At 22.3% G+C, this 57,671-nt stretch carries 48 protein-coding genes and 1 pseudogene (2 of these 49 only partly in view); 26 read left to right on the forward strand and 23 right to left on the reverse strand.

What is annotated here, in order from left to right:
* The 3 genes from rnc to lepA form a co-directional block, all read right to left on the reverse strand.
* On the reverse strand, positions 1-83 hold the 5' end (the start) of the coding sequence (gene rnc, locus AB4W61_RS01030) for a ribonuclease III (protein WP_367679125.1). It extends 598 nt beyond the left edge of the window; 83 of the gene's 681 nt are visible here — the first part of the coding sequence; the start codon lies at positions 81-83; the stop codon falls past the left edge of the window.
* Positions 84-192: 109 nt separating this feature from the next.
* A complete protein-coding gene (gene lepB / locus AB4W61_RS01035; protein WP_367679126.1) occupies positions 193-1,161 on the reverse strand; it encodes a signal peptidase I in 969 nt (322 codons plus the stop codon).
* Between the two features lie 14 nt (positions 1,162-1,175).
* The gene (gene lepA / locus AB4W61_RS01040; protein WP_367679155.1) at positions 1,176-2,963 is read right to left on the reverse strand and encodes a translation elongation factor 4; all 1,788 of its coding nucleotides are present in this window, start codon (positions 2,961-2,963) and stop codon (positions 1,176-1,178) included.
* Positions 2,964-3,293: 330 nt separating this feature from the next.
* On the opposite strand from lepA, the gene mnmA reads away from it, so the two are divergent.
* The 10 genes from mnmA (at position 3,294) to ribA (ending at position 13,823) form a co-directional block, all read left to right on the forward strand.
* Complete coding sequence (mnmA, locus tag AB4W61_RS01045; protein WP_367679156.1) at positions 3,294-4,427, forward strand: tRNA 2-thiouridine(34) synthase MnmA; 1,134 nt, start codon at positions 3,294-3,296, stop codon at positions 4,425-4,427.
* Positions 4,428-4,505: 78 nt separating this feature from the next.
* Entirely contained in the window at positions 4,506-5,135 is a 630-nt protein-coding gene (locus tag AB4W61_RS01050) for a DUF489 family protein (protein ID WP_367679127.1), read from the forward strand.
* A 36-nt stretch (positions 5,136-5,171) separates the two neighbouring features.
* Positions 5,172-6,539: an adenylosuccinate lyase gene (purB, locus tag AB4W61_RS01055; protein ID WP_367679128.1), complete on the forward strand. Its 1,368-nt coding sequence runs from the start codon at positions 5,172-5,174 to the stop codon at positions 6,537-6,539.
* A 122-nt stretch (positions 6,540-6,661) separates the two neighbouring features.
* A complete protein-coding gene (locus AB4W61_RS01060) occupies positions 6,662-7,297 on the forward strand; it encodes a transglycosylase SLT domain-containing protein (RefSeq protein WP_367679129.1) in 636 nt (211 codons plus the stop codon).
* A 25-nt stretch (positions 7,298-7,322) separates the two neighbouring features.
* Positions 7,323-8,081 (forward strand): enoyl-ACP reductase, encoded by a 759-nt coding sequence (locus tag AB4W61_RS01065; protein WP_367679130.1) that lies wholly within the window; start codon positions 7,323-7,325, stop codon positions 8,079-8,081.
* A 221-nt stretch (positions 8,082-8,302) separates the two neighbouring features.
* Entirely contained in the window at positions 8,303-10,252 is a 1,950-nt protein-coding gene (locus AB4W61_RS01070; RefSeq protein ID WP_367679131.1) for an exoribonuclease II, read from the forward strand.
* A gap of 341 nt (positions 10,253-10,593) precedes the next feature.
* The gene (locus tag AB4W61_RS01075) at positions 10,594-11,232 is read left to right on the forward strand and encodes a YchE family NAAT transporter (protein WP_367679132.1); all 639 of its coding nucleotides are present in this window, start codon (positions 10,594-10,596) and stop codon (positions 11,230-11,232) included.
* 94 nt (positions 11,233-11,326) lie between these two features.
* A complete protein-coding gene (lipB, locus tag AB4W61_RS01080; RefSeq protein WP_367679157.1) occupies positions 11,327-11,977 on the forward strand; it encodes a lipoyl(octanoyl) transferase LipB in 651 nt (216 codons plus the stop codon).
* 84 nt (positions 11,978-12,061) lie between these two features.
* Positions 12,062-13,000 carry a lipoyl synthase gene (lipA, locus tag AB4W61_RS01085; protein ID WP_367679158.1) on the forward strand — a complete coding sequence of 313 codons (939 nt, stop codon included), beginning with the start codon at positions 12,062-12,064 and terminating at the stop codon, positions 12,998-13,000.
* Between the two features lie 238 nt (positions 13,001-13,238).
* On the forward strand, positions 13,239-13,823 hold the full coding sequence (gene ribA, locus AB4W61_RS01090) for a GTP cyclohydrolase II (protein ID WP_367679159.1): 585 nt from the start codon (positions 13,239-13,241) through the stop codon (positions 13,821-13,823).
* A gap of 82 nt (positions 13,824-13,905) precedes the next feature.
* Here ribA and sppA read toward each other — a convergent pair whose 3' ends face one another.
* The 8 genes from sppA to trpD form a co-directional block, all read right to left on the reverse strand.
* On the reverse strand, positions 13,906-15,810 hold the full coding sequence (sppA, locus tag AB4W61_RS01095; RefSeq protein ID WP_367679133.1) for a signal peptide peptidase SppA: 1,905 nt from the start codon (positions 15,808-15,810) through the stop codon (positions 13,906-13,908).
* Between the two features lie 306 nt (positions 15,811-16,116).
* The gene (yciA, locus tag AB4W61_RS01100) at positions 16,117-16,542 is read right to left on the reverse strand and encodes an acyl-CoA thioester hydrolase YciA (RefSeq protein ID WP_367679134.1); all 426 of its coding nucleotides are present in this window, start codon (positions 16,540-16,542) and stop codon (positions 16,117-16,119) included.
* A complete protein-coding gene (locus AB4W61_RS01105) occupies positions 16,523-17,071 on the reverse strand; it encodes an inner membrane-spanning protein YciB (RefSeq protein WP_367679135.1) in 549 nt (182 codons plus the stop codon). The genes yciA and AB4W61_RS01105 overlap by 20 nt, the downstream gene beginning before the upstream one ends.
* Positions 17,072-17,101: 30 nt before the next feature.
* The gene (locus AB4W61_RS01110; RefSeq protein ID WP_367679136.1) at positions 17,102-17,845 is read right to left on the reverse strand and encodes a YciC family protein; all 744 of its coding nucleotides are present in this window, start codon (positions 17,843-17,845) and stop codon (positions 17,102-17,104) included.
* A 109-nt stretch (positions 17,846-17,954) separates the two neighbouring features.
* The gene (gene trpA, locus AB4W61_RS01115; RefSeq protein ID WP_367679137.1) at positions 17,955-18,758 is read right to left on the reverse strand and encodes a tryptophan synthase subunit alpha; all 804 of its coding nucleotides are present in this window, start codon (positions 18,756-18,758) and stop codon (positions 17,955-17,957) included.
* Positions 18,751-19,944 carry a tryptophan synthase subunit beta gene (gene trpB, locus AB4W61_RS01120; protein WP_367679138.1) on the reverse strand — a complete coding sequence of 398 codons (1,194 nt, stop codon included), beginning with the start codon at positions 19,942-19,944 and terminating at the stop codon, positions 18,751-18,753. The genes trpA and trpB overlap by 8 nt, the downstream gene beginning before the upstream one ends.
* Before the next feature lie 32 nt (positions 19,945-19,976).
* A complete protein-coding gene (gene trpCF / locus AB4W61_RS01125; RefSeq protein ID WP_367679139.1) occupies positions 19,977-21,353 on the reverse strand; it encodes a bifunctional indole-3-glycerol-phosphate synthase TrpC/phosphoribosylanthranilate isomerase TrpF in 1,377 nt (458 codons plus the stop codon).
* Positions 21,350-22,357: an anthranilate phosphoribosyltransferase gene (gene trpD / locus AB4W61_RS01130; protein WP_367679140.1), complete on the reverse strand. Its 1,008-nt coding sequence runs from the start codon at positions 22,355-22,357 to the stop codon at positions 21,350-21,352. Before trpD ends, trpCF begins: the two co-directional genes overlap by 4 nt.
* Before the next feature lie 269 nt (positions 22,358-22,626).
* On the opposite strand from trpD, the gene AB4W61_RS01135 reads away from it, so the two are divergent.
* Positions 22,627-23,523 (forward strand): DMT family transporter, encoded by an 897-nt coding sequence (locus AB4W61_RS01135; RefSeq protein WP_367679141.1) that lies wholly within the window; start codon positions 22,627-22,629, stop codon positions 23,521-23,523.
* Between the two features lie 117 nt (positions 23,524-23,640).
* Positions 23,641-24,363 carry a pseudouridine synthase gene (locus tag AB4W61_RS01140; protein ID WP_367679142.1) on the forward strand — a complete coding sequence of 241 codons (723 nt, stop codon included), beginning with the start codon at positions 23,641-23,643 and terminating at the stop codon, positions 24,361-24,363.
* A gap of 993 nt (positions 24,364-25,356) precedes the next feature.
* On the opposite strand, the gene AB4W61_RS01145 is transcribed toward AB4W61_RS01140, so the two are convergent.
* Positions 25,357-26,166 carry an inositol monophosphatase family protein gene (locus AB4W61_RS01145; protein ID WP_367679143.1) on the reverse strand — a complete coding sequence of 270 codons (810 nt, stop codon included), beginning with the start codon at positions 26,164-26,166 and terminating at the stop codon, positions 25,357-25,359.
* A gap of 131 nt (positions 26,167-26,297) precedes the next feature.
* Between AB4W61_RS01145 and rlmN the strand changes: the two genes are divergently transcribed.
* The 3 genes from rlmN (at position 26,298) to glyA (ending at position 30,208) form a co-directional block, all read left to right on the forward strand.
* Complete coding sequence (gene rlmN / locus AB4W61_RS01150) at positions 26,298-27,359, forward strand: 23S rRNA (adenine(2503)-C(2))-methyltransferase RlmN (RefSeq protein ID WP_367679144.1); 1,062 nt, start codon at positions 26,298-26,300, stop codon at positions 27,357-27,359.
* Positions 27,360-27,535: 176 nt separating this feature from the next.
* Complete coding sequence (gene hisS / locus AB4W61_RS01155; RefSeq protein WP_367679145.1) at positions 27,536-28,810, forward strand: histidine--tRNA ligase; 1,275 nt, start codon at positions 27,536-27,538, stop codon at positions 28,808-28,810.
* Positions 28,811-28,954: 144 nt separating this feature from the next.
* Complete coding sequence (gene glyA / locus AB4W61_RS01160) at positions 28,955-30,208, forward strand: serine hydroxymethyltransferase (protein WP_367679146.1); 1,254 nt, start codon at positions 28,955-28,957, stop codon at positions 30,206-30,208.
* Positions 30,209-30,317: 109 nt separating this feature from the next.
* Here glyA and bioD read toward each other — a convergent pair whose 3' ends face one another.
* Together bioD and bioB are read right to left on the reverse strand one after the other, a co-directional pair.
* Positions 30,318-31,007 carry a dethiobiotin synthase gene (gene bioD / locus AB4W61_RS01165; protein ID WP_367679147.1) on the reverse strand — a complete coding sequence of 230 codons (690 nt, stop codon included), beginning with the start codon at positions 31,005-31,007 and terminating at the stop codon, positions 30,318-30,320.
* A gap of 255 nt (positions 31,008-31,262) precedes the next feature.
* Positions 31,263-32,189 (reverse strand): annotated as a pseudogene (gene bioB, locus AB4W61_RS01170) (biotin synthase BioB); the annotation flags it as partial.
* 74 nt (positions 32,190-32,263) lie between these two features.
* Between bioB and bioA the strand changes: the two are divergent.
* Positions 32,264-33,562 (forward strand): adenosylmethionine--8-amino-7-oxononanoate transaminase, encoded by a 1,299-nt coding sequence (gene bioA / locus AB4W61_RS01175; RefSeq protein ID WP_367679148.1) that lies wholly within the window; start codon positions 32,264-32,266, stop codon positions 33,560-33,562.
* Positions 33,563-33,575: 13 nt separating this feature from the next.
* On the opposite strand, the gene AB4W61_RS01180 is transcribed toward bioA, so the two are convergent.
* Together AB4W61_RS01180 and mfd are read right to left on the reverse strand one after the other, a co-directional pair.
* Positions 33,576-34,568: a beta-propeller fold lactonase family protein gene (locus AB4W61_RS01180; protein ID WP_367679149.1), complete on the reverse strand. Its 993-nt coding sequence runs from the start codon at positions 34,566-34,568 to the stop codon at positions 33,576-33,578.
* A 71-nt stretch (positions 34,569-34,639) separates the two neighbouring features.
* Positions 34,640-36,742 (reverse strand): transcription-repair coupling factor, encoded by a 2,103-nt coding sequence (gene mfd, locus AB4W61_RS01185; RefSeq protein ID WP_367678708.1) that lies wholly within the window; start codon positions 36,740-36,742, stop codon positions 34,640-34,642.
* 799 nt (positions 36,743-37,541) lie between these two features.
* Between mfd and gap the strand changes: the two genes are divergently transcribed.
* Complete coding sequence (gap, locus tag AB4W61_RS01190) at positions 37,542-38,543, forward strand: type I glyceraldehyde-3-phosphate dehydrogenase (RefSeq protein WP_367678709.1); 1,002 nt, start codon at positions 37,542-37,544, stop codon at positions 38,541-38,543.
* A 155-nt stretch (positions 38,544-38,698) separates the two neighbouring features.
* Here gap and fldA read toward each other — a convergent pair whose 3' ends face one another.
* On the reverse strand, positions 38,699-39,208 hold the full coding sequence (gene fldA, locus AB4W61_RS01195) for a flavodoxin FldA (RefSeq protein ID WP_367678710.1): 510 nt from the start codon (positions 39,206-39,208) through the stop codon (positions 38,699-38,701).
* A 157-nt stretch (positions 39,209-39,365) separates the two neighbouring features.
* Between fldA and phrB the strand changes: the two genes are divergently transcribed.
* The 6 genes from phrB to pfkA all read left to right on the forward strand — a co-directional run bounded on the left by phrB (position 39,366) and on the right by pfkA (position 47,817).
* Positions 39,366-40,787 (forward strand): deoxyribodipyrimidine photo-lyase, encoded by a 1,422-nt coding sequence (gene phrB / locus AB4W61_RS01200; protein WP_367678711.1) that lies wholly within the window; start codon positions 39,366-39,368, stop codon positions 40,785-40,787.
* Positions 40,788-40,822: 35 nt separating this feature from the next.
* On the forward strand, positions 40,823-41,566 hold the full coding sequence (locus tag AB4W61_RS01205) for a Nif3-like dinuclear metal center hexameric protein (RefSeq protein ID WP_367678712.1): 744 nt from the start codon (positions 40,823-40,825) through the stop codon (positions 41,564-41,566).
* Positions 41,567-41,697: 131 nt separating this feature from the next.
* Positions 41,698-44,427, forward strand: coding sequence for a 2-oxoglutarate dehydrogenase E1 component (locus AB4W61_RS01210; protein WP_367678713.1), 2,730 nt, complete (start codon positions 41,698-41,700; stop codon positions 44,425-44,427).
* A gap of 15 nt (positions 44,428-44,442) precedes the next feature.
* Positions 44,443-45,657, forward strand: coding sequence for a dihydrolipoyllysine-residue succinyltransferase (gene sucB / locus AB4W61_RS01215; protein WP_367678714.1), 1,215 nt, complete (start codon positions 44,443-44,445; stop codon positions 45,655-45,657).
* Positions 45,658-46,104: 447 nt separating this feature from the next.
* Positions 46,105-46,797 carry a 2,3-diphosphoglycerate-dependent phosphoglycerate mutase gene (gpmA, locus tag AB4W61_RS01220; RefSeq protein ID WP_367678715.1) on the forward strand — a complete coding sequence of 231 codons (693 nt, stop codon included), beginning with the start codon at positions 46,105-46,107 and terminating at the stop codon, positions 46,795-46,797.
* Between the two features lie 57 nt (positions 46,798-46,854).
* Positions 46,855-47,817, forward strand: coding sequence for a 6-phosphofructokinase (pfkA, locus tag AB4W61_RS01225; protein WP_367678716.1), 963 nt, complete (start codon positions 46,855-46,857; stop codon positions 47,815-47,817).
* A gap of 114 nt (positions 47,818-47,931) precedes the next feature.
* Here pfkA and tpiA read toward each other — a convergent pair whose 3' ends face one another.
* From tpiA to serS, 6 genes are all read right to left on the reverse strand, one after another.
* A complete protein-coding gene (gene tpiA, locus AB4W61_RS01230; RefSeq protein ID WP_367678717.1) occupies positions 47,932-48,723 on the reverse strand; it encodes a triose-phosphate isomerase in 792 nt (263 codons plus the stop codon).
* A gap of 241 nt (positions 48,724-48,964) precedes the next feature.
* Positions 48,965-50,689, reverse strand: coding sequence for a 30S ribosomal protein S1 (gene rpsA / locus AB4W61_RS01235; RefSeq protein WP_367678718.1), 1,725 nt, complete (start codon positions 50,687-50,689; stop codon positions 48,965-48,967).
* Between the two features lie 111 nt (positions 50,690-50,800).
* Positions 50,801-51,490, reverse strand: a complete 690-nt coding sequence (gene cmk / locus AB4W61_RS01240) for a (d)CMP kinase (protein ID WP_367678719.1) — start codon at positions 51,488-51,490, stop codon at positions 50,801-50,803.
* A 210-nt stretch (positions 51,491-51,700) separates the two neighbouring features.
* A complete protein-coding gene (aroA, locus tag AB4W61_RS01245) occupies positions 51,701-52,993 on the reverse strand; it encodes a 3-phosphoshikimate 1-carboxyvinyltransferase (protein ID WP_367678720.1) in 1,293 nt (430 codons plus the stop codon).
* A gap of 40 nt (positions 52,994-53,033) precedes the next feature.
* Entirely contained in the window at positions 53,034-54,122 is a 1,089-nt protein-coding gene (serC, locus tag AB4W61_RS01250; protein WP_367678721.1) for a 3-phosphoserine/phosphohydroxythreonine transaminase, read from the reverse strand.
* A 68-nt stretch (positions 54,123-54,190) separates the two neighbouring features.
* The gene (gene serS / locus AB4W61_RS01255) at positions 54,191-55,495 is read right to left on the reverse strand and encodes a serine--tRNA ligase (protein WP_367678722.1); all 1,305 of its coding nucleotides are present in this window, start codon (positions 55,493-55,495) and stop codon (positions 54,191-54,193) included.
* Positions 55,496-55,757: 262 nt separating this feature from the next.
* On the opposite strand from serS, the gene trxB reads away from it, so the two are divergent.
* The 3 genes from trxB to aspS form a co-directional block, all read left to right on the forward strand.
* Positions 55,758-56,720: a thioredoxin-disulfide reductase gene (gene trxB / locus AB4W61_RS01260; RefSeq protein ID WP_367678723.1), complete on the forward strand. Its 963-nt coding sequence runs from the start codon at positions 55,758-55,760 to the stop codon at positions 56,718-56,720.
* A gap of 130 nt (positions 56,721-56,850) precedes the next feature.
* Complete coding sequence (gene infA / locus AB4W61_RS01265) at positions 56,851-57,069, forward strand: translation initiation factor IF-1 (RefSeq protein ID WP_367678724.1); 219 nt, start codon at positions 56,851-56,853, stop codon at positions 57,067-57,069.
* Positions 57,070-57,222: 153 nt separating this feature from the next.
* Positions 57,223-57,671: the 5' portion of an aspartate--tRNA ligase gene (gene aspS / locus AB4W61_RS01270; RefSeq protein ID WP_367678725.1), read on the forward strand. 1,312 nt of this gene lie beyond the right edge of the window; the window shows 449 of its 1,761 coding nt (coding positions 1-449); it begins with the start codon at positions 57,223-57,225; the stop codon falls past the right edge of the window.

Below are 57,671 nucleotides of genomic sequence, written 5' to 3' on the forward strand. Positions count from 1 at the left end.
GTTAATGCTAATATGAGTAACTCTTTATGAAAAAATGTATAACCTAAAGTTTTTTGAAGTTTAATTTGCTCAATACAATCCATATCGTACCAATTTTTATAATATTATGCATATTTTTATAAAGTAAGTGAAATTTATACATAAAGTAAATTTTTTAAAAAATTTATAATAAAAATACATTTTTATTATAAATTATGAAATTATACCTATTCTGTGTAAATCAAAAATCTGAAACCATTTACTATGATTATATTGATAATGCATCCATATAAAAAAGACTTTTCCTATAATATTCTTAATGGGAACAAAACCCCAATATCTACTATCGAAACTATCCTCTCTATTATCACCCATCATGAAAAAATGATTTTGTGGTATAATCCAAACTCCTTTTTTTAATCCTTTTTGTACAAAATACATTTGATAATCATCAAAACGATTATTAATTGAATTAATTCGATAATTTTTCGTCGATATCCTTTTTATACATGTAGATTCATTATTTATTTTATGTAAATAATTAAATTTATAGTTTTTTAATTTTTTACAGGAATAAAATTTATTTTCTTTGATAACATAATTGTATTTATATTTATTAAAATTTAAATGAATACAATTATTATTAAATAAATATTTTTTATTTTTTTTATCTATATTTTGTTTATGTAATATTTTTATATTTTTTGTAATATAATTATAGATAATGATATCTCCAGGAATTCCTATTATTCTTTTGACATAATATTTTTGATATAAAATAGGGTGTTTGAAAACAACGATATCACCTCTATTTGGTAGTTTTATATGTAATAATTGATTTGTATATGTAAAGTTACTAGTTAAATAATTAAATTTTTTTATTAAAATACAGTCTCCTTTTTGTAAATTTGGTAACATGGAATTTGATGGAATATAAAACGAACCTATTAAAAAAAAACGAATGATAAATGCAAAAAATATAATAGGAAAATAAATTTGTATTATTTTTTTAATCTTATAAAATATGTTAAAATTAATACTATTTTTTTTCTGCATGTATTGAATAAAATTACATAATTTATATATTTTTTTTATATAAATATGCATAACATCATGTTTTATATTGCGAATAGATAAAAATATAATTAGTATAATTAAATATAGTATTATTAATGTACTCATATTATTTTTTCTTTTTAATTAATATTTAACACTGAAAAAAAAGCTTCTTGAGGAATAAGTATATTCCCAATTTTCTTCATTCTTTTTTTTCCTATCTTTTGTTTATTCAATAGTTTCTTTTTTCTTGAAACATCTCCTCCATAACATTTAGCTAATACATTTTTTCTTAATTGTTTTATAGTGTTTCTTGCTATAATATGAGTCCCTATAGCAGCTTGAATAATAATATCAAATTGATGTCTAGGTATATTTTCTTTCATTTTATCTATTATTTTTTTTGCTTGGTACTGTACGTTTTTTTTATGTATTATTATAGATAATGCGTCAATTCTATCAGAATTAATTAATATGTCTAATTTTACTGAGTCTGATTTTTGAAATTTTATAAATTCATATTCTAAGGAAGCATAACCACTAGTGATAGATTTTAATTCATCAAAAAAATTTAATATAACTTCTGACATAGGCATTTCAAATACCAATGCTACTTGTCGAGTATAATAATTAATACTTACTTGTACAGCACGTTTTTTATTACATAATACTATTATGTTTCCAACATATTCTGGAGGAGAAAAGATATTGCATTTTACGATAGGCTCTCTGATTTCTTTAATTTGATGAATTAAAGGGAATTTAGTGGGATTATCTATTTTGATAATTGTATTATCATTAAGTTTAATTTCATAAATTACTGAAGGGGATGTAGATATTAAATTTAATTTATATTCTCGTTCTAAACGAGATTGAATGATTTCCATATGTAGCATTCCTAAAAATCCACATCTAAAACCAAAACCTAATGCTGTAGAGTGTTCCAATTCAAAAAATAACGAAGAATCATTAATGCTTAATTTTGTTAATGCATCTTTAAATAAAGGATATTGATTAGAATCTGTAGGGAAAATTCCGGCATAAATTTGTGGTTGAATTTTTTTAAATCCTAATAAAGGTTTTTTTGCTGGTTTATTAGATGAAGTAATGGTATCTCCAACTAAGATATTATTAATTTTTTTAATACCACACATAATCCAACCCACTTCTCCGCAATATAAAGCATCTTGAGAAACTTTTTTAGGAGTAAAAATTCCAATATCTTCAACAATATAGTTTTTATTATTACTCATAATAGTAATAACTTGTCCCTTTTTTATATATCCATTTTTTACACAAATTAGTGAAATAACTCCTTTATAATTATCAAACCATGAATCAATTATTATTGCTTGTAAATTTTTTTGAATACTTCCATTTGGATATGGAATATCATAAATAATTCGTTCAAGCAGATTATTAATGCCAAATCCTGTTTTTCCGGAACACTCAATTGCGTTTACTGCAGAAATTCCTATAATATCTTCTATTTCTTCTTTTGACCGATAAATATCTGCTGTGGGTAAATCTATTTTGTTTAATACTGGAATTACTTCTAACCCCATATCAATAGCAGTATAGCAGTTAGCTACAGTTTGAGCTTCTACTCCTTGAGTAGCATCGACAATTAAAATAGCTCCTTCACATGCACTTAAAGATCGAGATACTTCGTATGAAAAATTAACATGACCAGGTGTATCAATAAAATTTAACCTATATTTTTGTTGTTGTCTTGAAGTATAAAATATTGTTACGCTTTGAGCTTTTATAGTAATACCTCTTTCTTTTTCTAAGTCCATACTATCTAATACTTGTGAAGACATTTCTCTTTCTGATAATCCTCCACAAGTTTGTATTAATCGATCAGATATTGTTGATTTTCCATGATCAATATGAGCGATTATAGAAAAATTTCTTATATTTTTTATCATGATAAGCTTAATTATTTTGAATGTAATTATAATAGGAGTGATAAATAATTTCATTTTACGTATAAATTTCGTAATATATACGTAAATGTTTTAGTAATACATATTTAATATTTTTAACTTTTTAATTAAAAAATTTAATTAAATTGTTGATAATAATTTGATTTAAATAAAATGTTATCAAAGTTAATCAAATTTAGCTAATTAAGTTTAATAAAAATAACTAAAAGATGATGTGACTAATTAAACATGAAATTATGTAAATAAAAATTTTTTAATATTTTTACAATACATAATAATTTTATTATTAACCATTTTTTAAAAATATATATAAAATATATATATATAAAACATTTTTATAGGGAAAATATGCAAAATAAAGTTATTGTTGCAATGTCAGGAGGAGTTGATTCTTCTGTTGCTGCTTGGATGTTAAAAATGAAAAATTATCATGTAGAAGGCGTTTTTATGAAAAATTGGGAAGAAAACGATTCTCAAGATTATTGTCATGCTAAAAAAGATTTAAAAGATGTTACAGATGTTTGTAAATTATTAAATATTCCGTTGCATATCATTAATTTTTCAATAGAATATTGGAATAAAGTATTTAAAATATTTTTATTAGAAATAAAAAAAGGAAATACTCCTAATCCTGATGTTTTATGTAATAAAGAAATAAAGTTTAAATTATTTTTAAAATTTGCAATAAATCAATTACAAGCTAATTTTATTGCAACAGGTCATTATGCTAGAACAAAAATAATTGATAATAATATTAGTTTAATAAGAGGTTATGATTCTTACAAAGATCAAAGCTATTTTTTATATAATTTAACACAACAACAATTAAAAAAAGTTTTATTTCCTATTGGTTTTTTAAAAAAGTCACAAGTTCGTCAGATTGCTTATAAATTGAACATGTTAGTTGCTAAAAAAAAAGATTCGACCGGTATATGCTTTATTCAACCTAAAAAATTTAATAATTTTATAAATCGTTTTATTAATCCTGTATCAGGTAATATAATTTCTATTAAAGGAGATTTTTTAGGTTTTCACACAGGTTTATCTCATTACACTTTAGGACAAAGAAAAGGTTTAAAAATTGGAGGAATAAAAAACAAATTTAATGATCCATGGTATGTTATTGAAAAAAATATTAATAATAATTCTATTATTGTATCTCAAGGTAAAAATAATATTTATTTAATGTCAGTTGGATTAATAGCTAATTCAGTAAATTGGATTAATAAGAAGCTGTTTAATAAAAAAAAATATTATACAGTAAAAACAAGATATTTACAAAATGATATTACTAGTAAAATTATACCTATTGGATTAGATTCTGTGAAAGTACTGTTTTTAACTTTAGTTTCTTCTATTACTCCTGGTCAATCAGTAGTATTTTATGATAATGAAATTTGCCTTGGTGGAGGGGTTATCAGTTCTAGATTACCTTTTGCTTAATTATTTTATATACAAATTATTGTCAACATTATTTTGAAATTACAATAACATTTTTTATTAAAAAAAGGATATATTAATTTGAATAAAAAATTTTATTTTATGGCATTACCTTTAGCGGGAATAGTACAATCAGTTTATTTAATTCAGTTGTTAGCAAATACCGGAGTATTTCATGAAATTTATTTTTACTCTTCAATGTATTCTATATCTGTATTAAAACCTAAGTCTATTCTATCAATATACGGCAATAAAGAAAAAAATATTAAATTAGGATTAGAAATATTATTATGTATATTAAAATTGAATTATAAGTACAATGATTTATTCATTTTGTTAAAATATATTTTTAAACTAATATGTTTAGAAAAAAAATTAAGTTTTGATAAAATATCAAAAAAGATAGTACAAAAAAAAATAAAATCTGTACTTTATTTTAAAAATAAAAATAAGAATTTATTAATTAAAAAATATGCTAAAATTTATTCAGAAATTGTATCTCCATTAGATTCAAAAATGATTATACAAGGGAAAGAAATCTATTTAAAAAACGCAGCTATTCAAGAAAAAATAAACGTTTTGATTTTAGCAGGATTAAGATCATGTGCTTTATGGAGGCAAATAGATGGGAATCAATTAAAAATTATTTTTTTTAAAAAATATATTATTAAAGAAATAGAAATACTTTTAAGTGATTTACGTAAGTTTTAAGTTAAATTATTAATATTAAAATAAGGTTTTAATAAAATGTATAGTTTTACATTAACTTCTATTTCTCCTTTAGATGGTCGTTATCATTCAGTATTAATACAGTTACGTAATATTTTTAGTGAATATGCTCTTATAAAATTTCGTATTAAAATAGAATTAGATTGGTTTATACAACTTTCATTAATTAAACAGATAAATAATTTACCTTATTTTTCTGAAAAAGATTACAAATTCATTAATAATATATATAATAATTTTAATGAAAATGAAGCTTTATCTATTAAAAATATAGAAATGAAAACTGAACATGATGTAAAATCAGTAGAATACTATATTAAATCAAAATTTTCTTTACATGATAAATTAAAAAATTTTAAAGAATTTATACATTTTGGATGTACATCTGATGATATAAATAATTTATCGTATGCATTAATGTTACAAAAAAATAGAAGATTAATTATTTTACCATATTGGAAAAACATTAGTTTTTATTTTAAAAAGTTATCGATACAATATAAAAATGTACCACTACTTGCTCGTACACACGGACAACCAGCTACTCCTAGTACTGTAGGGAAGGAATTTTTAAATTTTTATTATCGTCTTCAGAGGCAAATTAAAAAAATAAAAAAAATAGAAATTTTAGGTAAATTTAATGGTTCAACAGGGAATTATAACGCTCTTTCTTTAGCTTATCCTGAAATTGATTGGCAACATATATCTCGTAATTTTGTTAATTCTTTTGGGTTTACTTGGAATGCTTACACTACTCAAATTGAACCACATGACTATATATTAGATTTTTTATCTTGTATTGCATCATTTAATTCTATTTTAATAGATTTTAATAGAGATATGTGGGGTTATATTTCTCTTAATTATTTTTCTCAAAAAATTAAAAAAGATATAATAGGTTCATCTATAATGCCTCATAAAATTAATCCTATTAATTTTGAAAATTCAGAAGGAAATTTAGGCTTATCTAATGCTATTATTTATCATATGAATGCACATTTACCATTATCAAGATGGCAAAGAGATTTAACTGATTCAACTTTATTAAGAAACTTGGGTGTTATTTTTGGTTATTCTGTCATAGGATATAGTTCCTTATTAAAAGGATTGAAAAAAATTAATATACAACAAGACATAATTAAAAAAGACTTAGATAATCATTGGGAAATTTTGTGTGAAGGTATTCAAACAGTAATGCGTAAATATAATATTAAAAATTCCTATGAATCATTAAAAGTATTGTCCAACCATAATCAAATAGACAAAAAAATATTAAGAAATTTTATTATGAAATTAAATATCCCAAAACAAGAGAAAGAAAAATTATATGGATTACATCCTTCTAATTATATTGGATATGCATCAAAAATAGTGGATTTTTTATAATTATTCTTTAAATTTACTATTTTAAAATAGTAAGTTATAATAATAAATATTATTCAATTTAGAATGTTAGATTTAATTTATTAAACAAATATTAATTATTCAATAAAAATAGGAATTTTTTTATGAAAAAAAGCATTTTAATTTCATTATTATTTTTAATGTCCGGTTGTACTAATTTTAAAGATACTAATGCTAAATATTATTACGATACTATCAAACTTAATATTTCTAAAAGAAATACAATGATATTGTGGTCGGATATAATACATAATGCATCAAAAAAATATATGATTGAAGAGAAATTAATCAATGCTATTGTATATGTAAAATCTCATGGTAATCCTGTTTCTATTAATACTGATGGAGAAGTCGGATTAATGCATGTAAAAGGTAATATAATGGGTAAAAAAGTATATAATAGTGAATCAAAAAAAGGGACTCCTTCTTTATTTGTATTATTAAATCCTAGAACTAATATTGATATTGGATGTAAATTTATTCAGTTATTACAAAATTATGATTTAAAAGGTATTAAAAACAAAAAGTCTTTAATTTATGCAACAGTACTTTCTTATACTCATGGATCAAGAAGTTTATTTCATCTTTTCGATCTAAATAGAATAAGAGCGATAGAAAAAATTAATGCTATGTCATCAAAAGAATTCTTTCAATATATTGAAACATATTATCCTTCATCAAAAGCTATTAAAGAGTTAAAAAATATAATTTCAATATATAATGAAATACGATTAAAATAATAATTAAATTGTATAAAAATACATTATGTTATCTGGAAAAAAGATATTAATAATAGGGGTTACTAATACTAATTCCATTGCGTTTGGTATTGCTAAATCTATGCATCAACATAAAGCAACATTAGCATTTAGTTATCAGTATAAAAAATTAAAAAAAAGAATTATTAATTTAGCAAAAAAATTAGATTCTAAAATAGTTATTGAATGTAATTTAAATAAGAAAAAAAATATTAAATTATTGTTTCAACAATTAAAAAGTTATTGGAATCATTTTGATGGGATTGTGCATTCAGTTGCTTTTGCTCCTATCACTAGTTTTAAAAAAGATTATATTAATTCTATTACAAAAAAAAGTTTTTTGATTACACATGAAATCACTTCTTATACATTTGTAGCTTTAGCAAAATATAGTCAACATATGTTAAAGGAAGGTTCATCTTTACTAACTTTATCATTTTTAGGATCTCAAAGAGCAATTCCATATTATAATGTTATGGGTGTTGCAAAAGCATCTTTAGAATCTAATATACGATATATGGCTTATTCATTAGGGCAAAAAAAAATTCGTGTTAATGGAATATCAGCTCCGCCTATAAGAACAGTATCATCAGTATCAATTAATAATTTTACAAAATTAATGGATCAATATGAAAATAATAAACCATTAAAAAATGAATTAAATATTTATGATATCGGTAATGTTGCTTCTTTTTTATGTTCAGATTTGTCTAATGGTATATCAGGTCAGATTATTTATGTTGATGCAGGTTATAGTATTTTATGAAAATCAATGTTTAAATTTAAATATGTTTTTGTATTTTTATTAAAAATTTTAAAATTAAATTCAAATTTAAATTTGTTGTATTTATTTATATTATAAGTAAAAAAAATATTATTTATTTGATCTACAATTTATAATATTTAAATATTTATTAATTTATTTTTAATATACAATGAATATTTTTATTAAATCATTTATTTCTTTTCACATTAGGTTTATCTAATATGTTTCAAAATAACACTCTATTAAAACAATTAAAACAATCTTTCGAAATTACAAAAAATAGATTTGAAGGTGTTGTTAAAGGAACAAAAAAAGGATTTGGATTTTTAGATGTTGATTCTAAAAAAAGTTATTTTATTCCTCCTATTTATATGAAGAAAGTTATGCATGGAGATCGGATAATTGCAATAATAGAAAAAGAAAATGAACGCGTTATTGCTAAACCGATACAATTAGTCGAACCTTTTTTAAAATATTTTGTAGGTAAAATTTTTAAGCAACATACAAAAACATATATAATTCCTGAGCACCCTTTACTGAATCAATTAATTGTATGTAATACAAGTATTTTTAAAGAAAGATTGTTTAAAAATAATGATTGGGTTATTGCGCATTTAGTAAAACATAAACTTAATGGAAACTTATTTTTTTATGCAAATATAGTGGAATTTATTATTGATGATAAAGATAGTTTTAAACCCTGGCTAATTATTTTATCTAAATACAATATTAGTAAAAAATGTATTGATACTGATATTAAAAAATATAAAAATATAGATAATAATGTTAGAAAAGATTTATCATCAATTAATTTTATTACAATTGATAATTGCAATACTAAAGATATAGATGATGCTATTTTTATAAAAAAAAATCGGTTAAATCAATTTGTAATTTATATTGCTATATCAGATCCAACAGCATATATTCCATATTTAAGTGATATGGATTCTATTGCATTAAAAAGAGGATTCACAAATTATTTACCTGGTTTTAATATTCCTATGCTTCCAAGAGAATTATCGGAAGACACATATTCTTTGAAGGAAAAAAAACGACGTGCAGTTTTAATATGTAAAACAATTGTAGATCAAAATGGGTTCATAGTACAAAAAAGTATAAAATTTTTTTTAGCTTGGATTATTTCTAAGTCACAACTTTCGTATAAACAAGTTGCCCAGTGGATTAATAAAAAAAATATACTGTGGCAACCTAAAAATCAATTTATTGAAGAACAAATTAATTTGTTGTTAGATTTTTGTAAAATTAGAATGCTATGGAGAAAGTATAATTGCATATCTTTTAAAGATAAAATTGAATATCAATTTCATTTTAGTAAAGATAATGAAATTACTTATATTTCTTCAGAATATAGGAATATAGCTCATCATATGGTTGAAGAAGCAATGGTATTAGCTAATCATGCTGCAGGTATTTATTTAAAACAAAAAATTAATTTTGGTATATTTAATACTCATAATGGTTTTGAAAAAAATCATATTGAACAGTTAAATAAATTTTTATCACAAAATTATATTCCTTTTACTATCAATAGAAATTCTACATTAGAAGATTTTTGTACAATAATGAAATATATATATTCATTATCAAATGAATATATTGAGTATAGAATGAGAAAATTTCAATCTTTTGGAGAATTAAGTCTACAAGCAAAACCACATTTTGCTTTAGGTTTAAATATATATGCGACATGGACTTCTCCTATTCGTAAATATACTGATATGATTAATCATAGATTAATTAAATCAACTTTAGTTAAAAATAATCAATATTGTATTTTTTTAAGTAAAAATATTATTAGTAGTATTTTGGAGATAAAAAAAAGAAACCGTATTGCTGAAAAAGAAATTCAAGAGTGGTTATATTTTATATATATTTATAAAAATAACTATATTAATAAAGACTATATTGCAGAAATTATAGATGTTAATTCTAGTGGAATACGTGTAAAATTATTAAGTATTGGTGTAATAGTATTTGTTCCATCTTGTTTTTTACATAATATAAAAAAAAATATTATTTGTAAAAGAGAAGAAGGAATAATATATATAAACAATAAACCTATGTATCGTGTAACCGATAAAATTAAAGTAAAAATTATTGAAATAAATAAATCTAATAGAAATATTATAGCTACATTATGTAATTAAGTTATTTTTTTAAAATGCTGTATCACAAATTTAAAGTATTTAAACAAATAAATAATTAATATTAAAAAAATAAAGTATTGCAAAATTTTTTTTACTGCTTTATTTTAATAAAATTTATTTTATTAAAAGTATTTTTTTTGTATATTTTTATTTTTAGAAATATAATTAATCGTATTAATTAAATAGTATTTAACATATTTATTGAAATATTTAAATATTTTTAATTATAAATAATTTATTTTTTTTATAAAATTTATTTTATTAACATATTAAAAAATTGTATTTTTACTCAGCATTTTAAATTTTTATTATTTTAATTTTAATTTAAGATAGGAGTAAATATGCATTTTATTTTTTCAGATATTTCAGTATATTTAAATTTTTTTGTTAGTTTGTTTGCTTTAGTCAATCCTATTGGAATGATTCCCATTTTTACTACGATGACAAATCATTTTTCTGTAGAAGAAAGAAATAAAACTAATTATATTACTAATATAAGCGTTTTTATTATATTATCAATATCATTAATTTTAGGAAATAGTGTATTGTGTTTTTTTGGTATTTCTATGAATGCATTTCGTATTTCTGGTGGGGTTTTAATATCCATTATTGCAATGTCTATGATTAATGGTACGCTAATTAAAAAAAATAAAATTCATAAAAAAGAGATTATTTCAGATACTAATATTGGAATTGTTCCATTAGCCATGCCATTAATAGCTGGTCCTGGAGCTATTAGCACGACAATTATGTGGGGTATGCAGTATTCAGGAATTATAAATATGATCATAGGAAGTATTATAATAGCATTTTTTACATTTTTTTGTTGGATGCTATTTCGTACAGCACCTATTATTGTTTCTATATTAGGTTCAACAGGAATTAATATTATTACTCGTATTATGGGGTTATTATTAATGGCATTAGGAATTGAATTAATTATAAGAGGAATATCTGTTTTATTTCCGAGTTTATTATAAAATTTTTATTATTTAAAATTTTTTAAATATCTTTTTAGAGTAATCATTATTTAATTTAAATATTAAAACTATGTTTGATAATAATAAAGTTATTATTTCTAATAAAATGTTGATAAGAAAACTAGGGATGCAAAAATGGAGTTTTATTTTTAATAAAATGAACCATTTTACCAATCAACGTAATAGTAGTACATATGATGAAATTTGGTTAACAGAACATGAACCTATATTTACTATAGGTCAAACTAGAAATATGCATCAGCAAAGTAATGCTATTTTTTTACATAAAAATATTCCGGTTAGGTATAGCAATAGGGGGGGTAAAATTACTTATCATGGTCCAGGACAACAATTAATATATTTTTTAATTGATTTAAAACGATGTCAATTAAGTATTTTTAATTTGATTGAAAAAATAAAAAAAATAATTATTAGAACTTTAAAATTTTTTTTTATTCATAGCATTGCTGGAATTAAACATCCAGGTATTTATATTGAAGATAAAAAAATTAGTTCTTTTGGTTTAAAAATTCAAAGAGGTTGTTCATTACATGGATGTAGTTTAAATGTTAAAATGGATTTAACTCCATTTAATTATATTTATCCTTGTGGAATAAGAAACATTAAAATGACGCAAATATCAGATTTTATTTTTAATATTTCAATGAATCAAGTACAGAACGTTTTAATTAAAGAAATTAGTAATATTTTTATGAGTAAAATACGTATTGTATATGGTTTTTAATAATAATTTTTCATAAAATAAAAAAATTTATTTTAAGTATAGTATGAAATACTTGTATATATAAGGGTATAGAATTTGGAGAAAATCACAAAACATTTTACACAGAATAATAAAAGAGACAATAATATTATAAAAAACAAAAAACCTGATTGGATTAAAATAAAATTACTAATAGATAATAATAAAATTAACGCAATGAAGTCAACTTTAAGAACACATAATTTATTTTCTGTATGTGAAGAAGCTCAATGTCCTAATTTACAAGATTGCTTTAATCGTGGAACTGCTACTTTTATGATATTAGGTGCAATATGTACTCGAAAATGTCCTTTTTGCGCAGTTTCTAAAGGAAGACCTACATTACCTAATGCACATGAACCTAATCAATTAAAAGTAGTAATTAATAAATTAAACATTAAACATGTTGTGTTGACTTCAGTTACTAGAGATGATTTAAAAGATGGAGGTGCTCAACATTTTTTTGAATGTATTAAAGCAATAAAAAGCTTAAAAAAAAATATTAAGATTGAAATTTTAGTTCCTGATTTTAAAAATTGTTCAAATAATGCTGTATCAATTTTATCTAATGCATATCCAGATATATTTAATCATAACTTAGAAAGTGTTCCTAGAATATACAAAGCAATTCGTCCAGGAGCTAATTATCAGCATTCATTAAATTTATTATTGAATTTTAAAAATATGAATCCAAATGTGATAACAAAATCTGGTATTATGATAGGATTAGGGGAGAAAAAAAGCGAAATTATTAATGTAATAAGTGATTTAAAAACTCATAGAGTAGATATGATAACTATTGGTCAATATTTACAACCAACTTCTTCACATTTTCCAGTTAAACATTATTATACTATTTCTGAATTTAATGATATAAAAAATCAAGCGTTATCTATTGGTTTTAGAAATGTTTTTTGCGGTCCTTTTGTTCGTTCTTCATATAATGCTGATGAACAATTTTTAAACAATACTTTTTCAAATAAAAATAATTTTTCTAATAATTAATAATAGATATTATTTTTTATATTTTTAAATTAAAGATTTTTAATTACATTACGAATTAAAATAATTTATCTTTTAATTATTTCATATATGTTATTAATTTTTTACAATAATTTTTACAATAATGTATCTATTATAGGAATTATTATAGATAATATCTATAGAATTTGTTTGTTTTGAATTTTTAATAAACCAAAATTTTTTTATAAAATATATTTTTATAAAATTTTTTAAAGGATTAATAAAATTGAAAAAAATTGATCAAGCACAATTGCCTACGCCATGGGGTGATTTCAAAATTGTTGGATTTAAAGAAATTGAAAATAAAAAAAATCATGTAGCATTATTACATGGAAAAATTATGTCTAATTCTCCAATTTTAGTACGAATTCATTCAGAATGTTTAACTGGAGATGCATTATTTAGTTTAAGATGTGATTGTGGCATGCAATTACAAGAATCTTTTAAAAAAATTACAGAAGAAGGTTCTGGAGTTTTAATATATCACCGACAAGAAGGAAGAAATATTGGATTATTAAACAAAATTAGAGCATATGCTTTACAAGATAAAGGATTGGATACTGTTGAAGCTAACCATGTTTTAGGTTTTTCTGCAGATGAAAGAAGTTTTGTTTCTTGTGTTAAGATATTGAACTTATTAAATATAAAAAAAATTAAATTGCTTACTAATAATCCATTAAAAATACAAACGTTATCTAAATTAGGTATTGAAGTTATTGAGAGAGTTAAACTAATAATTAAGAAAAATAAAAAAAATAGTGAATATTTAAGTACTAAAGAAAAAAAAATGGGGCATTTATTTTAAAATTTATTTAATTTATAATTGTAAAAAAATAAATAAATTTTTTTACAATTATTTCTAATTTTATTTAATCATAAACTGATTATTAATCTAATTGTACTTTTTGGTAATTTAAACATATTGCATATAAATTGAATATGTTTGTATTTTGTTTTGAATGTATCATAGTTAAATTTTTTAATATTTTTATTAACTCGTTCAAGATATGTAATAAAGCATCAGGTAACCATAATGATACAGAAGCAGTATTGTTTTGAATGGAATTATTATCAAATAAATTAATGTTAAATTGTTCTTTAACATAATCCCATACGTCAACTGTACTTTTTTCCCATATCAATTCAAAATTAGTTAATTTTGACATGGACGCCGCTTTTGCTATTGCATCATCAAAATCTCCTATCATATCAACTAAACCAATTTTTTTAGCTTGTCTACCTGTCCATATTCTTCCTTTTGCTATTTGTTTAATGTAGTTTTTTGGTTTATTTCTAGATTTAGAAACTAATTTAATGAATTTTTTATATCCTTCGGTGACGTGAGCTTGTATAAATTGTTTAATTAATGGACTTACTTTTTTTGTATATACAATATGCGGCATATCTGTAGAATTAATTTGTTCTGTAGATATACCTAATAATTTTAAACTATCTTCAAAATTATTTAATAAATTAAAAATACCAATTGATCCAGTTACTGTATTATTATTAGCGATTATATAATCTCCTGCTGTAGCAATCCAATAACCTCCTGAAGCAGCTACATCTCCCATTGATATAATAATTGGTTTTCCAGCTTTTTTTATTTTTTCTATTTCTTTTCTGATAATTTCTGAAGCAGTAACTTCTCCTCCTGGGGTATTTACTCTTATAATAACTGCTTTAACATCATTATTATTTTTTGCATTTTCTAATTCAGTTATTATAGATGTAGGAGCATTATCATAACTATTTGATCCGTTTCCTGTAATTACACCGTCAATGGATATTATTGCAATTTTATTATTTTTAATATTACTTGGTGATTGTTTTTTTAATGGATAATCATATATGCTAATGCAATTATAACTATTTTTTGATTTGTTTAATCCAAAAATTTTTATTAGTTCTTTTTCAATTCGTTTACTAGAAAATATTTTGTCAATAATATGGTTTTTTTTAAAAAAAATAGCCATGTTTCCGTGAAATTTTTTCATATCATGGATAGTTTTTTTTGCTTTAGGTACAACTTTATTACAAGATATATTTCTATTTTTAGCAATAGTTTTAACATAATCACACCATAAATCAGCAATCCATTGGTATCGAGTTTTTTTATTCTCTTTAGACATATTATTTCTTATATATGGTTCTACAGCAGATTTATATTTTCCTATTCGAAAAATTGTAGATTCAATTTGTAATATATTTAATAATTTTTTGAAATATGTTTCTTCTATAGAAAAACCATGTAAATTAATAGATCCATATGGATCTAAAAATATTTTATTTGCAAAACTATCTAAAAAGTATTGGCTTTGATTAGCATTTTCTTCAATACTATAAATTTTTTTCCCAGATTTTTTAAATTCTAATAGTGATTTTCCTATATATTCTAAAGCAGTATAATCACCTCCTGTAAAATTTTTTAGTTCTAGTATTATTCCAGGAATTAAGGGATCACGAATTGCTTGACGAATTTTTGCAACAATATTATAAACTGAATTGTCTTCATACAATGAAGAAGCATTTTCATGAAATAATTTGTCTACTAATCTGCTTGATGGATAACGTATAAAATGATCGGATATGTATCCTTCTATATCTATTTTTAAAGCGCTGGGTTGAGTTTGATTTACTTGATAATTGATATTGATTTTTGTATATATTGAATAAATCATAATTACAATAAGTATTATAAATATAATATTAAGTAAAGAGATGCGGATAATATTTAAAAATTTTAAAATCCATTTAAAAATATTGCATAATTTTTTCCATAAATCACTCATTATACCTCCAATATTAAAATAAATTTAAATTTGTTTTAATTTATTTTAAATTTAATATTTCATTTAAATAAAAATTTAAATATATAAAAATAATGTTTATAATTTGTATCTTTTAAAAAAAAAATAAAATTTAATTTTTTAATGTTGTTAATAATAAAATCAATTAAAATATTTTGATTTTATTTTTTTAATAAGTATCAATTAAATATTAATAAATACTGAATTAATAAAACGTTATTTTTCTTGTAATAAATAGATAAAAAATTTTTTATTTAATAATTATTTGTTTTTTATTTCATATAATTATTAAATAATGCTGATTAAAGGAATTTGGCGTGGATTACCTAATTCATTTATTGCAACATATATAAATATTGCTTCTGTTGCTTTATAATATTTTCCTAATGGGATAGAAGTGACTTTTTTATTCCAAATTTCAATTTTTGTCGTAATAGAAGTGTTACCAATTTTAATTAATTTTGCATAACAAGTCACTATATCTCCTACTGATATTTTTTGTATAAAATTAATTGATTTTACATGTACTGTAGTAACTTTCCCTCCAGATATCTCTTTAGATAAAATTGCTCCACCTATATCCATTTGAGACATAATCCATCCCCCAAAAATATCTCCATTCGCATTAGCATTGGAAGGCATTGCTACTGTTTTAAGTACAATTTCACCATCAGGTAAATAATGAGTATTATTGTTAATTTTGGTTTTTTTCATTTATTTTATTATTTTTTGCATATTGAACATATATTAGATTAGATCCGATAAAAATTATCATTAAAGAAGTCAGTACAAAAATTTTAAATAACATTAATAAATTATCAGAAGCGAATGATGCAACAATAGCATGTAATATTGCACAAAAAACGCAAAATATCATCCATGCAAGATTAATTTTTTTTATTATTTCTTCATTTAAATGACGTGATTCACTAATTAATATTTTAATAAAACTATTGTTTGTTCCCAAATGACTATATATTAAACCGATGGATAACAAAATATAAAATAAAGACATTTTATATTTTATTAATTCAATATTTTGTATATGCATTGTTAAGACGCTTAATATTAAAATTAAAAAGAAATTAATAATATCTAAAATGTTAATTGTAAAAAAATACCAATTTGCACAAAAACTCATTACAGTAACTAGCAATAAAATTTCGGAAGCAAGCATAAATCCATAAAATTTGTAAGATATAAAAAAGACTATTAAGGAAAGTAAATGAAATATCGGTTTCATAATGTTAAATCCAATGAATTGTTAGAATTGTTATTCTATATGAATATTTTTATATAAATAAAATAAATAAATAATTAACATACAAAAAATAAAATTATTTATAATATGAAATGCTGTATTAGAAACAGACATACTAAATAAATGAAAACATATAAAAAGTATTATAACAAATAATTTTGATAATAAATAAAAAAATACTGGAAATAAAAAAATCAAGTAATGTTTTTTGGTAATATGAAAACTATTTAATAAAGATTCTTTTAGTTTTATATTTTTTATAATTAAAATTATAGGCGATAAAGAAAAATACGTGATTAATATTATTCCAGGTATAATAAAAAGCATTAATCCAATTTGTATCAATAAATTTAATATTAATGTTAAAAGTATAACTGAAGGAAATATACATATTGCTCTTTTGATCAGAGAAAAAATGTTAATTTCTTTTTTATATACTATGAATTCAATACAGAAAATAGTAATACTGATTAATAAAGCTGTTTCTACTAAAGAAGATAAGTATTTTAATAAAAATATATGTATTAGCATTTTTTTTTGTAATAAATTAAAATTATAATTCAATTGGTATAATATAATATTATTATGCAAATAATTTATATGTAAAGAATTTAATTGCCGAATTGATGGTTTTGTTAAGCGACTTAATGCTACTTCTAGTAGAGATATAATAGTAGAAAATACAAGGCTTTGAAAAAAAATCTTAAAAATAAAATTAAAACTGCAACGGAATGATTGATTGCCTGTACATTTCATTTTTACTCCTTTTTTTTATACAAAATATTATAATTATTTTTAATAAAACATTTATACAATATATGTTTTATATTTTTATTTTATAAATTTTGTATATATTCAAATACTATTATAAAGTTGCTTGTTTTAGTTCAATTACAGTCTTTTCTATCTCATAAAGCATAGTATGATGATTTTGATAATTTTTTTCTATGATTTCGACAATTACTGAACCACAAATAACTCCTGATACACCATTTTTAAGACACTTTTTTATTTGTTGAGAGGTAGATATTCCAAAACCTTGTAACAGAGGAACAGAATTGTTTATTTTACATTCTAATATAATATGTTTTTGAGGTATTAATGCCTTATTTTCTGTTCCAGTAACTCCAGGTCTGGATAATAAATAAATAAAACTAGAACTGTATTTACAAATTTTTTTAATAGTAGAATTGTTAGCATTTGGAGGGCATACGTAAATCATACTAATTTTATTATTACTAGCACAATCATGAAATAAATATGATTCTTCAATTGGCACATCAGCAATTAAAACTGAATCAATTTGATTTAATGCACATTTTGAAAAAAAAACATTTATTTTTTGACTAAATACAATATTTGCATATGTCAATATTCCTATTGGAATATCAGGATATCTATTTCTTATTTCAAGGATAAAATTAAAACATTTGTTAATATTAATTTTAGAGTGAAATGCTCTCAAATTGGCATTTTGTATAGTAATGCCATCTGACATTGGATCTGAAAAAGGAAATCCTAATTCTAAAGCATCCGCTCCATTTTTAATTAATGTATTTACTATTTTTAGAGATGATTCATATGAAGGATCTCCAATTATTACGAATGGAACAAAGCACTTTTCTTTTTTTTTTTTTAATGAATCAAATAAAATTTGATATTTATTCATCTATTTTTCCTTTTGTTAAAATTGTATTTACAGTATTTAAATCTTTATCACCTCTTCCTGATAAATTAACGATAATAACTTGTTTTTTTTTGTGATCTTGATTCATAATTTTAATTGCTTCAGCTAAAGCATGAGATGATTCTAAAGCTGGTATAATTCCTTCTTTTTTACATAATAGTTGGAATGCATTTATAGCTTCATTATCTTGTATAGAAACATATTTTACTCGACCTATTTTTTGTAACCATGCATGTTCAGGACCTACTGAAGGAAAATCTAACCCTGCTGAAATAGACCAAGATTCTTTAATTTGTCCATCTTTAGATTGTAAAATTTTAGATTTCATTCCAAAATAAATTCCGGTTTCGCCGGCATTTAATGGAGCTCCATGTTTGCCAGAATTAATTCCATAACCCGCTGGTTCAACTCCTATTAATTTTACATCTTGATCGTTTAAAAATTCAGTAAATATTCCTATAGCGTTAGAACCTCCTCCTACACATGCAATTATTTTGTCAGGTAAACTATTTTCTTTTTTTAAAATTTGTTTTTTTGTCTCTTCTCCAATAATTTTTTGATATTCTTTTACTATAGTTGGGTAAGGATGAGGCCCTGCCGCAGTGCCTAACATATAATGAGTTGTAGAATAAGTTCTAGACCAATCTCGTAATGCTTCATTACAAGCATCTTTTAATGTTTTAGCGCCAGATTGAACGGAAATAACTTTAGCTCCCATTAATTTCATGCGCAATACGTTTAATTTTTGTCGTTTGATATCTTTTGCACCCATATAAATACGACATTTTATATTTAACAACGCACATGCTAATGCTGTTGCAACTCCATGTTGTCCAGCTCCAGTTTCTGCTATTATTTCTTTTTTTTTCATTCTGATAGCTAATAGAGCTTGTCCTAATACTTGGTTGGTTTTATGAGCTCCTCCATGTAATAAATCTTCTCTTTTAAGATAAATTTTTGTTTGAGTTCCACGAGTAATATTTTTACATAATGTTAATGGAGTAGGTCGACCAGCATAATTATTTAATAAATTTGATAATTTTTTTTTGAATTTGTTATCTTTTTGAGCTAATATAAATTCTTTTTCTAGTTCGTATAAAGCAGGAATAAGTATTTGAGGAACGAACATACCTCCAAATTTTCCAAAATAAGCGTTAATTAATGTCATTATTAGTACCCTTTTAGCTAATTAATAAATTATTAAAAAATATTTTTTTTATTAATTTTTATTAGTTCAAAAACATTTTTTATTTTTTTTTTCGATTTAATTCCGGGTTCAATTTCGACTCCAGAGTTTAAATCTAAACCATCAAAACCTAATTGTGCAGCATATTGACAATTATTAGCATTAATACCTCCTGAAAGAATTGAATTAGTATATATTTTTTTAGTTAATAAAGACCAATTAAATGATGTACCAGTTCCTCCATTTTGGTTATCATATAAAAAATATTGTATGTTATCAAAATAAAATTTGGGTATAGTATCGTGAATGCTTATTACTTTCCATATAAATAAAGGATAAGGTATTTTTTCTTTTAATGCGTTAATATAAAATTGATTTTCATTTCCATGTAACTGAATTGCATATAATTTTAGCGTTGTTGCAATTTTGACAATTTTTTCGATTTTTTCATTTTGAAAAACTGCAACATATTTTAAATTTATTGTATCAATTATGTTTTTAGCAATTTGTAAATTTATTTTTCTTTGTGATTTTTTTACAAAAATCATACCTCCAAAAATAGCTCCTATTTTTTTTGAGTTATATGCATCTTTAACTCTAGTTATTCCACAAATTTTATTTTTTCCAAATATTATTTTATGAATTCCTTCTTTATGATCTTTATGCTTCATAATAAAAGATCCAATTAAAAATCCATCTACTATTTTTTTTAATTTATTTAAAGTAGCATAATTTTTAATTCCTGATTCGCTAATTTTAATAATATTGTTGGGAATTAAAGGAGCTAATTTAATTGTACGGTTAATATCAATATTTAAATCATGCAAATTTCTGTTATTAATACCAATGATTTCAGATTTTAATTTAATAGCTCTATTTAATTCATCAACATTATTAATTTCAGTAATAACATTCATATTCAATTGTTTAGCTAGTTGATATAGTAATAAAAATTGTTGATCATTTAATATAGATAACATTAATAATATTGCGTCTGCTTGATAAAATCTAGATAAATATACCTGATAAGTATCGATAAAAAAATCTTTGCATAGTATTGGTTTATTTACAATGGATTTAACTATTGGTATATATTCAAATTTTCCTGAAAAAAAAACTTCATCAGTTAATACTGATACACATGTTGCATATTTTTTATATATTCTAGAAATAGTATAAATATCAAAATTATTTACTATTTTACCTAAAGATGGAGAAGATTTTTTTATTTCTAAAATTAGAAATGGTTTTTGAGAAATTAAAGTTTTTTTAAAACTGTGGTTACTTGTATAAATACTATGTTTTATGGAATTTAATGGTTGTTTTTTCTTTCTTTTTTTAATCCACTCTATTTTAGATTGGACTATTTTTTCTAAAATTGTAGTATTCATGCTTTTCCTAATTGTGCAATTTTAATAATTTTTTTATAAACTATTCCACTTCTAATTATTTTTAATGCATTTTGAGCATTTTCTTTTAAATTTTCATGACCAAATATTTTTAATACTAATGCAACGTTTGCAGCAATTGTTTGTTCATGAAATTCAGATCCTTGTCCTTGTAGTAATTTTGTTATTATCTCATGATTTTTTTTTGGTTTTCCCCCTTCGTTTATGTTATTAAAATTAAACGTGTTCAAACCAAAATGTTGTGGTTCTAGAACATATGAATTAATTTTCTTATTTTTTAATTCTGCAATGTATGTTTTTGTAAATAAGGTCACTTCATCTGTATTATTGCTACATAATACAATAGCTCTTTGATATTTTAATTCTTTTAATATTCTAATTATTACATTAATCCATTTTTTGTGATATACACCTATTAAAGTAAATGGAGGTTTGGCAGGGTTCGTTAAAGGTCCTAGTATATTAAAAATTGTTCTTGTGTTTAAAAATTTTCTAATAGGATGTGCTTGACGAAAACCTTGATGATAAAAAGGAGCAAAAAGAAAACAAATATTAAATTTATCTAAAAAAAATCGAGATATTTTAGGCGATATATTTAAATTGATATTAAATTTTTTTAAAATATTAGAGGATCCAGATTTACTAGTAATGCTAACATTACAGTGTTTTGCAATTTTTAATCCTAAACTAGATGCTACAAAAGAACTAATAGTTGATATATTAATATCATTATAATTATCACCTCCTGTTCCTACAATATCTGCAAATTTATATTTTGGTGAGGGGAATAATCGAGATTTTTCTAAAAATAAACGTGTTATTCCTAATATTTCATTATACCTTTCTCCTCTCATTTTCATTGCAATCAGTGAAGCTGTTAATTCTATGTTATTTTTTTTCTTAAAAATTATATGATTAAAAAGATTATATGTTTCTTGTTCGCTTAGCTCTTTATAAGAATACATTTTTTTAAAAATATCTTTCATGTATAAATGACACCTGTTAAAAAAATTATATAACTTTACATTTTAATTTTTTCTTATATTTAAAAATTTTGATATAGTAAATATTTATTATTTTTTTATTTATTTATTTTTATATAATAATTAAAATTAAAGATCAGTATTTTCAATTTTTATATTATAAATTACGTATTAACATTAAAATTAATAAAATATTTATAAGAATTTTTTAATAGATAAATAAATAATTTTAATTAAATAAAATATTTTTTTTTAAATAAAGAAGGTTTATTGTGAAGAAATTAATAATAATAATATTATTTTTTTTTGTTTCGTTTTCCTTAGGAGCAAATTGGATTGCTATGAAAATCGCAGTGAAAACAATTCCACCTATTTTTGCAACTAGTTTAAGATTTTTATTAGTATCTCCATTATTAATTGTTATTGCTTATATTAATAATATTACGTTACTTTTTCCAAAAAAAGAAAGATTTTTTCAGTTTTTAATATCATTTTTTTATTTTTCAGTTCCATTCGCTTTAATGATATATGCAGCACAATATATTAATAATATATTAAGTGCTTTGATTTTTTCTAATATTCCAGTTTTAATGTTAATTAATCGTAGTTATATACAAAAAGAAAAAATACAAAATGTACAAATCATGGGTGTTTTTATTGTTATAGTGTCTTTTTTATTTTTTACTGTTTTTAATTTAGGAATGCATAATTTTTATAAATATAAAGGATGGATAGCATTATTATGTGCTGCTTTATGTCATTCATATATTTATGTATATTTATGGAAAAAAAAATTAAATCATTTGTCAGTGATTACTTTTAATGCTTTACCATCTTTATTATCTGGAATAACTTTATTAATTGTATCAATTTGTATTGAGCATCCTAGTATATATTGTTTTTCTTATAGTTCTATAAAATCAATTTTATTTTTATCTTACTGTTCTGGATTTTTAGGAATAGTTGCATATTTTTATTTACAAAAAGAAATTAATTCTTTTTATGCATCAACAGTTTTTTTAACATTTCCTATAATAGTTATTATTTTAGAACATTTTATGTATCGAAAATATATTAATATATATGAAATACTGCTCATTATTTTTTTCATTTTTGGTTCGGTTGTAGCTATTTTACCTAATAAAAAATTAAAAAAAAGTAAGAATTAATTTTTTTAGTTTAAACAACTGCATTGATTAGATTATATTAAATAATGTAGTTATTATTTTTTTTTAAATTTTTTTTATAAATATAAATTATTTTTTTTGATTAAATGGATTAATAATATGGCAGAAGAGCGAATACAGAAAATTTTATCCAGGTTAGGTTATGGGTCTCGTAGATCAATTGAACAATTAATACAAAACAATAATATTATTATTAATAAAAAAAAAATTATTTTAGGAGAAAAGATAGACATTAAAAATATACATGAATTGTATATTAATAAAATAAAAATTAACTTTAATAAAAAAAAACAGAAAATAGAAAAAAGAATATTAATATATAATAAACCTGTCGGAGAAATATCAACTAGAAAAGATCCTTTAAACCGTATTACAATTTTTAAAAATTTACCAAAATTAACGAATACAAAATGGATTAGTGTTGGTAGATTAGATTTAAATACCAGTGGTTTAATAATTTTTACAAACTGTGGGCAAACAGCTAATAAATTAATGCATCCTAAAAACTATATTAAACGAGTGTATTTAGCTCGACTATTTGGAAAGATAAACGTTTTTAAAATTAATATGTTGCGTATGGGGTTAACTATTGAAAATAATTTTTTACACTTTAATGAAATTAAAATTCATAATAGTAATAAGACATTTAAATGGTACAAAGTTTCTTTGTATGAAGGAAAAAATCGTGAAATAAGAAAACTATTTAATTATTTACAAATTCAAGTTTCTCGATTGATTAGAATTCAATATGGATCTATTTCATTACCTCATAGTTTATATCCGGGCAATTTTAAAGAATTATCTAATAAAATACGTATTTAGTACACAATTTGTTAAAACAATGATATTAATAAAGATAATTTTTTATAAAAATTTATGAATTTTATTATTTAAGTTTTTAATTATATAATTTTAATTAATAAAAAAATATTTTTAATAAACTATTTATTTTGATTAATATTTTTTATATATATAAAACATATAATTTATATATGATAATAGTTGTTGTTAAATGTTTAAAAAAAATAAAATAATTAATTTGAATTATAAATAACAAATAAGTATTTATTTTAAAGTTTTTTATATAAATTTCTTTATTTTATCAATTATTGTTTTATTACATAATTTATTTTTTTTTAAATACAGTTTAGATTTTTAAATCATTTTAATAATTTAATTTATATATACTTATGTATTTAAATAAATAATTATTTATTTAAAGCTATAAATTTTTTTAACCTAGTTTTAGTTGTAAACAAACGTATAGTTTTTTATACAAAAATTTAAAAATTAATAAATTTATAATAAAAATCTTTTTTTTAATAAAAAATATGTTTATAATTAAAAATAAATTAAATGTTCTACATTTTATTCATTTTTAATAAGATTAAAATACATAATTAAATTATTTAAATTAACGTAAAATTATGTAGTTATATAACTTATAATACTAATTTTTAATCAGGATATTTTTTATTGAAATTAAAATTAGTATCCTATCTTTTTATTTATAATAAAAAAATTGAAATTGTTATGACAAACACTCCATTAAAACCAACAAAAATCAAGAACGAAATATTAAATCATTATGGTTTAAATATATTGATATTTTTATATATAATATATGCTTTTTGTGATTAAAAATTTTAACATTATATTAAATAAAAATATTATTTTTAGTATTTATTTTTTTATTATAAAATTAATATATGAAATATTTTTTATTACATAAGTGACTTTTAATATTTTTTAAAATTTTTTTATAAGTTTTAAAAACTTTTTCATATGAAAAAGTTTTTAAAAATAAAAAAATATTTATTTTTTTATTTTAGATATTTGTTCAGAAACATACTTTATTAGTTTTGAACTTCCTACTACAATATCTAGCATGTTAGTTTCTTTATTATTTTGTATAATATTCATATTACTATTAAAATTGTTAATTAATCCTCCAGATTCTCTAATTTGTAACTCTCCAGACAAAATTTTTAAAAAAGGAGATTGAATACAAATTAAACCACTTGTCCTTCCGACAGATACATATGCTAAATTTAATGTTAAAGATCCTAAACATTTGATTTGAATTCCATCAAAATTCATTTGATTTAAAAATTCAGAATATATATTATTCGTGCAAATAGTATAAATGAAATTGTTATTAATTGAAATAATTGTATTTTTAATCGAATATGGTTGTATGCAACGAGTACGAAATCCATTAAGTTTTGAACCTTGCCCTTTAACTGATGTAAATAATTCATTTTGTAAGGGGTCATATATTACAGATGCTTCTACTTTTTTGTTAATAATAATGCTTATTGATGTACAAAAATAAGGAATTTTTTTACTAAAATTTATTTTTCCACTCAACGGATTGATTAACCAGTATATCTTATTGTTTTCAAATTTTTCTCTGATGTTATAAGTTGATAGTATTTTATGATCAGGATAAAATTTTTTGATCATATCAACCATAATTTTTTCTGATTTAACAATTACAGTATTAACAATACTAATCGTATTTTGTTGGTCATGATGTGCAAATGATTGAGAATCATAAACTTGAAGAATAAATGCACCTACTTTACGAACAATTCGGATAGCAATGTTTAATATAGGATGCATTAAATTTTCTCCTAAAAATATTTTTATTATAATTAGAATTAATTATTAGGATATTAATCCTTTGAAACAAATATATATTTGTATAATAAAATAAAAATATTTTATACATTTTAAAAATGGAAGTAAAATACATGAATATCATTGATAAAAAAATTAATTTATTTAATTTTGATGTTATTAATATGAGAAAGTTTTTTATATCTATTCAAGAAAAATCATTTCGAGCAGATCAGATTATGAAATGGATATATCATCATAATTGCATTAATTTGCTAGACATGAATAATATAAAAAAAAAATTACGTTATAATTTAAGTAAAATTGTCTCGATTATACCACCTAAGTTTGTAAAAGAACAGATATCTTTAGATGGTTCAATAAAGTGGAGTGTTTTAGTTGATAACCAATTAGTAGAAACTATTTATATACCAGAAAAAAGTAGAGCAACTCTATGTATATCAACACAAGCAGGGTGTAATTTAAAATGCGTTTTTTGTTTAACAGGAAAACAAGGTTTTAACCGTAATTTAAAAGTTTCAGAAATTATAGGTCAAATTTGGCAAGCAAGAAAAATTATTAAAAAAAATAATTATCATCCTATTACTAATATTGTATTGATGGGTATGGGGGAGCCTTTATTAAATTTTAACAATGTTGTTAAATCTATTAAAATAATGCTACACCCCTTAGGTTTTGGTTTTTCAAAAAAAAAGATTACTTTGTCAACTTCTGGGATTGTGCCAGCAATCAATCAATTAATTAATGAAGTAGATGTTAATTTAGCAATTTCATTACACGCTCCTAACGACATGATTAGAAGCCAGATTATGCCTATAAATAATAAATACAACATTCAAATGGTACTTTTAGCAGCTCAAAATTATATGAAGAAATCTAAAGCTAATCGTAATGGTATTACTATTGAATATGTATTACTACATAACATAAATGATTCACTACAACATGCTAATCAATTAACTAATATTTTATCAAATATAAAAAGTAAAATTAATTTAATTCCATGGAACGATTTTCATGGTTCATCTTTGTCATGTAGTTCTAATATACGAATACAATCATTTCATAATTTTTTATTAAAAAAAAATTTTTTTTCTACAATAAGAAAAAATAGAGGTCAAGATATTCAAGCTGCGTGTGGACAACTATCTGGATTAATATATACAAAAAAATAAATAGATAAATTATTTATTAATCTTATTAATAAAAATAATATAAGTAATCATTTTTATTAATAAGATTGTACTTATAATGATGCGTATCGTTTAATATAATTAAAAAAATAATTTTTGATAAAAAAACAAATAAATATTATGAATAAATAATTTAAAAATAATTATAAGGATACAGAGTGGATACAAAATTACAGTCAATTCGAGGTATGCGAGATTATTTACCTGATGAAACTGAAATATTTAGAAAAATAGAAGATTGTCTCATTTCTGTTTTAAAAACACATTCCATTAAAGAAATAAAGTTACCTATTATAGAATATACTGATTTATTTTATAAAACTATAGGTATAGGAACAGATATTTTAGAAAAAGAAATGTATACTTTTTATAATAAAGGTAATAAGTCAATAACATTAAGACCAGAAGGTACAGCAGGATGTGTTAGATCAGCTCTTCAAAATAATCTATTTAGTCGTTTTTTGGAGCATAAAATATGGTATCTGGGTCCAATGTTTCGATGTGAAAGACCTCAAAAAGGAAGATATCGTCAATTTTATCAATTAGGAATAGAAATATTTGGTTTAAAAGGTATTGCAATAGAATTAGAATTGCTAATTATTGCATATAAATGGTGGAAAAAATTAGGAATTCAAAACTTGATATATTTAGAAATTAATTCTATTGGATCTTGTATAGAAAGAGAAAATTTTAAAAAAGTATTAATAAATTTTTTTAAAAAATACGAATCTAAATTTGATGAAGAAATGAAAAAAACACTATCTAATAATCCATTAAGATTATTAGATAGTAAAAAACCATTAATACAATCAATTATCCATTATGCTCCTAAATTATTTGATTATCTTTATGATGATACAAAAATTCAATTTCAGGAACTATGTTCATTATTAAATTTAATGAATATACCTTTTATTGTTAATAAAAATTTAATTAGAGGGTTAGATTATTATAATAATATGGTATTTGAATGGAAAATACATAAAGAACAATCACAAAATGCAATTTGCGCAGGAGGGCGATATGACAATTTAGTAGAACAATTAGGGGGAAGTCATGTTCCCGCTCTAGGTTGTGCTGTAGGATTAGATAGACTATATCTTTTGATTAAACAATCTAAAATTTTTGTTAATACTAATGATAATTTAGATATTATTATTGTTTTTTTAGATCAAAAATATATTGCTTATTCTTTTAAAATAGCTGAGATTATTCGTAATGAATTTACAAAATTAAAGGTTAAAATAGATTTTAAAGAGAATAAACTTACTAAAAAAATACAAAACGCAAACAAATGTTTAACAAAATTCATGTTAATTATTGGAAAAAAAGAATTTGAACAAAATGCAATAATTATTAAGAATTTAATTAGTCATACTCAAATATTAATTTCAATTGAACAATTAACAAGTTACCTTAAGACTGTTTTGTAATAAATTAATTTGTTTTATAAATCTTTTTAGATGAAAAAATATTTAATTAATGTTTATTAAAAAATATATTTTTGATTTAAAATCTATAACTAGGTATTAATAATTCATTTAATTCATTTTTTATACTATTTAAGGGGTATAACATTGATTTTAAATTATCAATCTTTACGAAATTACGATATAGATATTTGGAATGCACTAAATTTAGAATCAATCAGACAAGAAGAGCATATAGAACTAATAGCATCAGAAAATTATGCAAGTAATTTAGTTTTACAATTACAAGGTTCTATATTAACTAATAAATATGCTGAAGGATATCCTGAAAAAAGATATTATGGAGGATGTCAATACATTGATATCATAGAAAAAATAGCTATTAGTCGAGCAAAAAAATTATTTAATGTTGATTATGCAAATGTACAACCACATTCGGGATCACAAGCTAACTTTGCAGTATATAATGCTTTATTAAATCCAGGAGACACTATTTTAGGCATGAATTTATCCCATGGAGGTCATTTGACCCATGGTTCTACAGTTAATTTTTCCGGTAAAATATATAAATCATTTTTTTATGGATTAAATGAAAAAGGTGAAATTGATTATAAACAAATTGAAAAAATAGCACATGAAAAAAAACCAAAAATGATTATTGCAGGATTTTCTGCTTATTCTGGTTTGTGTAATTGGGAATTAATGCGTGATATTGCTGATAGTATTAATGCATATTTGTTTGCAGATATTTCTCATGTAGCTGGAATGATTGCTGCAAAATTATATCCTAACCCCTTTCCTTACGCCCATGTTGCAACTACTACAACACATAAAACTTTATCAGGTCCGAGAGGAGGAATAATTTTATCTAATGAAAACAATGATGAATTGTACAAAAAAATTAATTCTTCTGTTTTTCCAGGATCTCAAGGGGGACCATTAATGCATGTAATTGCAGCCAAAGCTGTAGCTTTTAAAGAAGCTATGAGTTCAGAATTTTATTCATATCAAAAACAAATATTATTAAATGCAAAAATAATGTCCCAATTATTTTTAAAAAATAATTTTACACTTGTATCAAATGGAACTCATAATCATTTATTTGTTATTAATCTAGAAAAAAATAAAATTACCGGTAAAGAAGCTGAAAATATATTACAATTAGCTAATATTACAGTAAATAAAAATAGTATTCCGCATGATAAACAAAATCCTTTTATTACTTCAGGTATTCGAATCGGTACTCCTGCTATTACCAGAAGAGGTTTTAAAGAAATAGAAGCTTCTATTGTTACAGAATGGATAATAGAATTATTACATAATATTAATAATAAACAATGTATTTTAGATATAAAAAATAAAGTATTACAATTATGTAAAAAATATCCTGTATATATTTAATTAAAAACTATTAATAAATATAATTTATACGCTATGTTATTAAATTAATTATAACATAGCAATATTTATTGTGTGTATATAAATAACAATCAGAAAATACATAAAAAAATTATTGTATTTGATAAAAAATTGATTTATCAAAAATACTTAATACTTCATTATATTGAAATGAATTTTTTTTATTTAAAAAAGGTATATGACCTAAAAATGGAGCTTTAATGTTTTTTTTTAAATAAAATAAGTATTCTTTATTGTATCTTGTTATTGTATTAATATTATTAGATATCCAACCAAAAAGAATTAATTTTTTATTTATTATCGCTTCGCTAGTTAAAATAGCATGATTAATACATCCTAATTTTATTCCTATTACTAAAATAACCGGTATTTTTTTTTCATATACCCAATCAGAATACAATATAGTATCAGATATTGGAGTATGCCAACCACCAGCTCCTTCAATAACTATCCAATTAGATTTTTTTCTTAAAATATCTAAATTTTTTGAAATTATATTTGGATCAATATGTTTTTTTATTCTCTTACTAATAAAATGAGGAGGAGCTGATTCATTAAAATTAAAAGGATTAATAATCTCATTTGGAAATGAAACCATACTATTTTTTTTTAAAATTTCAATGTCTGTATGGTTTATAGTATTATTACTTGCATAAGAAGAAATAGGTTTATATCCAATAGTTTTATATCCTTTATTTTTACCAATTTTAAGTAAAATATTAGAAAATATTGTTTTTCCTACATTTGTATCAGTACCAGTAATAAACCAATTATGTTTCATATATTTTTATTTCATGTGTAGTTATTTTAAATTAAATATTTATATATGTAATATACTTTGTTATTAATATACATTAAATATGTACTGTATATTGTGTACTACTTATACAGTACATAACATTTTTTAAAATATATTAATATATTTATTAAGAACTAATTAAATATTGTTTTGTGTAGCATCGTAATGTTGTGAATGATAATTTTTATTTATAGTTTTATTAATTAAATTTTTATTAATATTATGATTAGTAATTATTCCAACTTTTTTAAATAATTCTCTATCTTCAGATTCTTCTACATTTTTAGTTGTTAATAACTTGCATCCATAAAAAACAGAATTAACTCCTGCCATAAAACACATAACCTGTGCTTCTGCTGTTAATTTATTTCTTCCTGCTGATAATCGAATGTATGACTTAGGCATCATAATGCGAGCAGCTGCAATAGTTTTAATAAAATCAAAAGTGTTTATTTCTTCTGTATCTTCTAATGGCATACCTGGAGTTTTAACTAGCATATTAATAGGAACGCTTTCAGGATGTTGATTAAGATTAGCTAATTGCATTAATAATTCTTTTCTATCTGTAACTGTTTCTCCTAAACCTAAAATACCTCCAGAACAAACTTTTATTCCAGCATTTCGTACTTGATTTAAAGTATTTAATCTATCTTGATATGTTCTAGTAGTAATAATTTTTTTGTAAAAATTAGGAGATGTATCTAAATTATGGTTATAAAAGTCTAATCCAGCTTTTGCTAGTTGTTCAGATTGATCTTTATCTAAACTACCTAAAGTCATACATGTTTCTAATCCCATTTGCTTTATTTTTTTAATAATTTTAATTAAAAACGGCATATCTTTTTTTTTGGGGTGTTTCCATGCAGCTCCCATGCAGAATCGATCTGCGCCAGATAATTTAGCTTTCTCAGCTGCTTTTATTATTGTTTGCATATCTAATAGATTAGTATCATTTTTTTGCATTTTTTTTTGATATCTAGCACTTTGTGGGCAATATTTACAATCTTCCGGACATCCTCCTGTCTTTATTGATAATAGTGTGCTAATTTGCATTTGTAATGGATTAAAATATTTTCTATGTATATTTTGAGCTTCGAAAATCAGTTCTAAAAATGGTTTATCAAATAAACTATTTGTTTTTTCTAAAGTCCAATAATTTTTCATTTTTTTATTCCATTTTTTTTAGTATAATTAATATAAATAAATATTATTATTTTCTATAAATAAAATTAAAATATATGAATAAATTAGATTTAATTTTTGATCAACAGCATATTTGGCATCCGTATTCTTCTATTTCAAAACCAATTGCTTGTTATCCAGTGATATATGCTAAAGGTATTTATTTAACCTTAAGTAATAAAAAAAAACTTATTGATGGTATGTCATCATGGTGGTCGGTGATACATGGATATAATCACCCCCGATTGAATAGAGCATTAAGGAAACAAATAAATAAAGTATCACATGTAATGTTTGGAGGTATTACTCATAAACCAGCAATAAATTTATGTAGAAAATTAGTACAAATAGCTTCGAAATCTAATTTAGAATGTGTTTTTCTTTCTGATTCTGGTTCTGTATCTATTGAAGTTGCCATGAAAATGGCAATACAATATTGGCAAGCGCTAGGAAAAAAAAAGAAATTTTTTCTAACAATTAAAGGGGGTTATCATGGAGATACTTTTTTTGCTATGTCAGTATCTGATCCTGATAACTCTTTTCATAATATATATTATGACAACATTTTAATAAAGAATTTATTTGCTAATGCTCCTAAAATTAATTTTTTTGAAAAATGGGATAAAAACGATGTTAATTCATTTAAAAAATTAATTAGTGATCATTATTCTGATATTATTGCTATAATAATAGAACCTATAGTACAAGGTGTTGGTGGTATGAAATTTTACCATCCAAATTATCTAAAAGAGGTAAAAAATTTATCTATTTTATATCAAATTCCGTTAATTATTGATGAAATCGCAACAGGATTTTGTCGTACAGGAAAATTTTTTGCTCATGAATATGCAAATATTCAACCTGATATTTTATGTATAGGAAAAGCATTAACAGGAGGTATGTTAACTTTATCAGCTACATTAACTACTAGAAATATAGCAGAAACAATTAGTAACGGAAAATCTCGTTGTTTTATGCATGGACCTACTTTTATGGGTAATCCTTTATCTTGTTCTGTAGCTGTAGAAAGTATTAATATTATTCAAGATTCTAATTGGAAAAATCAAATAATTACTATAGAAAAACAATTAAAATATTATCTTTCTTTTTTAAAAAATCATCGAAGAGTACGAGAAGTTCGTGTATTAGGAGCAATAGGAGTAGTAGAATGTACTCATTTTATTCAATTAACATTAATTCAACGATTTTTTGTTGAAAAAGGAGTGTGGATTAGACCTTTTAAAAATCTAATTTACTTAGTTCCAGCTTTTATTATTTCTCATAAAGAAATAAAAAAATTAGTACATATTATTCATTTATCTTTAGATTATGATATTTTTTTTGAAAATAAATAATATATTGTACTATTTACATAGTAGTAATCCATAATGGATTTTTGCCTGTTTGTGTATCTATTAGAAAGTTTAATTCTCCATTATTTGGATCTATTTTATAAATAGATAATGAATTAGATTTTTGCCCAACTATATATAAATGTTGTCCATATTTATCTATGTGAAATGATCGTGGTTGACATTCTGTAACATAATTATGAATCATTGTTAATGTAGATAAAATTGGATGAATTTTAAATAATGTTACTATATTAGCAATACGATCTATTGTATATAAGAAATTGCTACAATTTGTTATTGTAATGTCGGATGCCCAATGTTTTCCTTCATATTCTAAAGGCATCATACTAATATTTTGAATAATTTTTAATTTATTATTTGTATTAATTTTTAATACATCAATGGTACTATTTAGTTCATTAATACTATATAAATATTTTTTATTATGATGAAAAGTTAAATGTCGTGGTCCTGATTTATTACTTAATTGTAAATAATTTTGAAAATTTATTTCAAAATTATTTTGTAATTTACATAATTTATGAATATAAATTTTATCTTCTTTTAATGCAGTAGAATAAATTAGTTTATTTTGTATATCTATATGAGAAAAATGACAACCTAAAATATTGTTTATAGTAAATATAATTTTTTTAGGAATACCTGTATTATCTAATTTAATTAAATACATTAAATTACCATGATATGAACTACAAAATAATAAATTTTTATTAATATCAATAGATATATGATTGATTGGATAACTTAATTTTATTGAACTTAATTTTTTTAAATTTCCGTTGTTTTGTACTGCGTAAGTATTAATACGATTATTAGGTCTAATGCCAACATATAATAATTTTTTACTTTCTAATATATAAATTGGTTGAGGTTCTCCTTGAATTGAAACTTCTTGTACTAATTGCAAGTGTTTATTGTTTTTTTTAAATTGAAAAACTTGAATACTATAACTATCCGGTGTTGCAATATATATATATATAGACATAAAAATTCCTAATTTTTTAACATATTTATTGATATTTAATAAAATAAAAAAATTTTTTAAAAAAGTAATTCTTAATGTAATGAATATTCAAATATTTCGCTAATAAAGTTTAATAGCCATCGTATTCTAATTAAATTATCATTAATTAAATGGGAGTATTGTATACTATTTTTGTTTTTTATTTTCCATACTGTAACATTTTTTTCTACTATCGGAAATAGTACTTCTAATTTAATTGAATTTTTTTCACTAATAATAATTTCACCTCCTTTTTTTGTTGATTTAATTTTTTGTATTCCTAGCATTTTTGACATAATTCTAATTTTATTGATTAGTATTAAATTATGTGTAGAATTAGGAAGTTTACCAAAATTTAGTAATAATTCTTTTTGTGTTTGCTCTAATTCTTCTATTTCATTTGTATTAGCAAGTTTATTATATAAAGAAACTCTAATATATGTTTCTTTAATATAATTACTAGGAATAATTGCTACTACATTTAATTCAATTTTTGGTGGTAATTGCAACGCATTTGCAATACATAAATTATTGTTGTTTTTGATTATTTGTATTGCTTCATTTAACAATTTTGTATATAAATTAATGCCGATAGCATTAATATGCCCACTTTGATCTTCTCCTAATAATTCTCCAATTCCTCGTATTTCTAAATCATGATGAGATAATAAAAAACCAGATCCTAAATTTTGCATAGAAGTAATAGCAGATAGTCTTTTTATAGCATTTGCATTAATATTTTTTAAATTTTTAATTAATAACCAAGCGTATGCTTGACAATTCGATCTTCCTACACGACCTCTTAGTTGATGTAGTTGTGACAATCCAAATTGATCAGCTTCCTCAATGATAATTGAATTAACGTTAGGCATATCAATTCCTGTTTCAATAATAGTAGTACTTACTAATACGTCAAATTTTTTTTTATAAAAATTACACATAATCGTTTTTAATTCTGCTGCTTTCATTTGACCATGTCCTATATATATTCTAATATTAGGGAGTAGATCAGACAGTTTTTTTACTATTTTTTTTATTTTTTTTACTTTATTAAAAACATAATATACTTGACCTCCTCGCGATATTTCTTTTGATATAACTTTTTTAATTAATTGTAAATTGTATTCTTTGACAAATGTTTTTATAGGTAATCGGTTATCTGGAGGAGTATTAATAATTGATAAATCACGTATTCCACATATTGCCATGTTTAATGTTCTTGGTATAGGTGTAGCTGTTAATGTTAATATATCTATATTGTGATTGTTTTTTTTTATATACTCTTTATGCATAACACCAAAACGATGTTCTTCGTCAATAATTAATAATCCTAAGTTGTTCCATTGTACTTTTTTTAATAAAATTTTATGCGTTCCAATTAATAAATGTATAATTCCTTTTTTTGTTTCTAACAATATTTTTTTTTCTTCTTCTTTTGTTTTGAATCTTGATAAATATTCAATTTTATATTTAAATTTTTTGAATCTTATTTTAAAATTATGAAAATGTTGTTGCGCTAACAAAGTGGTAGGTACTAAAATAGCTACTTGTTTTTTATTTAAAAGTGACACAAACGCTGCTCGAATAGCAATTTCTGTTTTTCCAACGCCTACATCTCCACAAATTATTCGATCCATTGGTATGATTTTTTTCATGTCACTTAAAACAGATAAAATTACATTATCTTGATTTTTTGTAGTTTTAAATGGACAATCTTTTATAAATTTATCATATTCATTTAAATTATTCTTAAAAGAAAAACCAGTAGATGCAGCTCTATTAGCATAAGTACGAAGTAATAAAATTGCAGAATCATGTATTTTTTCAGTAATTTTTTTATATTCTTGGCTCCAATTATTGTTTCCTAAATTATGAATAATTGGAGTAATATGTTTATTAAATGAATATTTTTGAACTAAATGCATATAGTATATTGGAACAAATAATTTAACTTTATTGGCATATTCTATAATTAAATATTCATTTTTAATGTTATTAATATTTATTTTTTTTAATCCTTTATATTTGCCAATTCCATGTTCTATGTGTACTAAAAAATCGTTTTTTTTTATTTCATATGTGTTATTTATAATATTTTTTTCATTCATTTTATTTATATTTTTATTATTTTTTAATAAATTTATGGATATTTTCATTTGATATAAATATATTAATTATTTTAATAGACAAATTTTATTTATAATTTAATAAAAAACAATTAACTTTAATATTCACATGCAATAAATTGAAATATTATTATTTATCATAATAATTTTTTTATAATTTATGTCAAATATTTAAAATAAATTATTTTATACAAAAAAATTTGTATTTTATTAAAGTGATATATATTTTTTTCTATTTTTTAGAAAATATATTTATTTTTTTATAGTAATATAAAAAAATTATAATAATTCAATTATTTTTTATGTTTATTATTAAATAAATCATGTTTACAACATTAATTTTTTTTATAAAATAATGTATCAATAAAATTGATTGATATATAATATGTAAAATTTTTTATTAAAAAAATAAAATTATAATAATTTTTAATATTGAAATAATTAACTTTATATAATGTTAATAAACTAATATAAAATAAAATTATGAATCACAGTAATATAGAGTAGATACAAATCTTAATTAATTTGATAAGATTTTAATTAATTGTTACATTATACTTTAAAATATTATGTGAATTAGTGCTGTTTTATATACGTAATGCATTTTATTTCAATATAATATTCTTTGTAAATTAATTTTTTTATTTTTTTATATAAAAAATAACAATTTTTTTATTGTTAAATCACATGATTTATATATTTGTATATAACAAATTTTTTTGATTATTAATTTTCATTAAGATATAAAATAGATAAAATAATTATTATAAAAAAAATAATTTATATTTTTTATAATACCATAGTAATTTTTTTATATAGGATAGAACATATGGCAATAAGAGTTGGAATTAACGGATTTGGAAGAATTGGAAGAATGGTTTTTAGATTAGCTCAACAATATTCTGATATAGAAATAGTAGCAATAAATGATTTATTAAAAATTGATTATATTGCTTATTTATTAAAATATGATTCTACACATGGAATATTTCAAGAAAAAATACAAACTGAAGAGAATTATTTGATTGTTAACGAAAAAAAAATCCGTATTTTTTCAGAATCTGATATATCAAAAATTAATTGGAAATCAGTAGAAGTAGATGTCGTTGTTGAAGCAACGGGTTTATTTTTAACGAAAGAAGCAACTAATAATCATTTATTAGCAGGTGCAAAAAAAGTAGTATTAACAGGACCTTCTAAAGACGATACTCCTATGTATGTAAAAGGAGTAAATTTTGATAGATATAAAGGTGAAAAAATTGTTTCTAATGCATCTTGTACAACAAATTGTTTAGCTCCCTTAGCTAAAATTATACATACGCATTTTAATATTGTTGAAGGGTTAATGACTACTGTTCATGCAACAACAGCTACTCAAAAAGTAGTTGATGGTCCATCTCAAAAAGATTGGAGAGGCGGTCGAGGAGCTATGCAAAATATCATTCCTTCATCAACTGGTGCAGCTAAAGCAGTCGGTATGGTTATACCTGAATTACAAGGAAAACTTACAGGAATTGCTTTTAGAGTTCCTACTGCTAATGTTTCTGTTGTTGATCTTACAGTAAGATATGAAAAATCTACTAGTTATAAAGAAATATGTCATTTAATTAAAGAATATTCTGAAAATCAAATGAAAAATATTATTGGCTATGTTGATGAAGAGGTGGTATCTAGCGATTTTAATGGTAATACTTTGACTTCAATTTTTGATGCACAAGCAGGTTTATCTTTAAATAAAAATTTTACAAAACTTGTATCTTGGTATGATAATGAATCAGGATATTCTAAAAAGGTTTTAGATTTAGTGCGATTAGTAGCAAATTTTAACTAAAAAAATTTTTTTATGATTAGTTTGATCATACCTGTAATTTAAATTAATACATTATTAAAACAGTAAAAAAGTAAATTATTTTTTAATTACTGTTTTAATAATATCCTTAAATATATTAAATATTATACATTATATTTAAACAGTATTGATTAATTTTAATTGAATTCGTGAATAATATTTTTTATCCATTTTTTTATTCTTGCTAATGTTTGATCAGGTTGACGATCTTCATCTATAACTAAACCTAAAAAATATTTTTTATTAATTAGTGATTTAGATGATTTAAAATCATAACCCTCAGTTGGCCATTGTCCAATACAATCACCCCCATTTTTTTTTATAATATTATATATATAGTACATTGCATCGCAGAAATATTCGGAATAATCTTCTTGATCGCCACATCCGAATATTGCAATTTTTTTTCTTTTAAAATTTATTTTTTTTAAATTCGGAATAAAATCATTCCAATCACATTGAACTTCTCCATAATACCAAGTTGGTATGCCTAAAATAATATTATCAAATTTTTCCATATCTTCTATTTTTGTATCTTCAATATCTTGAACTATAATATTATCTTTTTTTAAATAATTTTTAATTATTGCAGCTATATTTTCAGTATTACCTGTGTCACTACCAAAAAAAATACCTATATTTTTCATTTTTTCCCTTATATATAAAATATATTAGATTAATATTTATTTTTATAAAATTAAAAATTTATTTACGTTTATAGATAAAATCTATTATATGTCATATATAAAAATATAAAAATTTTATTTATTAAAAATAAAATAAAATAGAAATAAGGAATACATTATGCATACCAATATAGTATGGTTTAGAAATGATTTACGTACCTATGATAATGCAGCATTATTTCATGCATGCAATAATTCAAATGCTATAGTTATAGGTGTTTTTTTTATTACCCGATTACAATGGAAAATCCATTATTTATCAGATAAAAAAATAGATTTTATTTTATGTTCTGTTATGGATTTAAAAAAAACATTATCTAAATTAAATATTCCTTTATATATAATTAATGGACAGGATTATTATAATTCTGTTAAACATTTAATTCAATTTAGTATTAAATATAAAGCTAGATGTATATTTTATAATAATGAATATGAATTTAATGAAAAAAAAAGAGATTTTTATGCAAATGAAAAACTTTTAAAAAAAAATATAACCGTAAAAAACTTTGATGGTAATCTAATCTATCCTATTAATACTATTGTTAATAAAAAAAATAATACCTATAAAAGTTTTTTTCATTTTAAAAAAAAAATCATAAGTAAATTATTATATAATGAAATTTATTGTTTTCCTTCTCCTGATATTAGACCCTATTCATTTATAAATGAAGATGATAATAATTTATTTAAATATAAAAATAATAAATTTAAAAATATTTTTTTTAAAATTGGGGAAAAGTATGCTTTAAATAAATTAAAAAATTTTTGTGAAAAAAAAATAAGTAGTTACTCTTATGAAAGAAATTTTCCTTTTATGATATCCACAAGCATGTTATCTCCATATCTTTCTTTAGGAATTATTACATCAAAACAATGTTTATTTAAAATTCGGAATATATTTTTTAATTGGTTAAATCCTAATTCAGATTGTTTTACATGGATTAATGAAATTATTTGGAGAGAATTTTATAAAAATTTAATTGCAGGATATCCATTATTAAGTAAAGGTTTAGCTTTAAGAGATTGGGAAAAAAAAATAAAATGGAATAATAATATGAAATATTTCCAAGCTTGGAAACAAGGAAAAACTGGTTTTCCTATAATTGATGCAGGTATGCGTCAATTAAACACAACAGGTTGGATGCATAATAGATTAAGAATGTTAACAGCAAATTTCTTAATAAAAAATTTATTTATTGATTGGAGAAAAGGAGAGCAATATTTTATGTCTCAACTTATAGATGGTGATTTTGCATTAAATAATGGAGGATGGCAATGGTGCGCTTCTGTTGGAACTGATAATGTTTCCTATATAAGACATTTCAACCCTATTTTACAATCAAAAAAAATTGATCCGAAAGGAATATTTATAAAAAAGTATGTTCCTGAACTGAAAAATATTGCAGAAAAAAAAATACATAATCCATATGAATGGAATCAAAATCTCTTTAACCAATTAAAATATCCTATTCCTATAATTGAAATTAGTTCGATTAAAAAAAAAATAACCTTATTTTTCAATAAAGTAAAGTATTAAATTTATTTTAAAAAAAACGTCAAAAAGGTTTTATCATGAATAATTTATTATTAGAAAATATTATTAATAAAAAACTTAATACACATTTGTTTCAGGATTCTATTCCCAATGGTTTGCAAGTAGAGGGAAAATCTAAAATACACAAAATTTTATGTGGGGTAACGGCCTGTCAAAAATTATTAGATATTGCAGTAATAGATCATTATGATGCTATCATAGTACATCATGGATATTTTTGGGATAATGAAAATAAAACTATTAGGGGGATAAAACGTAATAGATTGAAAACAATTTTATTGAATGATATAAATTTATATAGCTGGCATCTTCCATTAGATGCGCATAAAACTTTAGGTAATAATGCAAGAATAGCTTATGAATTAAATATACAAATATGCGGTAACATTACTACATTTGTAATGTGGGGAAATTTTTGTACACCTATGTATGGAAATGATTTAGTTAAACAAATTACTTTAAAGTTTAATAGAATACCTTTGTATCTTCCAAGCAAAACTAATCAAAAAATTAAAAAAATTGCATGGTGTTCAGGTAAAGGTCAAAGTTTTATTTACCAAGCAGTAGATTACGGTATAGATGCTTTTATTACAGGTGAGGTATCTGAAGAAACATTTCATTTTGCTTACGAAAATAATATACATTTTTTTTCTGCAGGTCATCATGCAACGGAATGCTTTGGAATACAAGAATTAGGATTATGGTTGCAAAAAAATTATAATCTTAATATTAAATTTATTAATATATTTAATCCAATCTAATAAAATTTTTGAAATAATATATTTTTAATAGTGTCTTTATTTTACAAATAAAAATATAACTATCAAAATAAATTATTTTAATAAATATATTTATATTAATTTTTTTAATATTTTTAAATGAAGAGAAAATTATGAATTATAAAAAAATTAGTTATTTAATGCAATCCTCTTGGTTGTGTTTAAATAATTTAAAATATATAGAACGTTATTATAACGATTCATTATTAGAATTTAATATAGAAAAAGAACATAAGAAAAATAATAATCAATTAAACTACAAAAATACAGAATACTGTAATGTAGATTACAATCAGGAAATTAATTTAATTAAATTATCTGCAATGATTAATTTTTTTAGAAAAAATGGTCATAAATATGCTCAAATAAATCCTTTATATAAGAATATGAATAAAATTCCTAACTTATGTGAAAGCAATGATTATTTTATTAAATATAATAATATCAAATCAGAAAAAAATATTCCTAATTATATAAAAAAATATCGCTCTTTAAATACAGTATTTAAAATTTTAAAAGAAACATATTGTTCATATATAGGTATAGAATTCAGTCATTTAGACAATGATGAAGAAATTAAATGGATACAAAATAATTTCGAAAATATTATAATAAAAGATTTTTTTACCGAATCGGAGAAAAAAAAATTTTTAAAAGAAATTATTTATGCTGCAACATTTGAACAATATTTAAACTCACAATTTCCAGGTTCAAAACGATTTTCCTTAGAAGGATGTGAAGTGTTAGTTCCTATTTTAAAATATATTATTAGTTTTTCAAAAAATATAGATTCCAAAAGAATTATTTTAGGAATGGCACATCGAGGGAGATTAAATGTTTTAGCAAATGTTTTAAAAAAAAATATATCCACTATTATACAAGAATTTAAAGGTAAGGCATGTATTAATAAAAAAGGAGGAGATGTAAAATATCATTTAGGTTATGAACGTATTATTCAATTAGATAACGGTAATGAATTAAACGTATCTTTAAAATATAATCCTTCTCATTTAGAACTAATTTATCCAGTATTATTAGGAACTGTAAGATCTTATTTAGATAAAGACAAAAATATGAATACTAATAATATTATTCCAATAATTATTCATGGAGATGCTTCAATTACTGGTCAAGGTGTAGTTCAAGAATCTTTAAATATGTCTCAAACCAAATCTTTTAGTGTTGGTGGTATAATTCATATAATTATTAATAATCAAATAGGATTCACTACTTCTAATATTGACGAACTTAGATCAACGCAGTACTGTACTGATATTGCTAAAATGATCAATACCCCAGTTCTGCATGTTAATGCTGATTCTGTGGAATCAGCAATGTTTGCAATACAATTCGCAGTGAAATATAGAATGCAATTTAAAAAAGACATTTTTATAGATTTATTTTCATATCGAAGAAATGGGCATAATGAAACTGATGAACCTCGTATTACACAACCGTTAATGTATCAAATAATTAATAATCATCCATCTATTAGTGTTATATATAATAATCAATTAATTTCTGAAAATATTATTTCAAAAAATTTTTTTAATGTAAAAAAAAATAATTATCTTCAAAAAATACAAAAAAGCATTATTAATGAACAAAATATTTCGATATTAAAAAAAAGAAAGCATAATGTATTTATTGAAAATAAAATTACAAAAAAATTATCTTTAAAAAATTTAACAAAACTATTTAATATTATTAATCATATTCCTATGAATATCAATATGCACCCTTTAGTAAATAATATTTTTAAAAAAAAAATATCTCTATTAAAACAAAACAATCTTATAGATTGGTCATCAGCTGAAAATTTAGCTTATGCTGCTGTATTAAACGAAGGTATTTCTTGTAGATTATCAGGTCAAGACGTAAATCGTGGTACATTTTTTCATAGACATATTAATATTCATGATCAAAAAACTGGAAAAGTTTATACCCCTTTAAAAAATATTAATAATTTAAAAAGTAGATTTTTTTCTTATAATTCCGTTTTATCTGAAGAATCAGTTCTTGGTTTTGAATATGGTTATAGTTCAAATCAATTACATACATTAAATATTTGGGAAGCTCAATTTGGAGATTTTACAAACGGTGCTCAAAATATTATTGATCAATTTATTGTTAGTGGTAATGCAAAATGGGGTGAAAATAGTAATTTAATTATGTTACTACCTCATGGATATGAAGGGCAAGGACCAGAACATTCTTCTGCTCGAATAGAAAGATTTTTACAATTATGCGCTAATAATAACATAGAATTATGTATTCCAACTACTGCATCTCAAATTTTTCATTTAATTTATTCTCAAATATTTAGAGAAAAAATTATTCCCCGTATTATTTTTACTCCAAAATCTATGTTAAGAAATCCTCTAACTTATTCAAGTATAGATGATTTATCAAATAGTAAATTTTTAAATATTATCATAGATAATGACGTTGATAATTATAATAAAATTTATCGTATTATTTTTTGCGCAGGAAAAATTTTTTATGATTTATTGAATTTTAAAAAAAAATACAATTGTAATAATATATCTATTATTAGAATTGAAAGATTGTATCCTTTTCCTATAACTAAAGTAAAAAAAATAGTTGAAAAATATTTTTTTTTAAAAGAATTAGTATGGTGTCAAGAAGAACCAAAAAATCAAGGCGCATGGAATTATATATATCATATTTTAAAAAAAATAATTTGTAATTTAAATACACAAAACAATATTAAAATTAAATATATTGGACGACCAGAGTCAGCTAGTACTGCCACAGGATATTTTCATGTTCACGATGTAGAACAATCGATTATTTTAAAAAAATCAATGAATATAATTTAAGTAAAGGGTTATTACATGAATAATCAATTATCAATTTGTTGCCCCATTTTACCAGAATCTGTGATTAATGGGACTATTTCTAAATGGTATAAACAAGTTGGAGATGCAGTAAAATATAATGAGGTTTTATTAGATTTAGAAACTGATAAAGTTATTTTAGAAATTCCAGCTTCTAATCATGGTATTTTATTAAAAATTTTAAAAAAAGAAGGAGATCAAGTAACTTCAAATGAAATATTGGGTTATATGAGTATTAATATTTCTAATGAAATAAAGAAAGAAATTATAAAAAAAAATGATAATTTAATAGTTAAAAACAACCAACAAGATATAAATCTTACACCAAGTGCACGAAGATTAATACAAACCTATGATCTCGATTTAAACAAAATTAATAAAGAATACAGATTTAATAAAATTAATAGCGCAATTATAGAAAAATATATTAGAAATCAATTACATCAAAAAATTCATAATATTAATAATATTAAAACAAATACAATAAAACAAGATAATAATTTTAGATCTGATGAAATGTATCAAAGAAAAAAAATGTCTTCCATGCGTCAAAAAATTTGTGAAAGATTATTACAAAGTGTACATAATGCAGTTATGTTGACAACATTTCAAGAAATAAATATGAGTCATATAATAAAATTAAGAAAAAAATATAATATTCAATTTCAAAAAAAATATTCAATAAAACTTGGATTTATGTCTTTTTATGTTAAAGCTATTACAGAATGTTTAAAAAATTTTCCAGAAATAAACGCATCTATTGATGGAAGTGATATTATTTATTATAAATATTTTGATATAAGCATTGCTATTGCTACTACATCAGGGTTAGTTACTCCAGTTTTAAAAAGTACTGATAAATTAAGTATGTATATGATTGAAAATAAAATTAAAAATTTCGCAGATAAAGCTAATGTAGGTAAATTAAAAATTAAAGATTTAATAGGAGGAAATATTACTATTAGTAATGGAGGTGTATTTGGATCTTTATTCTCTACTCCTATTATTAACCCCCCCCAATCTGCAATATTAGGAATTCATGCAATACAAAATCGAGCAGTAGTCATCGACAATGAAATTAAAATAATGCCTATGATGTATGCAGCATTAACTTACGACCATAGAATTGTAGATGGAAAAGATGCAATTAGTTTTTTAAAAATGTTTAAAAATATAATAGAAGATTATTCTAGAATAATAATAAATATTTAATTTTAAATTATTTTGTTGAATTTAATTGAATAAAATTTATTTGATATGTTGGTAATAATTTATATATCATACCAACATATTTTATCTATAAACGAAATAAATTATTAGTAGAGTGATAAATAATTATCTATAAAAATAATAATAATATTTTGATATATAAAATTTTTTTTCTTACACATTATTTAAAATTAATTAAATTATTTTATTAATATAATTAAAGTATAAATAACATTCGTTAATTTAATTCTTATTATTTTTTTATATAAGATTTTATTTTCACAAAAATAAAATTATTTATTAAAATATTAAAAATAAAATGTTTTTTTATTTATTTTATTAATCGATGTATTGTTCATTATAAATATTTATTATAATATAATACTATTATGGTTTTTTTAAATATATGTTTTTATTTTATTAGTTATTAATTATTTAAGGAAAAGTACAATGAATAACCGCAATCTGATATTAATTAGACATGGTGAAAGTTTATGGAATCAAAGTAACCAGTTTACTGGATGGCGAGATATTGATTTATCTATTAAAGGAGAGGAAGAAGCATTAAAAGCAGGAATTTTACTATCACAAAATGGTTTTAAATTCGATTATAGTTATACTTCATATTTGAAAAGAGCTATACATAGCTTATGGATTATACTAAAAAATATTGATCATTCTTGGATTCCAATTATAAATGATTGGAGATTGAATGAAAGACATTATGGTAAGTTAGAAGGATTAAATAAAAAAGAAGTAGAAGCAAAATATGGAAGTTTACAATTACATCAATGGCGTCGTAGTTTTACTATTAAACCTCCTCAACTATCAAAAGATAGTATACATTTTCCAGGAAAAAATCGCCGATATTCCAGTATAGATCCAGAATCTTTACCTACATCGGAAAACTTAAAAGATACAATGCACAGGGTTATTGCATGCTGGAACGATTCAATTTTTCCTAAGATTAAAGAAAACAAAAATATATTAATTGTTGCACATGGAAATTCTTTAAGATCATTAATAAAATATTTATCCAACATTAATGATGAAGATATTGAAAAAATTGAAATTAATACTGGATCTCCAATAGTATATGAATTTAATTCTTCGTATGAACCGATACAATATCATTTATTGTAATAAAAATAATTTCGTTACAATAATAAAATACATAAATTTTTAAGGAACGATAAACTAATGATTAAAACAGTAGGTGTGCTAACCAGTGGAGGAGATGCCCCTGGAATGAATGCAGCAATACGAGGAGTAGTTAGAAATGGAATAAAAAAGGGATTATCCATATACGGTATTTATGATGGATATTTAGGATTATATCATAATAAAATGGTATTATTAGATCGATATAGTGTTTCTGATGTAATAAATAAAGGAGGGACTTTTTTAGGTTCAGCAAGATTTCCGAATTTTTTAGAAAAAAAATTTAGAATGCAATCAATTAAAAATATGAAAAAAAAAAATATAGAAGCTTTAATTGTTATAGGTGGTGATGGGTCTTATTCTGGAGCATTACGTTTGACCGAAATGAATTTTCCTTGTATATGTATCCCAAGTACGATCGATAATGATATTGCAGGAACAGATTATACTATTGGATATAGTACAGCTTTAGAAACTATTGTACAGGCTATTGATAAATTAAGAGATACATCTTCTTCTCACCAAAGAATTACTATAGTAGAAGTAATGGGAAGAAATTGTGGAGATTTAACTTTATCAGCTTCTATTGCTGGAGGATGTGAATTTGTTATTTTGCCAGAAATTCCTTATAACAAAAAAGAATTATTAGAAGCTATAAATTTAGGCATAAAAAAAGGAAAAAAACATGCAATTATAGTTGCAACAGAATTCACATGTAATACATCTGAACTTGCTAAATATATTGAAAAAAAAACAGGAAAAGAAACACGTGCCACTATTTTAGGTCATTTACAACGAGGAGGTAGCCCTGTTGCATTTGATAGAATACTTGCTTCTAGAATGGGTTCTTATTCTATAGAATTATTATTAAAAAATTATAAAAAAGATTGTATAGGAATTAAAAATGAAGAATTAGTGCATTATAATATTAAAACTGCTTTAAACGATTTAAAGAGAAATTTTAAATATACATGGTTAAATGTTGCAAACGATTTATTTTAATAAAAAATTTTTAATGTATCTCTATGTTAATTTAATAAAAAATTATTAAATAATTTTATTTACATAAAGATACTATTGTTAGTAACAAAAAATTTTTATTTTAATAGTTTCAAATTAATGTTGTTTTTTTGCAAATTTTTTAATAATTTTAATAAATGAACCACTCATTAGGGATGCATTACCTACTAATACTCCGTCAATATTATTTTTATTCATAAAAATATCAATATTTTTTTCATTTACTGAACCTCCATAATGTATTGCAAAATTATTTAATATTGTACTATTATTCGTTACTTCGTTAAATGAAGTAATATACTTTTTAATAAAATTATGAACTTGACATATTTCTTCTATTTGAGCAGATTGTCCTGATCCAATAGCCCAGATTGGTTCATATGCAATAATTGAATTATTCAATATTGTATTTCCAAATTTTTTTATTAATTTTTCTAATTGATTTTGCAAAATTGTATTTGTTTTTTGGTTTTGTTTATCTTTTAATGTTTCTCCAATACATAATATTGGAATTAAATTTGCATCTTTAATTTTTATGAATTTTTTTAAAATAACTAAATCAGTTTCATTATGATATAATCGACGTTCAGAATGGCCGACAATAACATATTTCACTTGATTTTCTTTTAACATATGTACTGAAGTTTCTCCAGTAAAAGAACCAATTGAGTGATAACTTACATCTTGAGCACACAGAGAAATATTTAAACCTAAATCAGATAAAATATTTGCAGCAAAATTTAAATAAATATTTGGAAATGCAATTACAATATTTAATAAATGAAGCTCTTCTAATGTTAAATGTTTGTGTAAATTCAATAAAAAGTCAGTAATCATTGTTTTATTGCCGTTCAATTTCCAATTAGCAATAATAGTTTTTTTTTTCATAATATTTTCTTTTTTTTTATTAAATTAAATTTTAAAAGTAACTAAGTTACTATATAGCTGTATTTTAGTAACTTAGTGTTTCATACCATAATTAATTATGTATTTTAAAATATTAGAATATTTTATATACAAAAATTAATTGAAATTATTTTTATAATTTAATTATTTAAAGTTATTTATTTATATCTTTTTTATATTTCTATATTTTTATATATGCATATATATTAAAAAATAACATTTTTTACTCATTACAGTTAGCAGCTTTAAAAGCTTCTGTCATGATGTTATCCACATTTTCATTATTTTCTTTTTTTATTATTTCATCATTTAATTGATTGTCTATCGTATGATTTGATTTTTCTATTTTATTTTTCGGCAAGGTGTAAGAAACATATATGATTCTATTTTTTTTATCAATATTATTGATTAATACGTTTATTGTATCTTCAATATGTAATTCATTACAAATATACTTCCATTTATCTGAAATGTTATCGTCGTTAGACAACGTTATTTCATCTAATAAAAGTAATCCAGGAATATTTTTTTCAAAAATTAATGAAATACTTTTATTTTTTTCAGAAAATAAAACTATTTTTCCAGTTATTAATTCATTACGTTTTTGTATTTTAAAAAATTTAATTAAAGGGTCTTCATCAATTTGTTTTAATCCTAACGATATTCTTTCTCTTTCTGCATCTACTTGTAATACTACTGCTGTGATATTTTCACCTTTTTTGTAATTAGAAATAATTTTTTCTCCAGAGTCAATCCAAGATATATCTGATAAATGAATTAATCCATCAATACCTTTTGGAAGACCAACAAATATTCCGAAATCTGTTATAGATTTAATTTTTCCTTGAACATGTGATCCTTTTTTATTAATCTCTGCAAATTCTTTCCATGGATTATTAGTGCATTGCTTAATACCTAATGATATTCTTCTCCTTTCTTCATCAATATTTAAAATCATAACTTCAATTTGATCATTAATATTAACTATTTTTGTAGGATGAATATTTTTATTAGTCCAATCCATTTCAGAAACATGTACTAAACCTTCAATACCTTCTTCAATTTCTACAAAACAACCATAATCTGTTAAATTAGTAATTCTACCATGAATTTTACTTCCTTCTGGATATCTATGAGCAATAGCGATCCATGGATCTTCCCCTAATTGTTTTAATCCTAAAGAAACTCTTGTTTTATCTTTATCAAATTTTAATATTTTTACTTTAATTTCATCTCCTATACTTACAATTTCACTTGGATGTTTAACTCTTTTCCACGCCATGTCTGTTATATGTAATAATCCATCAATTCCTCCTAAATCTACAAATGCTCCATAGTCTGTTAAATTTTTTACAATACCTGATAGATTTACACCTTCTTTTAAACTATCTAAAAGTTGATTTCGTTCTGCACTGTTTTCAGACTCTATAACAGCTCTTCTAGAAACAACAACATTATTTCTTTTTTGATCTAATTTAATTACTTTAAATTCTAATTCTTGACCCTCTAAATGCATTGAATCTCGAATTGGTCGTACATCTACTAATGATCCTGGCAAAAAAGCACGAATATTATTTAATTCTACTGTAAATCCACCCTTTACTTTTCCATTAATTATTCCTTTAATAGTTGCAATATCTTTATATGCTTTTTCTAAAATAATCCATGATTCATGTCTTTTTGCTTTTTCTCTCGAAAGTAAAGTTTCGCCAAATCCATCTTCTATAGCATCTAATGCTACTTCAACTACATCTCCTAATTTAATTTCTAATTGACCTTGTGCATTTTTAAACTGTTCAATGGGTATATTGGATTCAGATTTTAACCCCGCATCTATTAAAACATTATCTTTTTCGATAGATATGATTGTTCCGTTTATAATCGAACCTGGTTTGGTTTTAATATTTTTTAACGACTCTTGAAATAAACTAGAAAAAGATTCTTTCATATTGATAATCTTCAAAAATTTTTATTATAAATATTTTTTTGTTTAAGCTTTCTAAAACAAAAAAAAAGTAAAAATTTTACAGTTTTTCCATAAACTGTAAGTGAATGTATTTTATATTGGTGATAATAATATTTTATTTATTTTAATGTATTTTAATGATATATTAAATACTTCTTCAAAGCTCATATTAGTAGAATCTATCATTATAGCATCTTTTGCTGGTATCAAAGGAGATATAGATCTTTTAATATCTTGTATATCACGCTGATACATTTCTAATTTTAAGCTATTAAAATTAACTTGAATGCCTTTTTTTCTTAATTCACAAAATCTTCTTTGTGCCCTTACTATCAGATTTCCATCTAAAAATAATTTTAAATTTGCTTTCGGAAAAACTACAGTACCCATATCTCTTCCATTAGCAATTAATCCTGGTTTTTTTTTAAAAATTCTTTGTGTTGTTAGCAATTCCTTTCTTACTTTTGGAAAAATAGCTATTTTAGAAGAAACATATGATATTGTTTTTTCTGAAATGATATTAGGAACATTTTTTTTATATAATTTTATTAAATTATATTGATCTTCCATACACCAATAATATAAATCAAGCGAAAAAATTTTTAATAATTCATGTTCTAACATAGGAATATCATATTTCAGTGCAATTAAAGCAAAAGTTCGATAAAATATTCCAGAATCTAAGACAAACCAATGTAATTTTTTAGCAATTTGTTTAGATAAAACACTTTTTCCTACTCCGCATGGTCCATCTATAGTTATTACAGGAGTCAATGATTTCATCATTATTACCTGTTATTAAATTTTATATATAGTATCTAAGTTAGTATTTTTTATTATTTAATGTTGTATAGTAATGTTTTATATAAAAAATTATAATATATATATTTTATAAATAAAAATATTTTTAAAATTAATTTAGTATTAAAATTAATAAATTTTACTTAAAATAAAATAATTTTTATAAAAATTTATTTTATTTTAAATGTTAATTTAATAATAATGTGAAATAGAATCTAATTTTACAAAAAATTCAGGAAACGTTTTATTAACACAATTAGGATTTACAATTGTTATAGGTACTCCAGACAATGTAATTAAAGAAAAGCACATTGCAATACGATGATCATTGTATGTTTCGATAATAGCAGGATAAAAAATTTTAGGAGGTTGAATACTGATAAAATCCTTTCCTTCTTCGATTATTGCTCCTATTTTTCTCATTTCTGTTGCCATAGCTGTAATTCGATCTGATTCTTTAAGTCTCCAATTATATATATTTCTAATTGTAGTTTTTCCATTTGCAAATAATGCAACTATTGCTATAGTCATTGCGGCATCAGGAATATGGTTTAAATCTATATCTATTCCTGTTAATTTATTTTTAGTACATATAATACAATTTTTTCCCCATTTTATTATTGCTCCCATTTTTTGTAGAACATTAGCAAAATGAATATCTCCTTGTATGCTATTTTTATCTATTCCTTCAACACAAACAGTACCTCCTTTAATTGCAGCAGCAGCTAAAAAATAAGATGCAGAAGAAGCGTCTCCTTCGACAAAAAAATTATGAGGTGATATATATTGTTGATTTCCATTAATAAAAAAATTTTTATATTGATTATTAATAATTTTAACGCCAAAACTTTTTAATATATTAAGAGTAATATCTATATATGGTTGGGATACTAATTTTCCTTTAATATTAATTATAGTAACATTTTTCGCTAAAGGAGCAGCTATTAATAAAGCTGTCAAAAATTGACTAGATATAGTTCCATTAACTGTTATTTCCCCTCCTATATAACCACCATTAATAATAACAGGGGGGTAATTATTTTTTTCTTGATATTTAATTAAAGCACCTCCTTGACGCAAACTATCTACTAAATCTTTTATTGGCCTTTCTTTCATTCGATTATCGCCGGTTAATATTATTTGGCTAGTTTTTAATAATGATAAAACAGCTAATAAAGGGCGCATTGCAGTTCCAGCGTTGCCTAAAAATAAAGTTAATAAATTATTGTTTATATGGAAAATACCATTTATTCCAATAATATTACAAACAGTATTATTTTTGTTTAGTTGATAGTTTACTCCTAATAGCTTTAAAGCTTGCAACATATAACAGATATCATCACTTTTTAATAAATTTTGAATATTTGTTATTCCATTAGATAAAGATGCAATTAACAATACTCTGTTTGATATACTTTTAGATCCAGGAAGTAGAATGTTTCCTTGTATATATTGAATCGGTTTTAAAGTTATATTGATTGACATAATAAAGTTACTTCCATTTTTATAATAAAAATTTTTATATTTATCGGTGATCAATTTCAAACTGATACATAAAATCAACTAACTTTTTTACACCTTTTAAAGGCATAGCATTGTATAGAGAAGCTCTAAGTCCACCTATAAGATTATGCCCTTTCAATCCAAATAAATTATTTTCTTCAGCTTTTTTTAAAAATAAATTAGTTAAATTTTGTTTTTTTATAAAAAAAGGAATATTCATATTAGAACGATATTGTTTGTCTATATTATTATTATAAAAGTCTGTTTTATCAATAAAATCGTATAAATATAGTGCTTTTTTTTTATTTTTTTTCTCAATAGTTTTAATTCCACCTGATTCAATTAACCATTCCAGCATTAAACCAGCTACATACCATGAAAATGTTGCAGGAGTATTAAACATTGATTGAGTCATATATAATGTATTATAGTCTAAAATAGACGGAACTATATTTTTTCTATATTTTAAGAGTTCTTTATTAATAATTACCACAGTTAAACCAGGTATTCCTATATTTTTTTGCGCACTAGCATATATTAAATGATAATTTTGTATATTAATTTGTTGAGATAAAATTGTTGAAGAAAAATCTCCAATAATTATTTTATTTTTTTCAAATTGAGGTTCTTCAAAGATAGCGATACCTTCAATAGTTTCATTAGGACAATAATGAATATATTCAGAATGAGAATGAATTGGCCAATTTTGCATTGGAATTAAGCTTTTTTGTTCATCGATCTCTTGAGTTATATCAATAATATTAGGACTACAATATTTTTTAGCTTCTTCTGCAGCATAATAAGACCAAAAACCACTACAAAAGTAATCAGATTTATCATTTTTTTGAACTAAATTCATAGGAATTGCAGAAAATTGACCTCTTGCACCTCCATGGCAAAATATTATTTCGTAATTATTTGGAATAAATAGTAATTTTTTTAAATTATTTTTAGTTTCTTTAAAAAAAGAAAAAAAATATTCATTGCGGTGACTTAATTCTAAAACAGATATTCCTAAATTGTTCCAATTTAAAAAGTCTTTTTTTATTTGAACCATAACTTTTTTTGGAAGCATTGCAGGTCCTGCGCTAAAATTATATATATTGTTCATAATTGATACCAATTTAAGTTAAGGAAAAGAAATTATTTTTAATTAAAAAATAATTATTAATAATTTTATTACTTTATTGAATTTATTATTTTTATTCCGTGCATATATTTTTTCTGCAGAACTTTAGGTACAAGTACATCTCCATTAGCAGTTTGATTATTTTCCATAATAGCAGCTAAAACTCTTCCAATTGCTAAACCTGATCCATTTAAAGTATGAGGAAAGAATTTTTCTTTTTTTGTTGCAAATGATTTGATAATTTTTAGATTAATACGTCGTGACTGAAAATCATTTATATTAGAACAAGAAGATACTTCACGATACATATTTTGTGACGGAAACCATACCTCTAAATCATAAGTCTTAGTAGCAGCAAAACTTAAATCTTTTGAACATAATAGAATTTTTCTATATGGCAATTTTAATAGTTTTAATATCTTTTCTGCATGTAACGTTAATTCTTCTAATGCATTATTTGACTGTTCAGGATGCACAATTTGTACCAGTTCTACTTTATCAAATTGATGCATACGAATTAATCCTTTTGTATCTAACCCATATGAAGCACTTTCAGACCGAAAACATGAAGTTAAAGATGTTAATTTTATAGGTAAATCTGTACATAAAATTTTTTTTGATTGAAAAATATTTATTAATGGAACTTCAGATGTAGGTATTAAAAAATATTTATTATTTTTTTCATCTTCATTATAAAGTTGAAATAATTCTTTTTTAAATTTAGGTAATTGCCCTGTACCATAAAGACTTTTTTCATTCACGATATAAGGAACGTTAATTTCAGTATACCCATGAATTAATATATGAGTATCTAACATAAATTGACCTAATGCACGATGCAATAAAGCAATTTTGTTTGACATTACAACAAATCTTGAACCTGTTATTTGCGATCCAGACTTCCAATCTAAACCATCAACTAGATTACCTAAAATAACATGATCCTTTATTTTAAAATTAAAATTTTTAATATCTCCCCATTTAAATATTTCTATATTATCAATATGAGAAGTTCCTTTAGGAACTATTTTATCCGGAATATTAGGAATATTCATATAAAATTTTAATCTATTTTTTTTTATTTGAATCATTTTTTCTTTTATTAATAATAATTTTGTATTTATTGATATACTTTTATTACGTAAAAATAAAATCTTCTTTTTTTTCTTAATATATTTAGATATTAATTTATTTAAAATGTTCCTTTTGTGTTGTAAAAATTCTATTTTTATTTTTAAATTTTTATAATTATATTCTATTTGTTGTATTTTATGTATATCTAAAAAAAAACCTCTTAATGCTAATTTTTTTTTAAAAAAATTTAACTGGTTCATCATTAATTTAATATTTAACATATAATCCCGCATTTTTATATTTAGAGATATAAATATATTATCAAAGTATTATCTAGAAAAATATAATTTTTATTTTTTTGTAAATATTAAAAATATTAACACATTGAAATTAAAAATATTTAAATGAAAAAAATTAATAATAAACAAGACTTCTATATATTTACATTGATATGTTTTATAAATTTGTAATTTTAGTATAAAAGAACTATAGTTAATAGTTATTTACTTATTTTGTATAAGATATGAACTATTAGGATATAAAATGAAATATAAAAATAATATTAAACATAATACTGTTACAATTATTGGTTCTGGACCAGCTGGATATACTGCTTGTATATACGCTGCTAGAGCAAATTTAAAACCTGTTTTAATAACTGGGAAAAACATTGGAGGTCAATTAATTAATACTAATGAAATAGAAAATTGGCCAGGAGAAACAAAAAAAATAACAGGGATAGAATTAATGGATAGGATGAAAATACATGCAAAAAAATTTAAATCACATATTATTGAAGATGAGATAAAAGAAGTAAATTTTAATGTTACACCGTTTTTTTTACAAGGAGAAAAATGGCAATATTATAGTCAAACAGTAATTATTGCAACCGGAGCTTATCCTAGACATCTTGGATTAAATACTGAAAAACAATTTCAGGGTAAGGGTGTATCATATTGTGCTACATGTGATGGTTTTTTTTTTAAAAATCAGCATGTTGCTGTAATAGGTGGAGGTAATACTGCTATTGAAGAAGTTTTATATTTATCTAAAATAGTAAAAAAAGTTTATCTAATTCATAGAAGTAATAATTTTAAAGCAGAAAAAATTTTATTAAATCGTATGTATACACTTGAAAAAGAAAAAAAAGTCGAAATTTATAAAAATTATATTGTTAAAGAAATTATAGGAGATAATTTAGGAGTTAATGGAGTATTGATACAATCTAATTGTAACAGTCATACATATAAAAAAATATCATTATCAGGTATATTTGTAGCTATAGGATATGAACCAAATACTAGTTTATTTTATAATAAACTAATAATGGATAATGGTTATATTACTATAAAAAAAGGTAATCATAATTTTTTTACACAAACTAGTATTCCTGGAATATTTGCTGCAGGAGATGTAATTGATCATGTTTATAAACAAGCAATAACATCTGCAGCAAGCGGTTGTATGGCTGCTTTAGATGTAGATCGTTATATTAATAATACATAAATTAAATATATGATGATAAAAATGTATATTAAATACAATTTAAAAAATTTATTTTTTAATGATAATGCGCTATATATAAAAAAATAATTTTTTATATCAAAAATATTTTAAAAAAAAAGGAAAAATTTTTATGACAAAAGAAGAAAACATTGAAATGCAAGGAACTGTTATTGATACACTTCCTAATACTATGTTTCGAGTTGAATTAGAAAATGGACATAAAATTATAGCACATATTTCTGGTAAAATGAGAAAAAATTATATAAGAATTTTGACAGGAGATAAAGTAACAATTGAATTAACTCCATATGATTTAAATAAAGGAAGAATTATATTTCGAAGTCGTTAACAAAATATTTAAATATTTTAATAATAAAAATAAAAATAAAATAATTTATTTATTTTTAATAAAGTATTTAATTTTAAATATTTTTAAAAAAACATTTATTTTATGATAAATAAAATAAAATTTAATAAAATATTAAAGGATTTAAACAATAGTATGCGTACAGAGTATTGTGGTAACATTCGAATATGTCATGTAAATAAATTAGTCTATTTATGTGGATGGGTTGAACAATATCGTCAATTTAAAAATTTTATATTCATAGACTTAAAAGATAAAAAAGGAACAGTCCAAATATTTGTTGATATAAAAAAAGAAAATGTTTTTGTTATAGCAAAAAAATTACGTCATAATTTTTGCATTCAAGTATCAGGAATAGTCCAAAAAAGAAAAAATGAACCTAATTTAAAATTATTAACCGGTGAAGTAGAAATTTATGCACAAAGTATATCTATTTTTAGTTCTTCTAAACCATTACCAATATATTATTCTAATAACGAAAAAATTGAAGAAAAATATTCTAAATATAGATATTTAGAATTAATAAATGATAATTTATCTTATAATTTCAATATTCGAAGTAAAGCAATGTTTTGGTTACATCA

This window comes from Buchnera aphidicola (Thelaxes suberi) (assembly GCF_964059005.1).
Lineage (GTDB): Bacteria > Pseudomonadota > Gammaproteobacteria > Enterobacterales > Enterobacteriaceae > Buchnera_I > Buchnera_I aphidicola_C.

Coding starts and splice junctions, on each gene's coding strand:
- AB4W61_RS01075 (WP_367679132.1), top strand. CDS start 10,594: ATGCATTTTATTTTTTCAGATATTTCAGTATATTTAAATTTTTTTGTT.
- phrB (WP_367678711.1), top strand. CDS start 39,366: ATGCATACCAATATAGTATGGTTTAGAAATGATTTACGTACCTATGAT.
- yciA (WP_367679134.1), bottom strand. CDS start 16,542: ATGAAAAAAACCAAAATTAACAATAATACTCATTATTTACCTGATGGT.
- mfd (WP_367678708.1), bottom strand. CDS start 36,742: ATGAAAATATCCATAAATTTATTAAAAAATAATAAAAATATAAATAAA.
- lepB (WP_367679126.1), bottom strand. CDS start 1,161: ATGAGTACATTAATAATACTATATTTAATTATACTAATTATATTTTTA.
- AB4W61_RS01065 (WP_367679130.1), top strand. CDS start 7,323: ATGTTATCTGGAAAAAAGATATTAATAATAGGGGTTACTAATACTAAT.
- serS (WP_367678722.1), bottom strand. CDS start 55,495: ATGTTAAATATTAAATTAATGATGAACCAGTTAAATTTTTTTAAAAAA.
- rlmN (WP_367679144.1), top strand. CDS start 26,298: ATGAATATCATTGATAAAAAAATTAATTTATTTAATTTTGATGTTATT.
- trxB (WP_367678723.1), top strand. CDS start 55,758: ATGAAATATAAAAATAATATTAAACATAATACTGTTACAATTATTGGT.
- AB4W61_RS01110 (WP_367679136.1), bottom strand. CDS start 17,845: ATGAAATGTACAGGCAATCAATCATTCCGTTGCAGTTTTAATTTTATT.
- rpsA (WP_367678718.1), bottom strand. CDS start 50,689: ATGAAAGAATCTTTTTCTAGTTTATTTCAAGAGTCGTTAAAAAATATT.
- AB4W61_RS01070 (WP_367679131.1), top strand. CDS start 8,303: ATGTTTCAAAATAACACTCTATTAAAACAATTAAAACAATCTTTCGAA.
- AB4W61_RS01060 (WP_367679129.1), top strand. CDS start 6,662: ATGAAAAAAAGCATTTTAATTTCATTATTATTTTTAATGTCCGGTTGT.
- serC (WP_367678721.1), bottom strand. CDS start 54,122: ATGAACAATATATATAATTTTAGCGCAGGACCTGCAATGCTTCCAAAA.
- fldA (WP_367678710.1), bottom strand. CDS start 39,208: ATGAAAAATATAGGTATTTTTTTTGGTAGTGACACAGGTAATACTGAA.
- trpB (WP_367679138.1), bottom strand. CDS start 19,944: ATGACATTAATTAACGCTTATTTTGGAAAATTTGGAGGTATGTTCGTT.
- AB4W61_RS01140 (WP_367679142.1), top strand. CDS start 23,641: ATGGCAGAAGAGCGAATACAGAAAATTTTATCCAGGTTAGGTTATGGG.
- aroA (WP_367678720.1), bottom strand. CDS start 52,993: ATGTCAATCAATATAACTTTAAAACCGATTCAATATATACAAGGAAAC.
- trpCF (WP_367679139.1), bottom strand. CDS start 21,353: ATGAATACTACAATTTTAGAAAAAATAGTCCAATCTAAAATAGAGTGG.
- bioD (WP_367679147.1), bottom strand. CDS start 31,007: ATGAAACATAATTGGTTTATTACTGGTACTGATACAAATGTAGGAAAA.
- cmk (WP_367678719.1), bottom strand. CDS start 51,490: ATGAAATCATTGACTCCTGTAATAACTATAGATGGACCATGCGGAGTA.
- gap (WP_367678709.1), top strand. CDS start 37,542: ATGGCAATAAGAGTTGGAATTAACGGATTTGGAAGAATTGGAAGAATG.
- AB4W61_RS01205 (WP_367678712.1), top strand. CDS start 40,823: ATGAATAATTTATTATTAGAAAATATTATTAATAAAAAACTTAATACA.
- tpiA (WP_367678717.1), bottom strand. CDS start 48,723: ATGAAAAAAAAAACTATTATTGCTAATTGGAAATTGAACGGCAATAAA.
- AB4W61_RS01105 (WP_367679135.1), bottom strand. CDS start 17,071: ATGAAACCGATATTTCATTTACTTTCCTTAATAGTCTTTTTTATATCT.
- AB4W61_RS01180 (WP_367679149.1), bottom strand. CDS start 34,568: ATGTCTATATATATATATATTGCAACACCGGATAGTTATAGTATTCAA.
- purB (WP_367679128.1), top strand. CDS start 5,172: ATGTATAGTTTTACATTAACTTCTATTTCTCCTTTAGATGGTCGTTAT.
- AB4W61_RS01210 (WP_367678713.1), top strand. CDS start 41,698: ATGAATTATAAAAAAATTAGTTATTTAATGCAATCCTCTTGGTTGTGT.
- gpmA (WP_367678715.1), top strand. CDS start 46,105: ATGAATAACCGCAATCTGATATTAATTAGACATGGTGAAAGTTTATGG.
- bioA (WP_367679148.1), top strand. CDS start 32,264: ATGAATAAATTAGATTTAATTTTTGATCAACAGCATATTTGGCATCCG.
- pfkA (WP_367678716.1), top strand. CDS start 46,855: ATGATTAAAACAGTAGGTGTGCTAACCAGTGGAGGAGATGCCCCTGGA.
- AB4W61_RS01145 (WP_367679143.1), bottom strand. CDS start 26,166: ATGCATCCTATATTAAACATTGCTATCCGAATTGTTCGTAAAGTAGGT.
- trpA (WP_367679137.1), bottom strand. CDS start 18,758: ATGAATAAATATCAAATTTTATTTGATTCATTAAAAAAAAAAAAAGAA.
- sucB (WP_367678714.1), top strand. CDS start 44,443: ATGAATAATCAATTATCAATTTGTTGCCCCATTTTACCAGAATCTGTG.
- infA (WP_367678724.1), top strand. CDS start 56,851: ATGACAAAAGAAGAAAACATTGAAATGCAAGGAACTGTTATTGATACA.
- trpD (WP_367679140.1), bottom strand. CDS start 22,357: ATGAAAGATATTTTTAAAAAAATGTATTCTTATAAAGAGCTAAGCGAA.
- sppA (WP_367679133.1), bottom strand. CDS start 15,810: ATGAGTGATTTATGGAAAAAATTATGCAATATTTTTAAATGGATTTTA.